This is a genomic window from Pseudoalteromonas sp. SW0106-04 (genome assembly GCF_001293805.1).
Classification (GTDB): domain Bacteria; phylum Pseudomonadota; class Gammaproteobacteria; order Enterobacterales; family Alteromonadaceae; genus Pseudoalteromonas; species Pseudoalteromonas ruthenica.
The window spans coordinates 1-57,671 of the sequence record NZ_BCAI01000016.1 but is presented as its reverse complement, the minus strand read 5'-3'; the positions used below and the strand labels follow the sequence as shown (position 1 = coordinate 57,671).

Below are 57,671 nucleotides of genomic sequence, written 5' to 3'. Positions count from 1 at the left end.
ATTAAAAAGGCCCGCGTGGTGGCATTTGAGGACTTAGGTATGGAAGCTATCTACGAATTTGAAGTGGAAGATATGCCGGTCACTGTGGCCGTGGACAGCGAAGGAGCAAATGCTCACACCCAAGGTCCAGCAATTTGGAAAGCAAAAATTGAAGAATTGGATGGTGCGTTGAAGTAATGCATCGGTTCGGTTAAGAAGGGCGCCCTGGCGCTCTTTTTTATGGAGTGAAACAATGACAACAATAAATTCTATCCTCAGTGTGATGTTGCTTGGCGGCTCAGCGCTGAGCGCCCAGGCTGAAGTACTCAGCGTTGAAAAACTAACTCAGCTCAATAAAGTGCACAGTGTAGCGGTATCCAGTGATGGAAGGCAGCTCGTTTACGGTGTAAAAACGCCCGAGGGCAGCGATTTATATCTGCAGCCCTTATCAGCAATGAGCAGCAGTTATACTGGCTCGGCCAATTTAGCGAAAGCGACACGGTTAACCTATGACAGCAGCAGTGAAACAGCGGTACGCTTTTCTAGCGATGGCCAAGCTATCTACTTTTTATCATCCCGATCGGGCTCCAATCAGCTGTGGCGACTACCCCTTAGCGGCGGAGAGGCGCGCCCCGTCACCGACTTACCTGTGGATATCGAGGGTTACACCTTAAGTTCTGACAACCAATCCGTGGTACTGAGCTTAGATGTGTATCCCGATTGTGATACCTTAGCGTGCACTATCGAGCGCGATGCCAATCCACCGGCCCATAACGGCCAAGTCTATGACAGTTTAATGGTGCGGCATTGGGATCACTGGAATGACGATAAAGTACGTCATCTATTTAGTGCTAAACTTGCTGACAAAGTGATCACCGACGCTAAAGACATCACCCCACAGTGGCAAACCGATGTTCCTGCTAAGCCTTTTTCCGGCATGGAAGAAGTGGCAATTAGCCCCGATGGCACCAAGGTGGTTTTCAGCGCTAAGGTTAAAGCCCCGGATAACGCTTGGAGCACAAACTTCGATTTATTTGAAGTGGCTATCGAAGGCGGCTCTATTCGCAACCTCACCGAAGCAAACAAAGCCTGGGATGCAGCGCCGCAGTTCTCCGCTGACGGCCGCTACCTTGCCTATAAAGCGACGATAAAACCTGGCTTTGAATCAGACAAGTTCACTTTGCAGTTGCTAGATTTGCGCACTGGTGAGAACAAAGCACTGGCACCGCAGTGGGATCGCAGTGTGAGCAGCTTCCAATTCGGTGCGAATGGCCGTGCTATTTATGCCACCGCCAAAGATTTAGGCCAGACCAGCTTATTTGAAATCAGCACCGGGTTTGGCGATATCCGTAGCGTGTTCAGCGATGGCTATGTCGGTGACGTGCAGGTCGTAGGCGAGCAAATCGTGTTTTCTCGCCATGCTCTGAATTCACCGAAAGAGCTCTATCGTATTAATCGCGATGGCAGCGGCTTAATGCAGTTAAGTGATGTCAATAAAGAAAAAATGGCTGATGTGACTTTAGGTGACGTAGAGCAATTTAGCTTCAGCGGTGCCAACGATGAACAAGTATACGGTTATCTTGTTAAGCCGGCCCAGTTCGATGCCAACAAGCGCTATCCACTGGCATTTTTAGTCCATGGGGGGCCGCAAGGGTCGTTCGGCAATATGTTCCACAGTCGTTGGAATGCTCAGCTTTGGGCGGCGCAAGGCTATGGCGTAGTGATGATAGATTTTCACGGCTCGGTGGGCTATGGCCAAGCGTTTACCAATTCTATTTCCCGCGATTGGGGAGGTAAACCGCTGCTAGACCTACAAAAAGGTCTCGATTACGTGGGCGATAATTATGTCTGGTTAGACATTAACAACGGCTGTGCCCTCGGTGCCTCCTACGGCGGTTACATGATGAACTGGATTGCCGGAAATTGGCCTAAAGGCTTTAACTGTCTGGTTAATCATGCGGGCTTGTTTGATATGCCAAGCTTCCATCAAAGCACCGAAGAATTGTGGTTCGCTGAGCATGAGATGGGCGGCCCGTTTTGGGCGAAAGACGGGGATTACAGTAAGTATAACCCGGCTAACTTCGTCGCCAATTGGCAAACACCGATGTTAGTGACTCAAGGCCTTAAAGACTACCGCGTACCATATGCGCAAAGTTTAGGGGCGTTTACCACCTTGCAACGCAAGGGCATCGACTCGCGGCTGGTGGTCTACCCTGAGGAAAATCATTGGATCCATAACCCTGATAATTTAATTCACTGGTATCAGCAAGTATTTGCGTGGATGGCAAAGTACACCCAGCCACAGAGCGAACAATAATAAGTTCTGCTCTGACCAGTTAAGGGCGTCGCCAGCGATTAGACTGGCAGCGCCCGTCCTCCTTGAAACTCGACATTCCCGCCCAGCGTATTAAAATATTTACATAGGTGTTGCCGTTAACGTAAACGTCAGATGGGCGTGGATAAAGGTGGTACATAGGGTGATTGGTTGTAGTTTAAAGTTCGTTAATTTAACCATATTTTGAATTAAATATTCACTTACTGTTCTATGTGTGAATAGAAATTCAACCACAAAGGAAATGCGTGGTTTTATCATCTTATATAGTGGTAAGGCACAGCACTTAGTGATAGAGTCTGCGGCAATTTCAGCGCACCCAAGTAGGGTAACAAGTTCGGAGAATAACAGTGGCTGTTTTTAATCAAGTTGATTTCGATAACCACGAGCAAGTGGTTTTTTGTAGTGATAAAGAATCAGGCCTAAAGGCAATTATTGCCGTACACAACACTAACCTAGGCCCGGCTGTGGGCGGTTGCCGGTTGTGGAACTATGCCAGTGATGAAGAAGCCGTTACCGACGTACTACGTCTTTCCAAAGGCATGACTTACAAGAACGCTGTGGCGCGTTTGCCTTTCGGTGGCGGTAAATCTGTGATCATCGGCGATGCAAAAAGCATTAAATCAGAAGCACTATTTCGTGCTTTTGGTAAGCAACTAGAGCGTTTAGGCGGAAGCTACTATTCTGCTGAAGATGTCAACATCACCACCGGTGATGTAATGATGATGCACCAAGAAACAAACTATGTAATGGGCTTGGAAGGTAAAAGTGGTAATCCATCGCCGTTTACTGCTTTAGGTACTTTCCTAGGTATTAAAGCGGCTTTTCAACACAAGCACGGTCATCAAAACCTTGAAGGTGTGAAAGTGGCGGTACAGGGCCTAGGCGCTGTGGCCTACGACCTATGTAAACATTTGCATAACGCTGGCGCAGAGCTATTTGTGACCGATATTAACGAGCAGTCGGTAGCGCGTGTAGTCAATGACTTCAATGCCACAGCTGTGGGCATTGACGACATTTATGACCTGGATGTGGATGTATACGCACCTTGTGCGCTAGGAGCGACTATTAATGACAACACCATTCCGCGTATTAAGGCTACGATCATTGCCGGTTGTGCTAACAACCAGTTAGCGGAGCCTCGTCATGGTGAGATCATTCGTGAAAAAGGCATGCTGTATGCGCCAGACTACGTTATTAACGCCGGCGGCATCATCAATGTCTATTACGAAACCAAGCCACAAGGCTATAATGCTGACGATGCGACTAAGCACGTTGAAGGCATCTTTGATACTTTGTTGGAGATTTTCCAACGCTCGGAAAAAGAGCAGGTATCAACGCATGTTATCGCTGATAAACTGGCAGAAGAGATCATCGCTCAGGGTCTTTAGTACTCAGCGTTTAGGCGCATTTTATTGCTCCTAATACCAGATTAAGGCATGCTCTTGGGCATGCCTTTTTTGTTGTCGAGTAGATAATGCCTTATCCCGCCACGCAAGTGGACCTCCAGCAATGGCCGCGTGCACAGCACTTTGCCTTTTTCAAAGATTTCCACCAACCTTACTTCAATGTGTGTGTGCGCCTAGACGCACGGCTGTTATTTGCATACTGCCAAGCGCAGGCTTTGTCTTTTTTTAGCGCTTACATTTATTTGGTGCACAAAAGCGCGCAGCAATATTGGCCAATGGGGCTACGTATTGTCGATGATCAGCCTGTGCATTATCAGCAAGTGACGATGAGTGTGGTGCAACTGGCCGAGGATGACAGCTTTCGCTTTAGTTATCTCGATGACACGCCATGTTATACAACTTATACCCAGCGTATGCGCGAAGAAAAAGCCCGTGCTGCGTGTGAGCCTTTGTTTAGTGAGGCTTTCGCGCACACCGAAGGGCGCGCCGATGTGCTGCATGTATCGGTATTGCCGTGGTTGCAATTTAGTAGTTTTTCTCACGCTACTTGTTTGGGTGCTACTCACGGTATTCCTAAAGTGGTGTTGGGGCAATATGATAAAGTTTCAGGTTGCATGCCTTTAGCCCTGGATGTGCATCATGCACTGATGGATGGTCTGCATAGTGCAAAATATATTCAAGTATTGCAGGAAATGATGCATAATCCTTCGGATTATTTGTGATTTAAATGTAAATATTTAAACATTAAATTTACATTTGTTCCCTTTATAGATCTATAGTGAGTATTCCCACATACGGGACATGATAACGGTAGAGGGAACAAAGATGAAATTGAACATCATACTCACCGGCATAGCCTGCGCCGGTGCAACAACACTATTGAGCTTTTCGGTGCAGGCAGAGCATGCCCAGTTACCCGAGCGCATTGTTGCTAAGCAAGATATGGCGCTGATTGATTTACACAGCGAAGCGCTTATTGCCGATGAACAGTTTGTTTTTAATAACGCTCTGGCAGCGCGGGATTGGACTAATTTCTTCGCTGGGCTCAATAGCGAATTACAAGCAAAGCAAGAAACGATACTGCATTTCGCTGGCTACGCCAGTATCAACCCAGAGCTGTTATTAGCATTAATGGAGCAGCAGAGCCAACTAGTCACGAACCCCACTGCCGAGGCAATGCAAAGGCCTTTCGCTGATTTGAGTGATGAAGTCGGATTTGAAGCGCAGCTTCGCGATGTCACTAACCGGCTCAGCCATACCTTTTATGCCTATAAACGCTTCGCACAAAGCAGCCAGCAATTTAATCAAGATGTCGCCAGTTTTGCGCTGGTCGATATGTTTATTATGCGGCAAAAGCCGGTGGGTCCGCGCCGCCCGCGTAAGGGTAAGAAGATCACCGCGTTGATGAGTGCCTATGAGGTTGTGACCGGGAAACCATCAATACAACTGACGCAAAAGCAGGTATCAGCCCCACAGCGCCAAGCGCTCAGTGCGCAGCCTCACGCTCAGGTAGCTTTTCGTATGAATCTTCCGTGGCCAAGGGGCTATGCATGGTTCAGTGGGGGGGCACACTCTAACACCGGCTCTGGATATCCGTACTCCTCGTTAGACTTTAATAATGGCTCTGGAGGATGGGGCAGCAATACACCTTGGGTGCAAGCGGCCCATGAGGGCACTGTTACACGTTATTCGCAATGTAATATTCGCATCACTCACCCAAGTGGCTACGCGACCAACTACTACCACATGGATGCGTTGCAATTTTACTCCGGTGATTATATATCCGCAGGGAGTTGGATAGGGCGCTATGCTAACAATCAAAGTACTGCGCTGTGTCAGGGTGGTCAGTCAACGGGACCACATGTGCATTTTTCACTGCTGTATAATGGCCAATATGTGAGCCTACAAAATCGCTATATTAGTGGTTATCGTATTGATGTGGGTAATTACAACTATGACTATAATTGCTACAACTTTTACTTTGAGCGTAACGGTTATAAAACCTGTGCGTGGCAGCGCCTGTATCGCTAGTGCGAACGGATAGCGCCGGTCTACGGCGCTATTTACATTATCTTCACTAAAGGTTTATATTTAAATTCAAAAGGTTAAGTTCTTATTGAAGGGCGTTATAGTGCCTATTGTTATTAGTTGTAAGCGATTTGGCTCAAGCTAATTGTTATTTTATGTGTTTGAAGTAGAATAAAATTTAATAATAAAAAAAAACGTAGGCGCGCTGCTGTGAAAATCATCCTTTATTTAGCTATTTCACTGTTAAGCCTAAGCAGTTTCGCCAATCAAGTCCCCAAAAACATTCCTAGTAATGTTCCCCTAAGTCACTACTTTGCCGAAACCTGGGATACCCGTGATGGTTTGCCTCACAACAGTGTTAATGCCCTAGCTCAAACTCCCGATGGTTATGTCTGGGTAGGTACATGGGAAGGTGTCGCCCGTTTTAATGGCCGTACTTTTAAGCTTTTTACTCGCGGCGTTCTCACCGGGTTGCCCGATTCAGGGATCCGCAGCCTCAATGTCGATAAAGCGACTCAGCAGCTCTATGTAGCTGGTTCTCGGGGTGGGATCAGCGTGGTCAAGCGCGAGCGTTGGCAAGCACTTAAACCGGCACAAACGATGGTGAATTTTGCCGTGCGCAGTGGTGATGGCGCCTTATGGCTGGCGCTAGAAGATGGCGGCTTGGTGCGCAGAACACAACAGAGCGACGAGCAAAATTTGCTGCCTAATGTCAGTGCCTATCAAGTCTTCGAGCAACAAGAAGGGCGAATTTGGGCAGCAACAAATAACGGCCTTTATTACTATGAAGATGGAGCCATGCATAGTGCTGACAGTGATAATAGCGCTATTACCGGCGCCATTTATTCGTTGGCTGAAGACCGAGATGGGGCGTTATTGGTTGGCACCGAGCAGGGTGTATGGCGTTATGTGAATAACGAATTTACGTTGCTACATAACGCTCTCGCAGACGATTCTGTGTCGAGTATTTTGGTTGATTTTCGTGGTGACATTTGGCTTGGCACCATCAATCAAGGGGTATTTCGCTTCAGCGAGTATGGTCTGGAAAAGTTGGATGCCAATGTTGGCCTACCAAGCAATCGCATTTTATCGCTGCTTGAAGATAATGAACACAGTATTTGGATTGGCACCAATGGGGGACTTTTTCGCTTGCGCCAAGCACCCTTTACCACCGTCAATACCGCACGTGGGCTCTCAGGAGATTATGTGCGTAGTGTGCTCTCGCACACTGATGGAGCGCTCTACATTGGTACCAGTAACGGTTTAAACCGCTACACCCAAGGACAGGTGGAGCAAATTTCATCTCCTCTGGATGCGCCCATTTCTGTACTTTCACTCACGAGTAGCCAACGTGGTGGTGTGTATGTCGGTACCTATACCAGCGGGTTGATGTATTTTGACGGCCAACGTCTGACAACAGTGATCAACCGGGATACGGGTCTGCCGAGCAACGAAGTAAGGGCCCTTCACGAGCAAGCTGACGGTACGTTATGGATTGGCACTGCGGGTGGCCTTGTGCGTATGAAAAACGCCGAAGAAGTAACAACCTTGACCGACAAACAAGGTTTGCCCGGTAACTTTATTATGGCGCTGGCGCAAGATAAACAACAGCGACTGTGGATAGGCACCGGGGTCGGTGTTGCTTTTTATCACCAAGGGCAGTTTACCACCTTGCCGTTGCGCGAGCATTTCGATGCCGACTACGCATTTGGGTTTTTAGTTCAGGATGATACGCTGTGGATGGCCACCGATCGCGGGCTGCTCCATTATGATTATCAAAGTCATCGTCTGCGCAAGCTCGGTCGAGAGCAAGGGTTACCGGTTGATAAGCTGTTTGCCGTTGTAAATGATAAGTATGATCACTTGTGGCTTTCCAGTAACCGAGGTGTGATCCGCATAAGTCAAGCTCATGTGATGGCTTCCCTTGATAGCGAAGATGCACAATTAGAATTCACCTTATTTGATGAAGGTGATGGCATGCTTAGCTCACAAGCCAACGGCGGCTCCCAATACCCAGCAGTGCGCCATCATGATGACAGCGTTTGGATTGCGACAGCGCGTGGTGCAGCGGTGGTCGACCCAGCGAAGTTGGTTCGTATGGCCAGTGTCTCACTGCCGGTGAGCATCGAGAGTATTGGTTTTGACGATGAGCAAGGCTTTCTACCTAACCTTGATAAAACGTCGTTAACGGTGCCTTCAGAAACAGACCGTTTATCTATTACCTATGCTGGTTTAGGCTTTATTATGCCGGAGCGCATTGAGTATCAAACTAAGCTCAAAGGCTTTGATAATAACTGGATAAATCGCGGTAACCTCACACTGACCGAATACACTAATTTACCGCCCGGTAATTACGAGTTTCACGTGCAGGCGCGTTATCCTTATAGCGAATGGCCCGCATCTGCGGCACGCTTTCATTTCACCATTACCCCTAAGTTTTGGCAAACACTCAGCTTTAAAGTCGTAATGATTGTGGTGTTAGCACTGGCATTATTTACCCTATATCGTTTGCGCTTTTTACACCTTAAGCGCAGCGAAGCTCAGTTAAAGTTAAGGGTGCAGGCGCAAACTCGCAGCCTAGCCGAGCAAGCTAAAGCCTTTGAACATCAAGCGACGCATGACCAACTCACCGGGGTGGCGAATCGTCGTGCCTTTGACAAATGGTTGATAGCGCATTTTGAGCAAGCTAAGCAGCAACAACAACCTCTAAGCTTAGCGATCATTGATATTGATCACTTCAAAAACATCAATGATAAATACTCGCACATGGTCGGGGATAAAGTGATCACCGAAGTGGCCAACCTCATTCATCATTGTGCGCCGCAAGAGGCGATGTTTGCTCGCTGGGGTGGGGAGGAGTTCACATTGCTACTGCCAGGGTTCAGTGTACATGAGGCGCAAGTCTGCGCCGAGCGTATTCGGGTATTGATATCCGGCCATGATTACTCGGCGCTTGCCGATGGTGTGCATATTACCGTGAGTATCGGCGTTGCCGACAGTCAAGGCGCACAGGACTATGACCGAATGCTCGCCCAAGCGGATAACGCCCTATATCAAGCGAAGCAGGGCGGCAGAAACCAAGTCGTGGTGTACCAAAAGCCAATGCTCTAGCGGATATCCACAAGCTTACTGGCTTTTTTATATTGAATTTTAAGGCCACTCCACGCCGGTAACTCCCAGCGCTTGGGTGGGTCTTTGCGCTCGCCGCTGTGGTAATGGGCGATTAACCGCTTAGCGCGAAAGTGATATTCGATGTTGAGTACCATACTCGGGAGCGTGACTTGCAAGGGAAAGCGCTCATTAAAGTCTTTCGCATGCCAAGGGTCAATGCCCTGATAGTGCAGATCATCGGTCTCGATTAACTGCAGATCTTCTTGGCTTTGCACACCCAGAGAATGTAAACGCTCAGCGATAAAGGTATCGGCATCCATATCAATGGCTGGTTGTTGATGGTAAGCCTGATACAAATTATGCTGAGCAATAGCCTGCGATATCCGCTCATAGCTGCCGGCGAATAACTGGTTGTCACGCATCAGGGCAACCACGCTGGCGCTTAGGTGTTGGCCATCGACGCGCTGATGCCTTGACCCTAACTCGACTCCCGCATAGCTGTGGATAATATCAGCACGAATTTCTCCCTCCGGGCACTGCTCGTCAACATACCAATAACACTGGCCTAAGGTGGTGTCGTAAGGAACAGCTTGGCGCACTTGGGATAATTGCATTGGCGCACACATAGTCGCTAAGGTGTCGGCGTGCTTTTTACCGCGCCCGGCTAAGGAAAATGTTGCCAGTACCAGCGCCGCATTGCTGTTGTGTTGAAGCAGGGAGCTTTTTGCAGGACGCACTTCATCTTCGCCATTGGCGAAGCTGCCACGGCGATTATCGCGTTTTACATGGACACAGTGTGGGTTTAGCTCGGCGATGGCCTCGACTAGGGTGGCATGTTGGTATCGCGCTGCTTTATCGAGCTCTGGTAATTGATAGGCATGGCGTAAATAGTTGGCATAGGTGCGCGCTTCGCTAAGCGCCTCGCTATTGATAGTGAGTATGTGCTGTGCAGCACCGCCACGGACCACGGCGATATGCAGCGCGAGGTCGCACAGGGCATACTGCTCACCGAGTTGCGCTTGCAGTTGTTCACGCTCACTGCTGCTTGGCGGCGAAAATAGCGCCGCTGGGGTGGCGATGGCGGCGGCCAAGTCAATCATTGCTTGGCGCAATACATTGCTGGGCATGTTGTGGATCAGCATACCTAAATCAGCATCCACAGGAAGTGGGTAAATGGTTTTACCCAACGCCGTGGCCAAGCCGTCTGCGGTTACGGCCCCTAAGCGTTGTAATTTTGTCATCGCTCGTTGCAAAGATGAGTCCGGCGGCGCGGTTAGCAGCGGTAAATCATCCACGGCAATACCGGCGCAAGCACTGGCTAGCACGAGTTCGTCTAATGCTTCACGTTCCACCTCTACCGGCGTGGTGCTGAGCAAGGGCGCATGCTCACCAAATAAGCGAATATACAGCCCAGGCGCGATGCGTCCACAGCGGCCCATACGTTGGCGCATGGAGTCTTGAGCTATGGCGTCAAGGCCGAGTACGGTTTTCCCCTTGCGAAGATGCGTGCGGCGCTCAAGCCCGGAATCGATAACGCATTCGACCCCAGGCACGGTGAGCGAGGTTTCGGCCACGTTAGTGGCAAAAATAATGCGTCGCAGCGGCCCTTGGCGCAGCGCGCGCTGTTGCTCATTGAGTGGGCTGGAGCCATGTAGAGAAATACATTCAGCGGGTAAGTCCTGACAGGCGCTGACGCACGCGGCTATCTCGGCGCGACCAGGTAAAAACACCAAAATATCAGCACCACTGTTATCCAGCGCATAGACACAGGCTTGGCGCACACGCGCCGCTAAATCTTGGGAGCTGGGCATCGCTCTGGCGTCGCTGGCGAAGGTGTAGCTGCTGATAGGGTAGGTACGGCCATGGCTTGTGAGCGCTTTGGTGGTGAGATAAGCGCTTAAAGCACGGTCATCTAAGGTCGCGGAGGTGAGTATCAGGCGGTGCTCGCCATGGTGTTTCAACAGCGCCAAGAGTAAATCGGTATCCCAGCGGCGCTCGTGAAACTCATCCAGCATGACCACGTCAAAATCAGCGAGCTGTTGCTCGAAAAACCACCTTAGTGCGACCCCAGGGGTGGCAAACACAACCTGGGTTTGGGCCGCCATTTTAGCCTCAAAGCGAATCGCGTAGCCGATGCTTTGTCCTGGTTTTTGCTGGCATTGCTCAGCCAAATAGTTCGCCAACGAGGTGGCCGCGATACGCCGTGGTTGCACAACCAAAACACGCCCTTGTGTGCTTGCCCATAGCGGTAAGTTGGTGGACTTACCGCTGCCGGTTGGCGCATGCACGATTACATTTTGCTGCCTAAGTGTTGATAAAAACTGATCTTTTATTGCCTCGATTGGTAATGTCATGGGATACAAATAATGTTGTTTAAGCTTGTAGAGGAATTGAAAATTAGCGCCAGCGGTCATATTAACATGTAATAGCGCCAAGGAATTACCCGATGTTAAACCTGATACTGTTGATTTTTTTAATTGTGTTTGTGGTAGCGTATTGGCAATGGGACCATGTCCGCCTCAAGCGCTGGCAGCGACAATACCATGATGCCGGGCTCAGCCAGGAGCAGCAGATTTTTTTGCAGCGGGCTATGCCCATTTATAACGCCATGACCGATGCCGATAGAGCCAAGCTTGAGCGTCATATCTGTTGGTTTTTGGGCGAAAAGCGGTTTCTCGGTCGCGATGGTTTAGAGGTTAATGAGGCGATGAAACTGGTGGTGGCCGCCGATGCCTGCCTGTTGGTGCTCAATAAACCTTGGCCTTTGTACCCTAATGTTAAAGAAATCTTGCTCTATCCCAGTGCTTATTACGCCAATGTCACCCAGCGTGATGTCGCCGGTTTGGTGAGCTATCATCAAGTGGTGCGTGAAGGCGAGTCATGGCCCGGTGGCACCTTGGTGCTGAGCTGGCACGATGTGCTCGAGGGTAATCGCCTCCCGGAAGATGGCCATAACTTGGTGTTTCACGAATTTGCACACCAGTTAGATCAGGTAACAGGCAGCACCAATGGTACGCCGCAGCTAGCAAATAAGGCTGCATATCAACGCTGGGGCGAGGTGTTCTCGCGTGCTTTTACCAAATTAAAAAGCCATGTTGCTTACAATATGCCCCATGTAATGCACAGCTACGGGGCCACCAATGAGGCTGAGTTTTTTGCTGTGGCCACCGAAACCTTTATCGAAAAACCCATGGCGATGCGGCAGTTTGATGCTGAGCTATTTCATATCCTCAAAGATTATTACCAATTCGACCCCAGTGACTGGCAAAGACACTAAAAGTGTAAGCGTTCCAAGGCAACTTATTACTTAAATGGTCAGGAAAAAAGATCAAGCTTAACTCTAGGTAGCTAATGTTGTTTTTTGTTAACATCCGCATCGAAGTGACAAAGGTGTTAGTTAACTAGCTATCACTACAGGGTTACTTCTAGGGATGGAATTTGTCGTTGGGATGCGATTAGCCTTTCTATGGCAGTGACTCTGCGCTCTCCCTACAGCTGTTATGCCAGCAGTCAAAAGATGCGGGTATACGCTGAAGATTTGTTCTCTCCTGGTAATGCTAATAATTAAATAAAGGGAAATAACATGATGAAAAAAACACTGCTAGCACTGGTTTTAGCCGGTACTTCATTCGCTTCTCAGGCTAATTGGCAAGCGGGTGTAGGCTATGTAAATCTTTCTGACAGTGAAGGTGGTGATAGCATCAGCCTTAACGCTTTGGTTGGTTCTTTAGGCTACAAATTTAAAACAGGTGACAACTTTTACCTTGTACCTGAGTTACGTTTGGGTACAGGTGTTGGTGATGACGAGTTATACGGAGCTAAAATTGAAGTAGAGAGCTTTACGGCTCTATCACTTCGTGGTCAATATGACCTTGAGAGCGGCCTGTATATCTACGGCGCTCCTTCATACGCTAACCTAGAGGTTAAAGCATCGGCTTACGGCGAATCTGCCTCTGAAGACGAATGGGAATTTGGCTTAGGTGGCGGAGTTGGTTATAACTTCAGCAACGCTATGCTAGCTGAGCTGTCATACGAACAGTTTGATGGTGTGGATGTGGTTAGCCTTGCTGTGAAGTTTGACTTCTAAGTCACGCTAATCATGCTAACAGCGACAGACCAGAGGGTCTGCGCTGTTGGCTTGCTACCTTTTACTTTAGCCTCAAGTTGGTCAACGACATTGCCATAGCTTGCAATCTTGCTCACTTAACAGCGATACTCGCAGACTTGCTATTCCATCCCCCATTTTTGCTTATTAAACCCATGTTACTTCCACTTTTATACGGTTTTTGTTTTAGTAGGTAATGATAATAAATAAATAGAATAAGAGACCCACAAATGAAGACTCCACTATACAGTGCTTTAGCACTGGCGGTTTCGCTGGCTTTACCGGTCAGCGCCGAGCAAGAAGAAAAACAACAATGGCAAGTAGATGAGCCTCAGGGTGAATTTGTTGATGCCAACATCAACGTCACTCAAGGTACCTGGATGAATGTCGATGTCAGCCCCGACGGCCAGACCTTAGTATTTGATTTGCTTGGTGATATTTACACCATGCCGATAAGCGGTGGAGAGGCGACACTGTTGACCTCAGATATTGGTTGGCAAATGCAGCCTCGCTTTAGCCCAGATGGCAAGCATATTGCGTTTACCTCAGATCAAGGCGGCGGTGACAATATCTGGATTATGAACATCGATGGCTCGGAGCAAACGCAGGTGACCAAGGAGTCATTTCGCTTGCTTAACAGCCCAGCATGGAGCCCCGATGGCGATTTTATAGTTGCCCGTAAGCACTTTACTGCAAGCCGCTCATTGGGTGCCGGGGAAGTATGGATGTATCACAAAGCCGGTGGCTCGGGCGTGCAGCTAACAGAGCGCCCCAATGATCAGAAAGATTTAGGCGAGCCGGCATTCTCACCGGATGGCCGCTATGTATATTTCTCACAGGATGCCACCCCAGGTAAAACCTTCCATTACTCCAAAGACTCGGTACAGGGCATCTACAAAATTAAGCGCTATGACCGCGAAACAGGTGACATAGAAACCATTTTAAGCGGCCCCGGTGGTGCAATCCGGCCCACGCCTTCTCCCGATGGCAAAACGTTGGCCTACATCAAGCGTGATGATTTTCAAAGCACCCTGTATTTATACGATTTAGAGTCGGGCAAAGAAACCAAGCTGTACGATAAGCTTGAGCGTGATATGCAAGAGACTTGGGCAATTCACGGGGTGTATCCTAGCATGGCTTGGACGCCTGACAACGAGTCATTGGTGTTTTGGGCCGGGGGTAAAATCCATAAGCTTGACGTGCAAAGCGGTGAGAGTTCAGAAATCGCTTTTGCAGTAAACACCAGTAAATCCATCCAAAAAGCGGTGCGTGTAACCCAGCAGTTAGACTCCTCAGAATTTGACGTAAAAATGCTGCGCAATGTGCAGGTATCACCCGACGGTGAAACCGCCATCTTTGAGGCCATGGGTCATATTTACAAGCGCGACCTTGAATCAGGTAAAGTGCAGCGCCTAACACGCCAAGACGATCATTTTGAATTCTTCCCGACCTTTTCTCGCGACGGCAAAAAGATTGCCTACGTCACCTGGGATGACGAAAAACAAGGCAGTGTTCGCGTGGTTTCGGCGCGCTCAGGTCGCGGTGATACGCTGACCTCTCAGCCGGGTAAATATGTCGAGCCAGCGTTCAGTCCCGACGGAGAAACCGTGGTATTTAGAAAGTCTTCGGGTAGCAGTTTACTTGCCCCGCAGTGGTCGTTGAAAGCAGGTATCTACGCGGTGGATAGTGATGGTGATGAGCAGCCAGAGCTTATTACTGAACATGGCTATCAGCCACAGTTTGGTAAAGCCAACGACCGTATCTATGTGATGAGCCCGTGGCCAAAGCCGACCTTGAGTGTGGTTGAGCTGGAAAGTAAAAAAATCCGCAAACTGTATGAATCTGAGCATGCCACTGAGTTTCGTATTTCACCAAACGGAGAGTACTTGGCGTTTGCTGAGCGTTTTAAAGTGTTCGTGACGCCTTTTGTTGAACGTGGCAAAACCATTAATATCGGCCCTAAAGACAGCCAGTTCCCAATAGAGCAGTTATCTGTGCGTGCTGGTGAAAATATCAGTTGGAGTGGTGCAAGTGATAGGCTTTACTGGAGTTTAGGGCCCGAGCTTTATCATGCCTCACTGGCGGGTATTTTTAATATTCAAAGCGATGAGAACGCCGACTTTAAAGTAGACAGTGGCGATAATGTTGGTTTTAAACAAACCATGGCAGAGCCACAGGGCATGATAGCGCTGGTGGGAGCAAAAGTGATCACCATGCAGGGCGATAAAGTCATTGATAATGGCGTGGTGCTGACCGATGGTAAGCACATCAAAGCGGTTGGCAGTCAAGACCAGGTAGAGATTCCACAAAATGCTGAAGTGATTGATGTCAGTGGTAAAACCATTATGCCGGGGATCATCGATGCGCACGCGCATGGCGCTCAAGGCAGTGACGAAATTATTCCAGAGCAAAACTGGAAAAACCTAGCCGGTTTATCCCTGGGAGTCACCACGATTCACGACCCCAGCAACGATACCACGGAAATTTTCGCTGCCAGTGAGATGCAAAAGGCCGGTAAAATCGTTGCACCACGTATTTTCTCCACAGGGACCATTCTATACGGAGCAAACATGCCGGGGTATACCTCCCATGTTGACTCCCTTGATGATGCGAAATTCCACCTTCAGCGCCTGCAGAAAGTCGGTGCGTTTAGTGTGAAGTCGTACAACCAACCGCGTCGCGATCAGCGCCAACAAGTGATTGCAGCCGGTCGAGAGCTTGGTATGATGGTTGTCCCTGAAGGGGGTTCTCTGTTGCAGCATAATCTGACCATGGTGGTTGATGGCCACACCACGATTGAGCACTCCATTCCGGTTGCTAATATTTATGATGATATTCGCCAGTTATGGTCGCAAAGTGATGTTGCCTACACCCCTACGTTGGGCGTGGCTTATGGCGGTATCTGGGGGGAGAACTACTGGTACGATAAAACCGATGTGTGGAATCATCCACGGTTAAGTAAATTTGTGCCCAAGAATCAGTTGCTCCCGAGAGCGATGCGCCGTACCAAGGCGCCCGATCATCACTACAACCACTTTAACAATGCGCGGGTTGCAGCACAGTTGCAAGACCAAGGGGTGCTGGTGAATGTTGGCGCGCATGGTCAACGTGAAGGCTTAGCGGCGCATTGGGAAATGTGGATGTTTGCACAAGGCGGCATGAGTCCGTTAGAGGTGATCCGCACAGCCACCATAGATCCGGCGAAAACCTTAGGTCTAGAAAATAACCTGGGCTCGCTAGAGGAAGGCAAGTTAGCGGATCTCATCGTCATTGATGGCGACATCTTAAGTGATATTCGTCAAAGCGATAAGGTACGTTACACCATGATCAATGGACGTTTGTTTGATGCTGCAACCATGAACGAAGTCGGCGAGCCGGCACGCGCTCCACTGCACTTCGAATAAGTCCTGTCGCAGCAATGCTACTTGAGCCCGTCATCGACGGGCTTTTTTGTGGGTATCGCTTCGCTGCAGATAAGCATTAAGTGCTGCAGGGTACAAAGTGACTGGAGAGTTGTCTCTGTATTAACTACACTGCTAACAGAACCCACAGGGAAGGACAAGCTAAGATGAAACGCTTCACTATCACAGCTATCTTGCTGCTCATTGGTGGCTGCGCGCAACAGCCCCGCTCAGATGATGTTAATGTACTCACCAAGGCGTGTGTTGGTAGCACTGCACTGCCAGCGCAGTGGCAAGGCCAGTTTCGCGCGGTCGACAACCCCGAACTACTGCAATCGGCGCTGGGTGAGCCACAACAAGGAAAGCTCTGTCAAGGTCAGGTGTATGAAAGCACACAGCCTACGGCAGTGATTTTGTACCGCGCTTATAACAGCACTAACCCAAATAGCCGCTTTGGGAGCTGGTGGGCATGGGCAAAACCCAGTGGCACGGTCAGCGAATATCGCGCCAACTATGAAATTTGCTACCAATGGTCGCCGCTAGATAAATTAGTACGCTGTGAGCTTAAACCCGGCGTACAAGTGGTGGTGGGCAATGGCCAAAGTGCACAATGCTCTGAGTATTTGCGCTATGACGTATCGGCGGTGCAGCAAGTTTTTATAGCCGATGCCGGTGACGCTGTGCACAATTGCAGTGATTTCAATGCCGTAATGCAGTGGCAGCCGATACAAAGGTAAGGGGTCATAGTAAAGAGAAAAGGATAACATCAGCCTAGAGTATAGGTCTTGGTTGTTATCCTTTTGCTTACAAAAGACATGTGTTATTTATTTAAAATGAGAGTTTATTTTTAAATTAACAACACTGAGGCCTTTAATTATTTAATCCACAATACAACCCAAGTAATAGCTATTATAAATGGGTCGAAGTTGAGATTTTTTGGTGCTGTTATGATGCAAAGCCTCTTTCAATATCACGGAACGTCCATTGTCCTTTAGCGTCGGCAATATCAATAAGCTCACAGGCTTTTTTGTTCCATGCGGCGAGACAAGCAATGTAGTTGGTTAGTTGATAGTAGGCGCGATCTGGGGCATCAGGGCGAATTCGTGATACCGAGTAAGCAGAGTAGGTCGCACCGCTGCCAAGCCAAGTGACGATGGATGAAGCAACGCCTCCACCTGGTACAACAAAGCCTGCGGTGGTGGTTACTAGACCCAAAATAGTCGCTGCTTTTTCAACACCGTGTCCCGCTTTGGTAATGTCGTCACTGAGAATAGGGTGTAATAACGCGAGCAGGTTAGTGGCTTGCGGTTGGTGGCTCGCTACGGCAACATCATCGGAGGTTTTTGGAGCGTTGCCAGGTGCAGAGCTGCCGCCGCGCATAGCAGGCAATAAGGTGTTAAAAGCTTTCTGACTGTTATTACTGGCGGAGAAGGTCACTGATTGCGTACTTAAGCCTCCGGCTTTTACGCGCTTTTGATCTTTAGGTGTAATAGTGGATTTGTAGGTGCGTTGCAAGCGACGATAAACAGCAGCGCTGCACTGAGTCATCTGTATCGCTAATGCGGCTTGGTCTTTAAATTCACGGCCTATGGCACGTTCAGCCAGCTTAGTTAACTGAGCTTTTTTCTTTTGCACCAGTTGTCCCACGATAATATCCATAAAATATATCCTTATAAAAATATAAAACGCGATGAATATTATCATGAGTTTATGGGGGTGGATATTTAAATTGTTAGCTATCTTATTCTCGTTTTATGAAGCCGGCCTTAGTACCTGAGGAGTATCACCAGTGCGCTCAGTTTGCTGGCGATACATGCTTAGTTCACGTTTTGACTATTACACTGAGCGTTTAGTAGCAAGGAGAGAGCAGTATGTTCAGAAGTGTCATTGCCGTGGTGTTATTAGTTGTTTTATCAGGCTGCGCCAATCACTTGCCTGCTGAAAAAGGAGCTGTGCAGCAGGGTCTCGCGTCTTATTATCATGATAAGTACCATGGGCGCACTACCGCTAGCGGCGAGCGTTTTGAGCAAACAGCTCTGAGTGCAGCCCACCGGAACCTTCCTTTCGGTAGCAAAGTAAAAGTCACCAATATCAATAATGGGCGCTCAGTTGTAGTACGGATAAATGACAGAGGCCCGTTTGTTTCAGGGCGCATCATAGACTTGAGCCGTCGCGCATTTAAGCACATCAGCAATTTGTCTGCCGGCGTGATTGCGGTAGAGGTAGAAGTGCTCAGTGAGCCCTAAGCGGTGGTAAACTCACTATAACCCTGTACATCAACCTCCTTGTGGTTGAGCTGCTCAACGTGAGCCGTTTGCGGGCCCTGCTCTAACCAAGTAAGTAAGGAAGTTAATGCTGCCTTATCCCCCTCTGCGTGGACTTCAACGCGACCATCATCAAGATTTTTGGCGTAACCAGCAATATTGAGAGCCTGTGCTTGGCGGGCAGTGTTAGCACGGAAATACACGCCCTGAACTTTGCCAACTACCCAAGCTCGAAATGCGTATGTCATCATCTCTCCTCAAAAAAGGCGGCTACGCCGCCTAACGAATCATTAATGAACTTTCTTAAGGTAGTCTAGAATTTGTCCCTCATTAGCGCCAATCACATCTTTAGCGAGGGTTTTATCTATCAGTTCGGTGGTGTGTTTATTGAGCTCACCGCGTAGCTTGCCTAAAAAGCCCGACTCAGCAATCAGTTCGATACGATATACTTTGTCGTTTTTACGTTTGTCGTCAAGCCACTTGGCAATATCTGCGGCAAAGCGTTGCGCTTCTATATCAACCGCATCTTTTCGACTCATGGCATCGACACCTTGCACTTGCTTTGCCGGGGCGCTTTGACGGCCCGCACGGTCAGTATAAATATCTTGCTCGCCTGAGCGTGCGAAGGGGTTTGACCAATGGGCTTGCAGCTCAAGCTCGGTGGAATGATTACGTAAGGCAAAAATTTGTGCTTCACTGTGGTTGGCAACCACCACATAAGAACGACCAATCATATCAATCTCCTTTTTTGCGAGCCAAAAACTTGGCCCTTACTATAGAGCTTGGAATGGATGAGGAGTTTTTCAACCCTAAGAAGTAAAGATTGTTGTTTTTCTCCGGCTGTGTTCAACTTAAACTGATTTATGAATAACTTAGCCCTTTAATGAGATGTGGGTGCCGATACATGGCATACACTTAGGAGAGACAATGACAGGGAAACGAGGTACAGGGAGTTGGCTTTTTGGGGCCGCGCTCATCATAGCCATGCCGGTTGCGGCAGAGCCAAGCTTCAGTGAGCAGTTAGTCAGTGCCGCTAACGAGCGGACTCAAGCGGACGTGACCTATGATGGTCGCTATATTGCTATTGATTACCCTGGGGGGGATGTTCCTGCTGGGATTGGTGTATGTACGGATGTAGTGATACGCAGTTATCGAGCCTTAGGCATCGATCTGCAGCAGTTGGTGCATGAGGATATGGAGCGCAACTTTGATGCCTATCCATCCCAGAGAATTTGGGGGTTAACTCGCCCGGACAGCAATATTGACCATCGTCGCGTGCCAAATTTACGTGCTTTTTTTACTCGTCACGGACAGAGTCTGAGAGTGAGTGATAACGGTAACAATTATAAACCCGGTGATATTGTTTCATGGATGCTACCAGGAAACTTGCCGCATATTGGTATTGTCAGCGAGCAACGCAATGAGCTGGGACAGCCTTTAATTATTCATAATATTGGCGCTGGCCCGCAAGTGACAGATATTCTTTTTCAGTACCCTATTACCGGTCATTATCGCTATGGCGGTGGCGGCCTTGCTGAATAACGAGCACAAAAAAAGCCGCTCTTGAGCGGCTTTTCTTTATTATTGAAAGCTTACACTACGCCGCGAGGTAGGCGACAGTCGTGATCTTTCTCTGCCAGTTGCTTAATCCAAAGCTCTTCTGCGGTGTAACCTTCTTCATTAGGTTTAGCCACAGTGAATGCTGCTTTCTTCTCAGCTGGTTTTGCCTTAGGAGCGGCTTTCTTAGTCGTTGTTTTCTTGCTCGCTTTGGCCGGTGCTTTGGTCTCTGCTTTGGCGACTTCTTCTGTTTTACCAGAAGTGAGTTCTTCAGTTAGCGCAGCTACATCGGCAAGGCGCATGTTCTTTCCGCCGTCAATGCTATACCAGCCAGGCTTAGTGGTGATTTCTGGCTTTTTGCCATGGGCTGCTTCATAGGCAGCTTCAAAAGCAGCTAACACTTCTGTTTTGTCTAGTTTACTCATCAAAAGGTCCTAGTCGTTAACGCAGGTTAATTTTATTACAAGTTTATAGTTATACCCATTTGCGCTGAGTTTTTCAATTTTTTGTGCCTAAACACCGAATTTTCTTTATTTTTACCGGTGTTCACGGGACAATTTGGGAATATTTGTGGTTAACAGGGGGTAATATGCACCGTAAAGAGCTCGCACAGATCCTTGAACAAACATTAATGGCACAGCCAATCAAAGATTTTTGCCCCAATGGGCTGCAGGTTGAAGGGCGTGCGCACATCAAGAAGGTGGTCACGGGTGTGACTGCGAGTCAGGCACTGGTTGATAAAGCCGTGGCTCTCGAAGCTGATGCATTAATTGTTCATCATGGCTATTTTTGGAAGGGTGAATCACAAGCCATTACCGGTATGAAAAAGCGCCGCATTGAGGCGCTGCTCAGCGCCGGTATCAATCTGTTTGCGTATCATTTGCCTTTGGATATCCACCCCCAGCTAGGCAACAATGCACAGCTAGCACAGTTGTTGGATATTGAAATTCAAGGGCCCATGGAAAGTGGCCCAAGTAGTGTGCCGGTATGGGGGCGTTTGCGCACGCCGCTGTCTGGGCAGGCTTTTGCTGATAAAATTGCCAAGGTCTTATCCCGTACGCCGCTGGCTTCTGTGGTACGCGATGAGGTAATTGAAACTGTTGGTTTGTGCACCGGCGGCGGGCAAGGCTATATAGATTTGGCGGCGAGTCTGGGGCTGGATGCGTATCTAACCGGAGAAGCTTCGGAGCAAACTATTCATAGCTCCCGAGAGCAAGGAGTGGATTTCTTCGCAGCCGGGCACCATGCCACTGAGCGCTATGGCGCCAAAGCCCTAGGTGAATTTTTAGCGCGTGAGCATCATCTGGATGTCACCTTTATCGATATTGATAATCCAGTATAGCCACGGTTATTGCTGCGCCAGCATGTTGTGCAACAATTGCTGCAAGAGATAGCGGCGGTCGGTGGCGCTGTAGCGTGCCTGCAGATATAAAAACATGGTTTGGGTGTCTGTGTGCTCTCCTAATGTTTGCCAGATACTATCAAGATAGTGAGTTGTTAAGGTCTCGGGAATGGGCAGCGGCTGCTTAGCAAACCCCAAGGCAAGCAGCTGCGCGAGTTTATCGTTGGCCTCACTAAAGTGTTGCTCAATGCGTTGCAGCTCCTCATTGAGTTGCTGCTCTGCTTTACTCAAGGTGGCGGCAACGAAAGCCCGTTTGCCTTTGCGTTTACTGCGACTATGGCTTTGTACGGATGGATCTTGATAGCCATCGTCGCAGGCTTCAATCAGCCCGCGTAATGAACTCAGTGTACTGACTAAAGGGCTGCGCAAAGGTGCTAGCTTGACTTCCGTGTTTTTCAACCATTGCGCAGCATCAACAACATAGCTGGACTCCTGCGCCAGGTATTTGTCACTGAGTGCGGGTAACAACATTAATTGTGTGATAATGGTTTCTTTGAGAACGGATTGCATGGCCGTTACTCCGGCATCAGTTTGTTCTTGGTCTGGCCGTTCTCAAGGCCTGTGGCCCATTCTAAGCCTTCTTCACGAATGGTAATGTTAAGACGAATGCTGTTCTGAGGTGTGGCGGTTTCTTTTACTTCGGAGCTGACCACGCTGGTTTTTATCGCAGGTGGAGTGGAGCGCGATTTTAAGGCGATAGCGGAAACATTGTGACGCACCTGCTTATTCACCGCACTGAGACGCTCAAATGGTACTTCTTTATCGGAGCCGCTTTTTTTCAGGGCTTTTTGAAAGGCTTCGTCAACGGCTCTTACCATACTCTCTTTGCTGATCCGCACATCTCCGTTACGTTGGCGCTCTGTTACTTTATCCAATGCGGCACGGGCTTCTCTGTCGAAATTGTGTTGAAAGCTTTTCGTACGACTGAGAATATCTTCGTCATCGAGTGCTTGGTTAAAGTGGCTCATCAAGGCTTTGTGAACATTGGCGGGGCTGTCTAATTCGGCATTTTTAGCCGGTATGTGCTGATTAATGGTCAGTGGCATATCTATGGTCAGCTCAGGGACGCGCACCCGAGGTAGACTCATGCCCTCAAGTAAGGGGTGGTCTTTGTAATATTCGGCTACGGCGGCTGTTTCTTCGTCGGCAAGGCGGCGTGCGTGCACTAAGCTTATCATCAGCGATCCTAGCACCTCACTTAATTCACTCATGGCATTTCCCTCTTAGTGAGTTAGATAAGGGGGCGCAGCCTAAGGCTTTGCCCCATAAGTTAGTTAATGTGGCGTTATGCCGCCGATTCCACTTCAGTGATGGAGTTTTCTAAAATGCCTAACAGTTTCTCCGTTCCCGCAGGAAGCTCGTCTTGAACAGCACGAACATTGACAGACAGGCTGTAGGTACGCTCAATTTTCGATGAGCTTGAGCTCGACTTCTTGTACGAGTAGCTGGCGCTGAGTTTAGCCGATACTGGACCCCAGCCTGCTTTCACCGAGAGCTTACTATTGAGCTCATGAGAGGAGGAAGTACTGGACTCCTGTACTGAGTTTATCTTTGCGTTAAAAGCAATAGTGGTCTCTTCAACGCGAATAAATGGAATGGGTAACATGGTTAAGATGGGTACGGTAAGGTCGAATTTCTTCGGCTCTGTGCCGGTCACATTACCATCTCCATCTCGGGTTTCTACGGCCTTCATATAACTGAAGGTGATCATGGTGGGTTCATTGCTGTCAGCGTCAAAGCCGACAGATTTTATAAAATCTACCGAGGTCTGAGCCGATTGCGCTTGAGCGCGCACCACAGCATCAAGGGGGCCGCCAATCATAGATTTAAAATCAATACTCGATAGTTCGTCGCCAATAGCCATACAAATTCTCCTTTTTTTACGGCGCGGTTGAGGCTCGAGTTACACTGCCTACTCGAGATAGATGTGTATAAAAAACACACAAGGTTTATAGTGTATAAAAGGCAAGAGTGATAGTTGTTTTGTTAACTTTATTTTTACCTTTGTCCCTGTTAATTTCTAAGTTGTTCTTTTTAAGGGACTAAAGTGAAGGGGCAGTTGAAATGGTCAGAGCAGTGCGTTTGTGTGCAATGGGGCCAAATTGATCAATCAGCCCCAGCTTTTGCTATTTACGCGTGTTATTTTGTTTACAGGTATTCAAGAAGTGGCGATAGACAGGGTTATCTTTCATTTCTTTTTTCATGGCCAAGTACATGGGGCGATTAAGACCCAATGCACCAAGGGGAATCGATTTTATTAACCCTTGCGCTTCATAGGGGGTAACAAGCCAATCAGGTAGCGCAGCAACCCCCATGCCGGCGCTCACTAATTGGAAAATAAGCAAGCCTTGATCCACGCTTTTCAAGGTGCCATCAAAACGCGCATTTTGGATAAAGTGTTTGAAAATATCTTGGCGCTCGCGAGGAATAGGGTAGGAGATAATGGTTTCGTCTTTTAAATCCAGCGCCGTGACATAGGCTTTATTAGCAAGCTCATGGTCGGGGGCAACGATCAGCTTGAGCTTAAAATCGAATAAATGCACGTACTCTAGGCGCTCTGGGTCACGTATATCCGAGGTTAATACCAGATCTAAATCGCCCTCAAGCAGCTCAGGGATAGCGTCGTAACTAAAACCACGTTCGTAGTCCACGTGAATGTCGGGCCAAAAGTTATTAAATTCTTTAATTGTCGGTAATAACCAGTGAAAACAGGCGTGGCACTCGACGCTCAAGCGTAATTGCGAGATTGGCTGATTTAAGCTCTCTTTCAAACGGCATTTCGCCGCTTCAACTTTTGGTAGTACATCATGCGCAAGCTCTAATAGCAGCATGCCTTGTGGAGTAAATCGCACCGGATGGGTTTTACGCTCAAACAATTGGCAATCGAGTTTGTTTTCTAAGTCTTTGATTTGATGAGAAAGTGCAGATTGAGTTAAAAACAGCTCACGTGCGGTATTCACTAAAGAGCCGGTCTCTTTCAAGGTGGAAATAGTCTTGAGGTGTTTTATATCTATCATCTTTAGTAAATCTCATAAAAATTGTGAGCGGTGCTCAACGTGAATACAGTTTACTGCATCATAATAGACATTTCAAAGTCTAGACGTCCATAATTGATGTATAAAATGTAAACGTAAAGCTAACCATAGATAAATTCCACTATAGCAATAAAAATGACAGCGATGTCATTTAATTTGGCATTTACTTATAATTTTTAGCTATGAATAAAATTCACATTAATGCTGAGAAAGCTGCGTTTGCACAGTGGGGGAGAGGAATCTAATGTTTAGCCATCTATATAGCTAAACGGAGTTTTTGTTATGGCATTAATACATAATCTTGGTTTCCCTCGAATCGGCAAGCAGCGGGCGCTTAAATTTGCCCTTGAGGCATACTGGGCGGGCACCATCGATCAGTCCACATTGCGAGCAAAAGGGGCTGAGATACGCAAGCAAAATTGGGCTTTGCAAGCACAGGCCGGCGTCGAGTTGCTCCCCGTTGGTGATTTTGCATGGTATGACCATGTGCTCGCTACCACGGTGATGGTCGGAGCCGTGCCAGCGCGACATCACAGCTCAGATAGTACCCCCCTCGATACCTTATTTCGTATTGCTCGTGGGCGAGCGCCCTCGGGATGTGCCTGTGCCGCCAGTGAAATGACCAAATGGTTCGATACCAACTATCATTATATTGTGCCCGAGCTCAGCGCCGAGCAGCGCTTTTCGCTGACTGATTCAGAGTTATTTACCCATGTCAGTGAAGCACAGCAACTAGGCCATACACCAAAGCCCGTGCTTATCGGCCCGGTGACCTATTTATATTTAGCCAAATGCGCCGATGAACCTTTTGACAAACTTGCGCTATTACCTCAGTTACTTGAGGTGTATCAGCAGATATTGGACAAACTTGCGGCGCAACAGGTTCAGTGGGTGCAAATTGATGAGCCTATTCTCGCCCTAGAATTGGATGATGCTTATCGCCAAGCCTTGAAAGACAGTTTTACGAGTTTATCTGGACACGGGGTGAAGCTGCTATTGGCCACTTACTTTGATGATGTCAGCCATCATCTTGATGATATTCAAGATTACGCCATCGACGGAGTACATTTTGATTGGCTGGCGAGCACGGTGGATATACAGGCTTTAGATAAGGCCGTAGGCAATGAGCGAGTGTTGTCCTTAGGGGTTGTTAATGGACGTAACGTTTGGCGTGCGGATTTATCCTCGTTGCATGCACAATTACATCCTATTGCTGAGCAGCGGGACGAGATGTTGTGGATAGCCCCTTCATGTTCATTGCTTCACACTCCGGTAGATTTACAGCAGGAGCAGCAGCTCGACAGTGAATTAAAAAGCTGGTTGGCTTTTGCAACACAAAAGTGTCAAGAGCTGCAGCTGTTACGTCATGCACTGCATAGCAGCGACACCACTGCCATTGATCGCTACAGTGCTGCGGTTAAGGCTCGGCAGAGCTCAACGCGAGTGAATAACAAGAGGGTACAACAAAGCGTTGCGGCGCTCAGTGCGCAAGACGCACAGCGACAAAGTGCGTTTTCTAAGCGGGTGAAAACCCAGCGCCAAGCCTTGCAACTGCCACTATTACCGACCACCACTATCGGCTCTTTCCCGCAGACCCAAGCGATTCGCCAAGCGCGGCGGGATTTTAAAAATGGTACTTTAGACTCCCAGGCGTATCACACGCAAATGGAAGCTGAAATTCGCTACGTCATTGAAGAGCAACAAGCGCTTGGGTTGGACGTGCTGGTGCATGGCGAAGCTGAGCGTAACGATATGGTCGAGTATTTTGGTGAACTGCTCGAGGGTGTATCCTTTACTCAGTTTGGCTGGGTGCAAAGCTACGGCTCGCGCTGTGTGAAGCCACCGATCATTTGGGGTGATGTGGCCCGTTCGCAACCAATGACTGTGCATTGGAGCCGCTATGCGCAGTCACTTACAAAAAAACCGGTGAAGGGCATGTTAACTGGGCCGGTGACGATTCTATCTTGGTCTTTTGTGCGTGATGACTTAGACAACCCCACTATCGCCAAACAAATCGCGGTAGCGCTGCGTGACGAGGTTGTGGATTTGCAAAATGCGGGCATTGGCATTATTCAAATTGATGAGCCTGCTTTTCGTGAGCGCATGCCGTTAAAAACAAGTCATTGGCAAGATTACTTGGATTGGGCGACTTATGCATTTCGCGTCGCTGCCAGCGGCGCCGAGGATAAAACTCAGATTCATACCCATATGTGTTACAGTGAATTCAATGACATTATTGGCGCAATTGCTGATATGGATGCCGATGTCATCACCATTGAAACGTCCCGTTCTCATATGGAGTTACTGAACGCCTTTGAACACTTTGATTACCCCAATGAAATAGGGCCGGGTGTGTATGATATTCACACTCCTAATGTGCCCGATGTTGCGTCGATAAAGACCTTAATTCACAAAGCTGCACAGAAAATACCTGTTGAGCGATTATGGGTTAACCCTGACTGCGGTTTGAAAACGCGACAATGGCAAGAAACCCGAGCCGCGCTTTATCACATGGTCGAGGCCGCAAAGGAGTTACGACAAGAGCTGAACTAAATTAAGCTCACTGTAGCGGGGTGGGCCCAGGCACCCCCCGCTCAGCCTAGGTATTACCCCGCAGACTGCTTTACTTTCCCTTGTATCCCCCCTAAGATCAGACAAATTTTTCAGTGGATAAGAGCAATGACAAGTACCCCGCAACGTATTACCCTCACTCGTCCTGACGATTGGCACATTCACCTACGCGATGGTGAACAGCTAAAAGATACCGTGCGTGATGCGAGCCGCTATATTGGCCGCGCGATTATTATGCCTAACCTAGTGCCACCTGCGACCTGTACCGAGACGGCATTAGCCTATCGTGAACGGATCATGGCGGCAGGTCCTAGCGCGCAATTTGAACCATTAATGGTACTTTATCTCACTGATAACACCACGCCTGAAGAAATTCGCAAAGCGAAAGCCAGCGGTAAAATTGTCGCGGCTAAATTGTATCCTGCTGGCGCGACCACCAACTCGGCTTCAGGAGTGACGGATGTTGAAAACATCTATCCTGTGCTTGAGGCAATGCAAGAAGTCGGCATGCTGCTTTTGGTGCATGGTGAGGTGACCGACTCCAGCATCGATATTTTTGACCGTGAAAAAGTGTTTATCGAAACCAAACTGAAAAAAGTGGTCTCTGATTTCCCTGAATTGAAAGTGGTGCTCGAGCACATTACCACCCGCGATGCCGTGGAGTTTGTACGCTCAGCATCAACCAATGTGGCAGCAACGATTACGGCTCACCATCTACTATATAACCGCAATCATATGTTGGCTGGTGGAATTCGCCCGCATTACTATTGTTTACCGATTCTTAAGCGTAATACCCATCAACAAGCCTTGATTGAAGCGGCTACCAGTGGCAGCGCGAAATTTTTTATGGGCACCGATTCGGCCCCGCATTTAAAAGATAAAAAAGAAGCATCCTGTGGCTGTGCCGGCGCCTATACCGCCCATGCTTCATTGGAGCTATATGCAGAAGCGTTTGAGCAAGCCGATGCGATGGATAAACTAGAAGGCTTTGCCAGTCATTTTGGTCCTGACTTTTACGGCCTTGCGCGCAACAGCGATACTATTACGTTGGTGCGTGAACCCTGGCAAGTGCCTGAAAGTTATCCACTTGCCGATGACAAAGTGATCCCTATCTGCGCCGGTGAAACACTTAACTGGCAGGTTAAGGACTAAGAGTTTAAAGCCCGGTTTGATACCGGGCTTTTTATTGGCTACCCGGGCAAGCAATGTCAGCTGCGCTGTTACTTTGATCTGCGTCAATAGCCGCTTCGCTGAGACGGTTCTGCGGACAATTGTCCTTATGAATTATGGTGGCTTTGACTAAGCTCTGGCGCTAAAATTAAGCATGTTTTTCGTGCTTAGCGCTACAACGAACAGGTGAAATTTACCATGCACTTACCTACAGTGGACTATCAGTCGCCCAACGCTCCAGCTGAATTTGTCGAGTCTCTTCGCAATACCGGCTTTGGGGTATTGACGAACCATCCGATCCCGCAGTCTTTAGTGGAATCAATTTATGAAAATTGGCAGGCTTTTTTCAACTCTGAGCAAAAGCACGAGTTTTTATATGATAAGACTACACAAGACGGATACTTTCCACCGGAAGTAAGTGAAGTAGCCAAAGGCTTCAATGTTAAAGACATTAAAGAGTATTACCACGTTTACCCTAAAGGTCGCGTCCCGGCACAACTAGAAGAGCAAATTCGTGAGTATTACCGACTTGCTAATGAGTTTGCTAGCGAGCTATTGAGCTGGGTGCAGGCGCACGCACCAGAAGAAGTACAAAAACGTTTCTCCATTGATCTTAAAGACATGATCAAGGACTCTGAGCAAACTTTACTGCGTATACTTCATTATCCGCCAATGACCGGTGACGAAGAGCCGGGTGCTATTCGCGCGGCGGCGCATGGCGATATTAACCTATTAACGGTTTTACCTGCAGCGAACGAGCCTGGCTTACAGGTGCAAACTAAAGAGGGTGGTTGGTTAGATGTGCCAAGTGACTTCGGTAATCTGATCATCAACATTGGTGATATGCTGCAAGAAGCATCAGGTGATTACTTCCCTTCGACCATTCACCGCGTTATTAACCCGACGGGGAAAGCATCAACGAAATCACGTATTTCACTGCCACTGTTTTTGCATCCGCGCCCGGATGTGGTGCTCTCCGAGCGCTATACAGCAGATAGCTACTTACAAGAGCGCTTACGAGAGCTTGGTGTAAAGTAACTAGAAAAAGCCCGCATTTGCGGGCTTTTTTCATTTTCAGCCCCTAAACCACCTACTTCAGTAGGTGGTTATCATCAATTTAGGCTTGGCCTGAAAAAGCTACCCATGTTAATTGCTCTTTTGATTTTTAGCGAAGTCAAAGGACAAGAAACATGAGTAGATACGAGAAAGCATCGCATGTGTATTGGCGATGTCAATATCATATAGTTTGGACCCCAAAATACCGTTTCAGAATACTGAAGAACAAGGTAGGTAAAGATGTCTATCGCTGTATTCACGTATACAGTGAGCAACTTGGTTGTAAAGTGGTAGAGCTCAATGTGCAGTTAGACCATGTTCATTTGGTTATCAAGGTCCCACCGAAGTTATCGATATCGAGCCTGATGGGAGCACTCAAAGGTAAAATAGCACTAAAGCTATTTAGTAAATATCCTTACTTGAGAAAAAATAAGATGTGGGGAACCATTTTTGGCAACGAGGATACTTTGTCGATACGGTTGGAATAAATGAAGAGGTAATAAGGCGTTACGTCAGGCATCAAGAGAAAGAAGAGAAGCAAGAGCAAGCCCAATTAACGCTGGAGTAAACAACGCCCCCTTTGAGGGGGCATTCACAAAGCCACCTTCTTCAGAAGGTGGATTCTTTACTATAGGGTGTTTAACAAAGCGCGGGTAGCGAGGCCGATGGCCAATGTTAAGGTGACACTTAATAAGGTGCCCAGCATCACGTATTCGGTCAGGTGCTTTTCTTTGCTATTGGTCAAATCGCCAAAGCGAAACACCGATTTAGCCGCTAACACAAAACCGACACCAGCGAGTTCATCAATCAGTACAAAGGTGAGCATCAGCACGCGCTCAAGTACGCCAATACTATGACCCGCCTGTGGCAGCTGTTGCTCATTATGGCTACAAGGTAGCTGCCAGCGTTCCAATAACATGCGAATAGCCACAGAGCAGGGGTTTAAAACCAAGGCATAGGCAAGCAGCGTTACCCATAATGATTGTCTACTCAGCCCCTGACTCGCCCATTGTGTGAGGGTATCTGCATCACTGAGCCACAGGCACAGCGAAATGATCACGATTATGTGTGCGAACTGATCAACCACAAAGGGTATAATACCGCCTCGAGTATAGGACTTTCCTACATCAATGAGCCAATGGCTGAGCATAATACTCAACGTAGCCAGCAACACGCCCGGCCACTCACCCAAGCCGTAAATGTGCTCCCACGCAATAAGCACGGTGGCCGATAGCACGCCGTGAACTAACACATGCAGTGCTAATTTGGTTGATTTATAGTGGTAAGTGTTGCGATTGTGCACCCAGTGCATTGGTTGCAAATAAAAATCGGCAATAAAGTGCGCTAATAATAGCGCCAATAGAAGTGCTATTTGCTCATCCATAAGCATGTTCCTTTGCGGCTACGGCTATAAATTCATCAACGAGGTGGTAGTTGCCAGCGTTAAGTAGCTTGGTGGCGTTTTCTCTTGAAGTTTCAAGCTCTTTGGCTATGGTTGCATGGTCATTATTACGTAACCAATGGTACAAATACAAGGCTTGTGCTTGTTTGGCACTGGTGTGACTGATCAGGTTATCTATAAAGCGAATATTCAATACAAAACTTGGGCTCATGTCTATTTGGTGTAGACTAAGACGTAGACGCATATTTTTTATATTATCTAAGCCCGTCCCCGAGAGGAGTAGCGCTGGACCGGTGGCGGTTTTTATGTCTTTGCGGTAGTTATCTATCGGGCCCCATGCCTCACTAATGCGTGCGTCCAGAGCTCGGGCACGTAAAAACAACCGCAGCATAATGCTGGCTAGCAAAGGGGTGGGGCTTTGGCTAAGAATACATTGGAAGGCATCACCGCGATAAATGCTAAAGTCGCCATCGAAGCGTTCACAGATAGCGCGTAGCCCTTGCTCTAGGCTATATAATGCATTGTCATAGTCGTCACTGCTTAGCTTACGAGAGTCGACGAGATCACCGCTTAACACAGTGTAATAAGAAGGTGTTTGGGGCATAAAGGAACTCTCAGTGGTTACATTTGGTTAAGTAACTAATTAAAGTTACATGTACTTAGGTAACTCAATATAGTTACATAAACCCGTTGATGCAAGGAAACACACGCAAGTTGAGCGGTAAGTCATATGGCAGGAATTATTTATTCTATTATTCTCGATTGATGGAACTAATGAATTCATATATGCTGATGTCTTAGCTATCCTGCTAGAATTAAGAAAAGACCAATAAAAACAAAGTAGTAACCTAGTGAACAGAATTAATTAGGGAAAATTTAAAAAAATTAATGACAACGCTGTCATTAATTGTGTAACATAATTTCAACATGGGTTGAGGAAGAGCATACGCGCTACAAAAACGATAAAGCGTATTTGCGAATACATTAACAAGGTTAGAGGTCGTACAATGATGGCGAAGAGTGCGAGTCAAGAGCAATTATTTATAGGCATAGATGGTGGGGGAACCAAATGCCGGGCGACCATTTACTCCGCCCAACGGGGAGTACTGGGTACCGGCTTGGGCGGCCCTGCAAATCCATTACATGGTCTTGAACGCACTTTAGAGTCGATTATGGTATCTACTCAGCAAGCGATGCGTGATGCAGGCCTACGCCTAGAAAGCGTGCATCAATTAGTGGCTGGTTTAGGCTTGGCAGGGGTTAACCTACCCAGTCTATTTGAGAAAATCAGTGAGTGGGAACACCCATTTCAAAAAATGTATTTGACCACCGACCTGCATACTGCCTGTATCGGCGCACATGAGGGCGGTGACGGGGCAGTGATTATTACCGGTACTGGCTCTTGTGGCTTTGCCTGTGTTAAAGGTCATAGTGTGAATTATGGCGGCCATGGATTTGCTCAAGGCGATAAAGGCAGCGGTGCATGGCTGGGTCTTGAAGCACTCAAGGCGGTGTTATTAGATTTGGACGGATTAGGTCCGCAAACTCGCCTGAGTGAGATGTTTAAATTACATTTTAATGCCAGCTCAGCAATGGGAGTTGCAGAGCAAATGGCGGGTCAACCCTCAAGCAGCTACGCCAAACTCGCGCGTATGGTCATAGAGGCGGCTCATGATGGTGATATAGTCGCGCTCACCATAGTCAAAGACGGTGCGCGCTACATCAGTAATTTGGCTAAACGATTATTAGAAATTAACCCTCCACGTTTATCTATGATTGGCGGCTTGTCTGAACCCATGCAAAAATGGTTAGATCCTGATATAGCTAAACGTGTTGAAGTGCCTCGTCAGCCACCCGAGATGGGCGCTGTTTATTTTGCCCAAAATGCGCTGTTAGAAGAAGAACAAAAGGTCGCAATTAAATGAGTCAAAGTTTCCATGCTGAACGCCTATTTGACGGGCAGCGTTTTCATAACGATGTTTATTTTCAAAGTGTTAACGGTAAAGTGCAATTTATTGATGCACCCACCAGCGACCCTGTCACCGAACTTTCTGGGCTCGTAGTCCCCGGCTTTATTGATGTACAAGTAAACGGTGGTGGCGGTGCATTTTTTAATGCTGAACAAAGTGTTGACTGCTTAGCGCAAATAGCGAGAGCACATGGTCAATTTGGCTCAACGGCCAATATGCCGACCTTAATCACAGACGACATCGCGATTATGCGTCGTGCCGCTGACGCAGTGGCTGAAGCGGTGGCAAAAAATACACCAGGTATTTTAGGTGTTCATTTTGAAGGTCCACATCTCAGTTTGCCAAAAAAAGGCACGCACAGCGAGCAGTTTATTCGCCCCATTAGCGATGAAGAGTTTGCGATTTACGAGCGCGATGATCTTGGTATTAAAATGGTTACCTTGGCGCCAGAAAATGTTAGCGCAGCGGATATTAAGCGTTTAGTTGCCATGGGTGTAAAGGTCTCTTTGGGCCACACCAATGCCGACTATGAAACCACGATGTCAGCGCTAGACGCTGGCGCTGATGGCTTCACCCACCTATTTAATGCTATGTCTGCCTTTACCTCACGTGAACCCGGGGTTGTCGGTGCGGCGTTATGGCATGACAGTAGTTGGTGCGGGTTAATTGTCGACGGTCATCACTTGCACCCGGATTCGGCGAAGTTGGCAATTCGTACCAAGCAGCGCGGCAAGATAATGCTTGTTACCGATGCAATGCCTCCAGTGGGCACTGATGCCGAAGAGTTTGATTTTTTCGATGGCCGTAAAGTCTATCGCACCGGCGACCGGTTGAATTCCAGTACGGGCGAATTAGCTGGCAGTGTGTTGGATATGGCCAGAGCTGTGCGCAACACCGTAAATACATTGGATATCAGCTTAGCCGAGAGCCTGCGTATGGCATCGCTCTATCCGGCGCAATACTTGGGCTTAGCACAGTGCAAAGGTCGCCTCCTAAATGGTTTCGATGCTGATTTTGTGGCGCTGGATGAGCACCAACATGTGCAGGCCACCTACATAGGCGGCGTACGCCTTAGCCGCTAAGCACAGTGAACCCCTTATAAAACAGGCCGTCATGGAAGAGGTACGCATGGATACAGTGATGTAACAGTGCGCAGAAACTAACAGCGAGAAACTATGACAACACCTGATACCGGCAAAAAAAAACAACGCTTAGCCTCGTTAGATGCGCTGCGCGGTATGGACATGTTTTGGATTTTAGGCGGGCAATCTATTTTTGCCGCATTGTTCGTATTAACAGGTTGGCAAGGGTGGAAGGCGTTTGAAGCGCATACAGTGCATTCGCAATGGCACGGTTTCACCTTTTACGACCTTATTTTCCCGCTATTTATCTTTCTCTCTGGTGTGGCCATGGGGCTTTCCCCGAAGCGGATTGATCACCTGCCGCTGGCCGAACGCAAGCCTTTTTATCACAAAGCAGTAAAACGCCTGTTACTACTTAGTGCCTTAGGAGTTCTCTATAATCACGGCTGGGGCACAGGAATGCCAATGGCATTTGACGAAATTCGCTATGCCAGTGTGCTTGGGCGTATTGCTATTGCCTGGTTTATCGCGGCGATGCTGGTATGGCATACCTCGTTGCGCACTCAAGCAATTGTCGCTGTGGCAATTTTGTTAGGCTACTGGCTTTGGTTGACGGTGTTGCCGGTACCCGGCGGCCACGGCTCGCCGCTGAGTCCTGAGGGCAGTTGGAATGCCTGGGTTGATCAACACTTATTACCTGGTATTACCTATCAAAACCGGCCTCTTGACCCAGAAGGTTTACTGTCAAATATTCCTGCAGCCGCCAACGCTATTTTAGGTGTCTTTGCCGGGCAATTAATTGCTCGCGGTGCCACTCAAGGCCAATGGCGAGTAGCGGCGCAGCTGTTTGCTGCGGGGTTAGTCAGCTTAGCGCTAGGTTGGGGATGGGACAGTGTCTTTCCAGTGAATAAAGAATTGTGGACCAGCTCGTTTGTACTCGTTACTGTCGGCTGGAGTGCAATTTTATTGGCGGTGTTCTATAGCGTGGTTGACATTCTTGGCCAACGTAAAGCCGCTTATCCGTTTGTAATTATCGGCGCTAATTCAATTATTATTTACCTTGCTTCAAGCTTAGTGAACTGGGGCTACATCGCCAATAGTGTGTTTGGTGGGGTCGTGCGCTCTGTCAGTGAGCCATGGCAACCTCTATTTGCTGTCGTCGCCTTGTTAACAGTACAGCTGCTTGTCTTACACTGGATGTATAAACGTAAAATCTTTGTCAGTGTTTAACCCTGTTGATGTTTAATAAATAACTAAAAAAGTGACATTTTTTGCTCAGTTTTACTTTACAAATTAGGTTTTATAACCAATAATGACAGCGTTGTCATAATGGTGTAAACCTAATTACAGTATCCCGATTAGGTTCTGATCTATGACCAAGTTCAGATTGCACGGAACGCTTAGTCATAGGTCCCATTTTTATCAACTATAACAACGAGCTAAACATGCAAATCGTGATTCTTAAAGATGCTACAGAGGTAGCCCGTTACGGCGCTGACCTATTTGTAGCCCAGCTAAAAAAGCAACCCGCTTCCACGCTCGGCCTGGCGACAGGCTCAACGCCAGTGGCGCTGTATCAAAATTTGATCAAAAAAAATCAACAGGGTGATATCAGCTTTTCACAAGTTACTAGCTTTAATCTAGATGAATACTTAGGCTTAGACGGCTCTCATCCGCAGAGCTACCGCTTCTTTATGAATGAGCAGTTGTTCGACCACATTGATATTGCCAAAGAGCATACCCATGTACCGCCGGGCGATGCCCAAGACCCTATTGCTGCATGTCAGGAATATGAAGCGCGCATTCTCGCAGCCGGTGGCATCGATATTCAGTTACTTGGAATAGGGCGCAATGGCCATATAGGCTTTAATGAACCCTCGTCAGGGTTAACATCGCGAACCCGTGTTAAGACCCTAACGAAGGCAACGATCGATGATAATGCTCGCTTTTTCAGCGAGGATGAATATCAGCCGCACTTATCCATTACCATGGGCATTGGTACCATACTTGATGCCAAAAAAGTGGTGTTATTGGCAATTGGTGAAAATAAAGCGGCAGCCATCAAAGCCACGGTAGAAGGGCCGCTAACTGCCTCTTGCCCAGCTTCGGCACTGCAGATGCATCGCGATGCCGTTATCGTTATTGACGAAGCCGCAGCCAGTGAGCTTGCTGATGTTGATTTCTACAAGCATATAGAGGCCGAAAATCAGAAGTTATTGGCGCGCCTAGCGGCTAAGTAACATCACGTTAAATACCATTAAAGCCCAGCTCGGGCTTTTTTTGTATCTGTGTTAGCGGCGTTTATTAATGAGAACAGGCACAACCCCTTGATGGTCAATGTAACGATAAAAGAAGCGATGTCACTATCACCCACATTACTGTGATTTTACTGAACTGTGATAATGTAGAACCATGTTGTCCTGAATTACCGCAAAACCATGCTGCAATACACCCAGTTGCCATTGGATAGGCACTCAAGCGAGCGTAAAGACCCTAACTGGCTGTTAAATAAACGCCCGCTGGGGCGTTATGTATTAATAAATGCAGATCGAAACTTGTTCAGTTTTGATAATCAAACCCCACTGTTTTTGAGCTATGAGCAAGTAAAAGACTTCGCCCCCGATAACGCGATTTATTTAGGTGAGCATCAATGCCAGCATTACTTTGCTCTTGATGTGAGTGAAACATTGCCTAACGACTGTGCTTACGCCGAAGGTGAATTTGTCGATATCCGCCGTTATGGCTCGATAGTTGAGCCTGGCGCTGCTGCAATACTGGTACTTGCGCGAGGGCTGTGCCATTGGCATAAGACCCACCGCTTTTGTGGCCGTTGCGGCAATGAAAATATTCAAGCGGAGGCCGGTCATGCCCGAAAATGCATCAACCGCGACTGTCGTCACCTTACTTTTCCACGTACCGATCCGGCCGTTATTATGTTGGTGCATCATATGTTCAATGATGGTATCGAACGCTGTTTATTAGGTCGTCAAGCAAGCTGGCCTGAGGGCGTCTATTCCACCTTAGCTGGATTTGTCGACCCAGGGGAAACACTCGAAGCTGCTGTTGCCAGAGAAGTGATGGAAGAGGCGGGAATAGCCGTGCAATCGCCACGCTATATTGCCTCACAGCCATGGCCTTTTCCAAGCTCGCTGATGTTAGGCTATATGGCACAGGCAAGCTCAACAGATATCTTTATTGACCAAGACGAGCTCAGCGACGCACGTTGGTTCTCTAGAGACGAGCTAAAGCATTTTGGCACTTGGGGAGATGCGGGCACTGACTACAAACTTCCCCGCTGCGATTCTATTTCACGGTATCTTATTGATACTTGGGTTGCACAGAATGAGGAAAACAAATGAAAAAACAAACACAGTTGATAAGCTCTGGGCGAGATAAAAAGTTCACTCAAGGGGTTGTCAACCCTGTGGTACAGCGCGCCTCTACCGTGGTTTTTGATTCCGTTGCTGAGTTTAAAGACGCAGCTAAAAATCGCGGAAACCATGCATTATTTTACGGCCGTCGCGGCACCACAACACACTTTGCGCTACAACAAGCAATTGCTCAGCTAGAAGGCGGAGCCGGCTGTGCCCTTTATCCGTCGGGCGCCGCTGCCATCAGTAATAGCCTGCTATCTTTTGTCAAAGCCGGCGATCACATTCTGATGATGGATAATGCCTATGAACCTACCCGGGATTTTTGCGACAAAGTGCTGGCAGGGTTAGGGGTGACAACCACCTATTATGACCCGCAAATTGGCGCCGATATTAGTACGCTTTTCCAAGAAAATACCAAGGTGCTATTTATGGAATCCCCCGGCTCAATCACCATGGAGGTCCAAGATGTGCCCGCCATGGTGGCCGAGGCTAAGGCTCACAATATTATGACCATGCTGGATAACACTTACGGCAATGGTATGCATTTTCGACCCTTAGAGCATGGTGTTGATATTAGTATTCAGGCGGCCACCAAATACATAGTAGGTCACAGTGATGTGATGATGGGAGTCAGTGTTGCCAATGAGCAGCATTGGCCGGTGCTGCGCGAGCAGTCATACCTTTTGGGGCAATGTTGCAGTGCCGACGATGCATATTTGGCTTTGCGAGGGCTACGCACCATGGCTGTGAGGTTACAGCAACATGAGCGTAGCGCATTGCAAGTAGCAAAGTGGCTACAGTCGCACCCGTTAGTGGATCATGTTCGTCACCCTGCGCTGGAAAGTTGTCCGGGCCATGCGTTTTTCAAACGCGATTTTGACGGCAGTAATGGGTTATTCTCCGTTGTAATGAAAGAGGGCACACAACAAGCCCTTGATGCCTTAGTTGAATCATTACACCATTTTAAAATGGGCTTCTCTTGGGGTGGCTTTGAGAGTCTAATTACCACCAACCTGAGCATGAAGGCTTTGCGTAGTGAAACGTCATGGCAGTATGGCCCGGTGGTGCGTTTGCATATCGGTTTAGAGGACGTCGATGACTTAATTGCCGACCTCAGCCAAGGGCTTGATGTGTACGCCAATGCTTTAGCCAATAAATAGCGTCAGACACATCTTTTTACAAGCGCTCATACTTTTGAGCGCTTTTTTCATTTATAGTAGCTACAAATAACTACAAATCAGGATATCAGGATGGATCCAAGGCGTATCTTCGAGCTGGTTAAATTTGAACTGGCGCGACACTTTCTTACCAAAAAGGCGTGGTTGGCGTTGCTTGCTTTTGCCTTAGTGTGGTTGATGATTTATCGCTACGGTATTTCTCAAGCTGTATCGGTGCTTTCAGACCCTAACTTTGAACAATTTATGCTTGCCGCTTTTGGCAACCTCGGGTTACAGAGTTTATTGCACTGGCCTGATGCGGAAATGGCCGTATATTGGCTGATTGCCTTAGTCACCTTTCCTCTTTTCATTATTTACTTAACCAGTGACCAATTTGTTAGCGACAAAGAACGCGGCACGCTGCGGTTCATCGCTTTACGCGCCACTCGCGCTGAAATTCTATTAGGGCGCTATTTCGGTCACTGCTTAAGCGCCGCTGCGTTGCTGGCGATTAGCATTATCGGCACGCTAATCCTCATCGCCTTTCGCGATACCAGTGCACTGGTCCCTGCTTTGGCACGCGCGCTGCAGTTTGAACTCCTCCTGTTGGTTAACCTAATGCCATTTATTGCCTTGATGACGTTATTGAATACCATAGCGCGCTCATCACGTATGGCGCTTATTTACGTTATTTTATTGTACACCATAGGGTTAATGGTACTGGCTATTCTACAAGGCCAGTTAGGACTGCCGATGTGGTTGGATTACCTTATTCCCGGTGAGCCGCTAGATAATATCGCCACCGTTCGGCCCAGCCCTGTCACCGACATAGCTTGGCCATTGTTGCAAAGTGGCCTGTTGTTAGCGCTAAGTTTTTATAAGTTGCAGCGGAGTAGTCTATGAGCCAGTTAATTTTAGCACGCGGCGTTAGCCACTATTTCGGCAGCAAAAAAGCGCTCGATAATGTTGATATTGAATTACAAACCGGAAAGCCCATTGCGTTAGTCGGCCCCAATGGCGCAGGTAAAACCACGCTGTTTAGCCTTATCTGCGGCTATTTGCAACCCAGTGAAGGCGAGATTAAGGTATTGGGACATCGTCCCGGCAGCGCCGCGTTGTTCGGTCAGTTAAGTGCCTTACCACAAGACGCGCTACTGGACCCCAACTTTAGTGTTGCCCAGCAATTGGCTTTATATGCACGCCTGCAAGGTTTTAGCCAGCGCCAAGCAAAAATAGAAACACAGCGGGTGTTGGAACTGGTCAATCTCAAAGACACCGCAGACAGTCGCGCTAAAGAGCTTTCTCATGGCATGAAAAAGCGCATTTGTATCGCCCAAGCGCTACTTGGTTCGCCGAAGTTGGTGATGCTTGATGAAGCAACGGCTGGTTTAGACCCCGCCAATGCCAGGGCTATTCGAGAGTTGGTCAGTGCGCTCAGTACCGAGACGACCTTTGTATTGAGCTCGCACGACTTATCGGAGCTGGAGCGGCTCTGCGACCGCGTTTTATACTTGCAGCAAGGGCGCTTGGCGACCCATCAATTGGACTCGCAAACCGAGCAGCTGGCGTATCTAACTCTGCAACTACGTGAGCAAAACGATCATGTTGCAGCGGCGTTAAAGGCGCTTCCTCACGTAGTGAGCGTTGATAATAGTCAGCGTAATGAATTTGTTATTGGTTACAGCAGCGAGGGCCTCAGTGAGGCAATGGATATCGCCTTGCTAACGCTGTGCCATAAACAACAGTGGCGTTATCGCGCCCTGATAAACGGTCACACCCTAGAAAATCAATTATTCGCAACAGGAGCGTAGCAATGGGATTACTTAGTGGATTAATTGGCAATGCCAGTGAAGTAGATGAAGGGGAGTTAGACTCTTTACTTGAAGAGATACTTGCTCCAGGTGAGAACCTAGAAAAAGCGTATAAAGTGATCCGCGACTTATTCTTGTTCACTAACAAACGTCTGATCTTAGTAGACAAACAAGGTGTAACAGGGTCGAAGATGGAGGTGCTCAGTATTCCATTTAGTAAAATCACTAAGTTCAGTAAGGAAAGTGCTGGCCACTTTGATATGGATGCTGAACTAAAAATTTGGATAGGCTCTGATCCGAGTCCGTTGTGTAAGAACTTTAAAGCGGGTGACAACATTAACGAAGTGTATCGGATCCTATCTCGCTACGTTTTGTAAAAAACTGTACCTATATCTAACAAAAACTAACATTTATTTAAAACAATCAAGTGCTTAGTTAAGTTATAATTCATTTCAACAGCGCTAGAGTGGCGCTGTTTTAAAAAACTAGATATAGGGAAATCTATTTATGAAAAAACTATCCGTCGCCATCGCGTCTGTACTTTTCTCCGGTGCTGCCTTCGCACAGTCTTATCAATCAATCAGCAACCTTGAATACCTCAATGTAGAAAGTGAGGACAATGTTGCCGTAGATTCGATTTACTACTTCGCACCAAAGCAGGTGTTGGGCCCGCTTGATCAGTTTGAGTATATTAACAAAGAGTCAAACATCTTTGGTCGTATCTCAGACAATGATTATGCGACTGGCTACAACGTAGGCGGTGAATACTTCGCGGATCAATTCCTAGTAGGCGCGTCTTACAGCGTTGTTGACCCAGATGACTTCGACAGTGCTGATCAATACACACTAAGCCTTGGTTACCTAGTTAGCGACAACTTCTTGTTGAAAGCTGAGCGCGTAGACCCAGAGCACGGTGATGAAACTTACTTCTTCTCTGGCCGTTACGATCACGCTTTAAACAGCACTGATTACATCGGTTTTGAAGTGCGTATTGATGACGAGTTCGACCACCGTGAGCTTAACGGTAAGTACTTCAAAGACCTTAAGCAAGGTAACTACTTAACTGTTGAAGCACAGTACATTAACCGTGACGATGCGGACAACTACTGGCAGCTAGGTTCTAACTACTACTTCAATAAAATGACGTCAGTATTCGTTAACTTCGACGATGAAGACTTCTATAACTTTGGTGCGAAATACTTCATCGACACCAACTTCGCAGTATCTGCTGGTTACGGCAGCAACTGGGATGAGTCAAGCTATGATCAGTGGTTCCTAAAAGCAACTGCACAGTTCTAAGCGTTGAACTAATTAATAAAAAAGCCCAGCATATGCTGGGCTTTTTTGTCGCTAAGGGTTAATAACCCTTACCAACCACATTGACGACCCTTGTTTTGCTCATCTAGGTAAGCTTGTAATGGTGCAAAATAATCAAGAATAGCGGTTGCATCCATTTGCTCTTTACCTGTTACTTTTGCGAGCGCTTGTTGCCATGGCTGCGAAGAGCCCATTTCTAACATCTCGTTGAGTCGCTGCCCAGCTTCTTTTGAGTTATAGATGGAGCAACGGTGAATGGCGGCGTCATTGCCGGCAATCTCACATAGGCTACGATGGAAGTCGAACTGTAAAATATGGGCTAGGAAATAGCGAGTATAAGGCGTGTTTCCAGGCACGTGGTACTTGGCTCCCGGATCAAAGTCTGACTCAGAACGAGCGATGGGAGCGCTGATCCCTTGATACTTCTTGCGCAATTGCCACCAAGCTTGGTTGTACTGCTCAGGGGTAATCTCTCCAGAAAACACCTGCCAACGCCACTGATCAACTAACAAACCAAATGGGATAAAGGCCACTTTATCTAGTGCCATGCGCATGAGTAAGCCAATGTCTTTAGATTCATCAGGGACTTCATCTAATAGGCCAATCTCTTTTAAATACTCAGGAGTGACCGACAGCGCAATCGTATCGCCAATGGCTTCATGGAACCCATCGTTGGCACTTTCTTGATAGTACAGAGGTTGCTGGTTGTAAGCGCGTTGGTAGAAGTTGTGTCCTAATTCATGGTGAATGGTGGCAAACTCTTCGCCGGTGCGCTGAATACACATCTTAATGCGTAAATCATCTTTACTATCGAGGTTCCACGCTGATGCATGACATTGCACATCGCGATCCTGAGGTTTGGTAAATAAAGAGCGCTCATAGAAAGTATCAGGTAGCGGTGCAAAGCCCATGGAGGTGAAAAACTTTTCCGCACCGCGCACCATTTCTAGTTCATCATAGTCATGCTGCGCTAGTAGCTCGGTCACATCATAGCCAGGATCGGCATTTTCAGGCGCAACCAAGTCGTAGATATTACCCCATTGTTGTGCCCACATATTACCGAGTAAGTGCGCAGGAATGGTGCCATCTTCAGGTAATTTATCTTCGCCATACTGCTCACCCAGTTTGGCGCGCACATGACAGTGCAGGGAGTCATATAAAGGCTTAACTTGGCCCCATAGGCGGTCAAGTTCAGTGGCAAATTCATCGGCGGGCATGTCGTACTTACTGCGCCACATTGCGCCTGTGTCGGCATAGCCAAGCTCTTGCGCGCCTTCATTCGTTAACGTGACTTGCTGTTCGTATAAAGGGCGCATAGGCTTAGAAATTTGTCGCCACCCTTGCCATAGATCTAACAACTCATTGTAGTCGCGACTCGATGCCATGGTTGCGGTCATCTCACCGAGACTTAAACATTGGCCATCATCTTTACAATACTCGCCTTTGCCATACAGACCATCAAGCTCAGCGACAATATTGGCCAGCTTTTCGGTTTTTGCTGCATCTTGTGGGGCCGGTAGCGTCAGTGCCAGTTTCAGTTTATCGAGCTTGCGACGGCTATCAGCGTCTAACTCCAGATCATCAAAACGGGCAGCCTCATTGGCTAAACGTACGATGGTTTCGGTTACTTCTTGGTTCGCGGCCGCTGCGAGCTGTGCCGTATCATGAGTAATAAAATTGGCGTAAATCCACGCGGCACGGCTACTTTTCTCATACAGCTTGGCCAACTGCTGTTCAGTGTTTGCTAAAAACGCTTTGGCATCAGTTGCTGTGAGTTTGTTGCTGCTCATTTTTGTTTCTGCAGCGCTCTCAGTGGGCTGAGTTGTGGTTGTGTCATTGCAGCCACTTAACCCTAAGGTTACCGAGACCAAAACCGCACTCAGGCTCAGTTTAAATGGAAGACGTGTCATTATTTTTCCTCTAATTGTTATCGGCGATGGTGGGCATCGCTAACGCCGGCTAAATATAGCAGCGTACGCAGAGGGGGTAAATTATTATAGATAGTCAGAGCACTCGGCTAGTACATTGAAGGGATTGTAAATATTTGCCGTTCGTCCATACTGAAAAGCACCCTTTACGGTATCAAGGAACACAAGATGATGTGGTTAGTTTTATTAATCATCGTAGCTGTGATCGTTATTTTCGCAGTACGAGATATTCGCATGAGCATTGTTACTCGACCAGTTTTCAAGTGGTTTAAACAAGCATTACCGCCGCTGTCTGCGACAGAGCGAGATGCCATGGAAGCGGGCGATATCTGGTGGGATGGGGAGCTCTTTCGCGGCAACCCCGATTGGCACCAATTGCACCAGTATGCAACCTCACAGTTAAGTGCTGAAGAACGTGAGTTTATTGATAATCAAGTCGTTGAGCTGTGCGCCATGCTTGATGATGAAACCATTACCGCACAACAGGACATGCCAGAGTCCGTGTGGCAGTACCTAAAGGATGAGGGGTTTTTCGCCCTAATTATTCCCAAAGAGCACGGTGGTCATGACTTCTCGGCATTGGCCAACTCAACCATTGTTGCCAAAATTGCCAGTAAAAGCCTAAGTGCTGCGGTGACTGTCATGGTGCCCAATAGCTTAGGGCCCGCTGAGCTTCTGCTTCATTATGGCACCTTGTCCCAACAACAACAGTGGTTACCAAAGCTTGCCAAAGGCGAAGCGCTGCCATGTTTTGCCTTGACCGGTCCAGAAGCAGGTTCGGATGCCGGTGCTATTCCAGATACCGGGGTTGTATGCAAAGGCGAATTTGCCGGTAAGGAAGTGCTGGGTTTACGTCTAAACTGGTCAAAACGCTATATCACCTTGGCACCGCGCGCGACAGTATTGGGCTTGGCCTTTAAAATGTTCGACCCCGACGGATTATTAGGAACAACAAAAAATATCGGTATTACCTGTGCGTTGATCCCCACCGACCACCCTGGAGTACGCACTGGCGACAGGCATAAACCCATGAATATGGGCTTTTTAAATGGCACCACAGAAGGGAAAGATGTCTTCATTCCACTTGAGTGGATTATCGGTGGTGAAGTGCAAGCAGGCAACGGTTGGCGCATGCTAGTGGAATGTTTAAGTGCAGGGCGTGGTATTTCATTGCCAGCGCTGAGCACGGCAACCGGGCACTTGAGTGCGCGCACCAGTGGCGCTTACGCGGCGCTAAGGCAACAATTTGGTGTCGCAATTGGCGAGTTTGAGGGAATACAAGAAGCCCTCGCTCGCATCGGCGGATTAACCTATCAATTAGAAGCTACGCGGGTCTTGACCGCAACGGCGATAGACCAAAAATTAAGTCCGTCGGTGATCACCGCCATCGCTAAGTATCATATGACCGAGATGGGCCGCCAAGTGATCAACGATGCCTTGGATATACACGCCGGCAAGGGCATTCAAATGGGCCCGAGTAATTATCTCGCTCATTGCTATATGGGCACACCGGTATCGATCACCGTAGAGGGAGCCAATATTCTTACCCGGAATCTGATGATCTTCGGGCAAGGCGCGATCCGCTGTCATCCCTATGTGATTGATGAAATGGTCGCCGCAGGGCTGGATGATGAAGAAAAAGGGGTGCGCGAATTTGACCCGCTGCTTTGCCAGCATATGTTATACAGTGCTGGCAATGGCGTTATGTCGTTCGTGCATGCGCTCAGTGGTAGCTATTTTGCCAAGGCGCCCGTCGGTGGAGCGACAGCCAAATACTACCGCTATCTAGGGCGCTTCTCTAGAGCGCTGGCATTTTGTGCCGATATTGCCATGCTCCGCTTCGGGGGCGACTTAAAGCGCCGAGAAATGCTGTCGGCACGTTTGGGTGATGTACTCAGCCACTTGTACCTCGCCTCTGCGGTACTTAAGCGTTACCAAGATGAGGGCCATCAACACGCCGATCTGCCATTTGTACAATACAGTGTTGAGCGTAGCCTCTATCTGTGCGCTAAAGCCTTTGATGAATTTATCTACAATCTAGGAAGCTGGCCGCTGTCGTTGGCCGTTCGTGCCGTGGTATTACCATTGGGCAATCATTTTAAAATGCCTAAGGATGAGGTCGCCAAGCAAGTTGCTCAGCATATGACCCGCAGTGGCGTCGTACGTGAACGCCTCACGCATTTATGTGTGGTTGATGACAGCAATGGTACAGCGGTGCTTGATAAGGCTTTAGCAGCGCAACAACATGCAGCTCAAGGATATCGTGAGGTTCATAAGTTGCGTAAAAAAGGAGAGATTCAAGGGCTGACGATGATGCAGCTGATTGAAGATGCACGGGCTAAGAATAAGCTCAGCGCTGAGCAAAGCGAGCAACTGATTGCGGCTGAGTCACTAAGGCAAGAGGTCATCGCTGTGGATGTTTTTGCCGCACAAGAGTTTGAGTGATTAGAGACAATAAAAGGCCGCAAAAGCGGCCTTTTTTACTAGCGACCGTAAGGGTCGGGGACAATCTCACTCACCAGCCAATCACCGCGTTCGCGGATCATCTTCACACTGCGCATATCATCGACTTGGTTGCCATGAAAGTGCCCGGTGAATACTAAATTGATGGTAGCGCGGTCACCATATTGCTGGCGAACACTCATCTCGGTACGGTCTAACTCAATGGTGACCTGATCATATTGTAAATTAACTAGGTTACGGGTGAATTGTGATGCCGTACCGTAGGAGCGCATAATACGCGCTAATTTTGGGGTCGCATATTGTGTGGCGCGCTCAAGGTTATCGTGGTTGTACAAGGCATAGAAGTATTGAGTTGCCACGTAACCCGGAGAGTTAGGATCGCCTGTAATATCATCATCGTTTTGGCCGCAGGCAGTCAATAAAAGTATCAGAGCAAGAAGTAAAGTACGTTTCATTCCACTGTATTTAATAAAGGCTATACACTGGAATAAAGTGTGAGGGGCAATTGAAAATATGTAAAGAAAAAGGCGCTAAAGCGCCTTTTTTTCAGAATAAAGAATGGCTCTTGGCTTTACTGCTCAAGTTCCTGATCACTGAATTCACCAGCAAATAACGGACTTGAAAGATAGCGCTCGGCAGAGCTTGGCAGAATAACCACGAAGTTTTTATCAGCATTCTCTGGCTTTTCAGCAAGACGCTTAGCAGCGACCACAGCAGCACCTGATGAGATACCGGCTAAAATCCCTTCGTTTTTCATTAGTTCATGTGCCATAGCGATGGCGTCATCATTACTGACTTGTTCAACCCCATCTAACAACTCTAAATCTAGGTTACCAGGAATAAAACCAGCACCAATACCTTGGATCTTATGGGGGCCCGGCTTGACCTCTTGACCTGCCATTGTTTGGCTGATCACTGGAGAATCCGTTGGTTCAACAGCAATAGATTGCACATTTAAGCCTTTCTCTTGCTTAAGATAGCGGCTTACGCCGGTGATAGTACCGCCGGTGCCGACACCAGCAATGAAGAAGTCGACTTTACCATCGAGTGCATCAAAGATCTCTGGACCCGTTGTCTCGAAGTGAATTTTCGGGTTAGCTGGGTTTTCAAACTGCTGCAACAGAATGTATTTATCAGGATCGCTGTCATGAATTTCTTTGGCTTTCTCAATCGCACCTTTCATGCCTTTAGGGCCTTCGGTGAGCACTAAATTAGCACCCAACGCCTTGAGTAGCTTACGACGCTCTAAACTCATGCTGTTGGGCATGGTCAAAGTCAACTTATAACCTCGAGAGGCCGCAACGAAAGCGAGGGCAATTCCGGTATTGCCTGATGTTGGCTCGATAAGCTCTTTATCTTTGGTCAGTTGTCCTGATTTTTCCGCTTCCCAAATCATTGAAGCACCAATGCGGCACTTGACGCTGAAGCTCGGGTTGCGAGCTTCTACTTTGGCATAAACATTACCACCGGTGACACGGTTAAGTTTTACTAACGGGGTGTTACCAATGGATAGGGAGTTATCTTCGTAAATCTTTGACATATTCAATACCTAACGGGTTTGTCGCTGTATACCCTCACTTTACTCACTGTTTATGAAAACTAAAGGAAAGATTGGCTATATGATATAGCCAATCAGTTATAACGAAGAGGTATATAAATGCAGTTTCTTATATCACAAAATCCAAGCGTAACTGAATTTTGCAAACAGTGTACGATTATCTTTTTCCAGCCGTGATAGCTCATCGTCCTGATAGCCACTGTCGGAGTAACCTACAAACACCACGGACTGTGGATTGAGTTTATAAGAGTAGAGTAGCTGGGTACTCAATGCTCGATAGCGCGCATCCACTTCTTTAACGTAGCTACTGGGCTCGCGCTCGATGTCGGTATAAATCATGGTTAAACGCAAAAAGCTACGTAAATTAAATTGATAGGTTAAGCGCAAGTCACTTAAATTAGCGCTGAAGATGTCCTCACCTGAGCGACGTTGCAAATCTTCGTAGGTGTGGCGCAAGCGCAGCGCTAGATGTGAATTGATATTGTAATTCACAGTGGGGCGAATACGCACAAACTCACCCAAACGGTTATTGGCCAAATCAACCTTATTACCTTGCGTCACATCGATATCAGCAACAACACCGGCGCTGGGTTTGATGGACGCAAATAGATTTATTTCGTTTTCGTTGAAGCGCGCACTATTACCGTCGATTGCTAAGGATGATGGATCGGCTCGTAACCCACGCCGCTCTCGACTAATGGTGCCAAGCTCTAAATAACTTTGCCAGGGGCCGTCAAGTGAAACAAAGCTTTGCGCCTCTTTTTCTATTAACTCGCCTGCTTGGTTGTGGGTGATATCCCAATCTGCATACCATCGGGCACGATTCCACCATGCGTCTTGCTCGGCGTACCAACGGTATTCACCACCGGTGGTAAACTTGTTGAAGTCAGTTTCACTAAGAAAGCCTAAATCCGCACGCAGTCCACGGCTGCGCATATGATAATTACCAAACAGGCTGTAGTATTTGGTGTCTCTATCCAAGCTTAAATAATACCCATAGCCATCATAGCGCTGCTCGTTCACACGTAACAAAGCTTCCGAATAACTGCAGTCATAGCGGCTTTCACAAGGTTGTGCGGGTGGTGTTTGGCAAGGTTCATCGGCATCACATAATTGCTCAATGAAGTCCTCACTATAGTCACTTTGTGATGCCAGAGCTTGCACCACCAAGGTGGTGAAGTCGTCAAACCGATATTTACTGTCGATGCTCAGCACTTCGTTGTGGTAATCGTCACTGCGCCTGAAAGTCGAGGTGGCACCCAGGGAAAACGCACTGCTGATATCGTAACGATAGCGCAGCGCGCCGGCTTGTGAGTGTTGCTCTAAACTCACAACACGAGAACCTAAATTACCCGGTATAAGCACATTGGTTTGCTCATCGTTACTGATAAATGCGGCCACGGTATGGCCATTCTTGCTTCCTGTTAGTTTCGCTCCTGCGCCAGGCGCGGCGATATTTCGGGTATAAATTAAGTTTAAATTCGAAGCAAAATAGTCGGCATTGTCTAAAAAGAAGCTGCGCTTTTCTGGGAAGAATAAGCTAAAGCTTTCATTGACGTTGAGTTGTGCAACATCGGCCTCTACTTGTGAGAAGTCCGGGTTAACAGTGGCATTGAGCGTTAAATCTGGGGTGATCCCCCATTTCAGGTCTAAGCTTGGTTCAATGTTATTGTCTTTTTGCCAAGGCTTTAAGGCCGCGCCATTGATGTCGCGTTGTTGCTGTTGGTTAAGCACCAAGGAGGGAACAACGGTGAGATTACTGCTTTGTTCGGCATTAGCAAAACCGTTCACTTGCGGCATTTGGCATATCCAGCAGTGATTACCATGGTCCAATTGCATACTTGAGAGGCGAAGGCGCTCATTTCGTGGATAAAAGCGCACTAACTCCATGGTCATGGCTTGGCTTCGTGGTGCGTCATCGAAGTTGAACATACGCATAGGTAAGGCTATTTCCACCTGGTATCCTTGAGCGGTGATATGGCCTGCGCTATCCCAAATGCCATCCCAGGCACTGTTTTCAGTTTTACTCAACTCATTTTCGATAGAGTCTTGTTGAACTCCAAGCGGATTGACAAAAAACTGATAGGCCAGCTTGGCACTGCCATAGGTGTCCAGTTTTATCCCTACTAAATCATCATCCCAAGCGCTATCACGATCGCGATAAAAGGCACGAATTTCCTCGGGGTGAGGGTCCTCGGCAATAAACCCTAAATAGAGGGTATCGTCATTTTCATAAATCAGTGCGGTGGTACTCACCGGTGATGGTTTATTTTCATAGGGCCAAGTGATGTTATTTACACTGATGCGCTTAGCCTGTTGCCATTGCGGCTCATCCAAGCGACCATCAATAGTCGCTGCATCAGCGAGGTAGGGAATATTGAGTGCCGGCTGTGCCGTTTCAGCCAATACAATAAAGGGATTAACGGCAATGGCTAAAACAGCAAGGCGACCTGCGAGAAAACGAGACAAAAGCACAACATGTCCAAGTGATTATTATTGATGGCGCTGTTGTAACAAGTTAGCAGGGTGTAAACAAAATATATTCGTTCAGTCGCGATTCAGCGCGACAAACCGCACAGGTGCTCAATGATTAGACACTTAGCTTTGTGCTCAGCGGTTTTTCCATACATTGATGACAAAAAATGTTAAAACAGGTGGCATTATTCATTACTGCTAAACCATCATGAAATTAATACTTAAATTGGTTGCTGGCATTGTCCTTGGAATGCTAATCGGCGCCTTTGCACCGGAGGCCGTAGCACGCGCTTTGTATACTGCCAAAGTGCTCATCGGCGAGCTGATAGGCTTTACCATTCCACTTATTATTTTATTTTTTATTTGTTCAGGCATCGCTGGGCTGCCCAAAGGGGCGAATCATTTACTTGGCCGCACAGTGGGGTTTGCTTATGGTTCGACGGTGGTAGCAGGGACCTTGGCAATCATTGTTATGACTTGGGCCGCCCCTTTTATAAGTGGCTCAATCAATTTTCATGGCGGTGACGAATCGGCTCTGAGCAGCTTTATCGATATAGAGATACCGCCGTTGATGGGGGTGATGAGTGCCTTAGTAGCGGCATTCGCCTTCGGCATAGGTATCAGTCAGCGCCAGCTGACACAACTACAACAAGTGGTTGATCAAGGGAAAGAAGTGATTGACGGGTTACTCTCGAAAGTCATCATCCCAGCGTTACCATTTTATATTGCCGGGGTGTTCGCTGACATGACCGTTGCCGGCACCGTTGCCTCAACATTGCAAACGTTTGCCGTTGTACTTGCCATCGCTCTGGTTATGCACTGGGTATGGCTAAGTGTGCTGTATATTGGCACCGGATTATTGTTAGGGCGCTCACCTTGGATGTTATTAAAGAATATGTTACCTGCTTATTTAACCGCGCTTGGTACAATGTCCAGTGCCGCGACCATCCCGGTATCGCTTAAAGCCAGCAAAGATAATGGCGTGAAAGAACACATTGCTAATTTCAGTGTACCGCTGTGTGCGACCATCCACCTCTCTGGCTCGACCATTACCATTGTCACCTGTGCCATGGCGGTGATGGCATTGTCACCGACAATGGCGATAGGAAGCTTGACGGAAATGCTGCCATTTGTACTAATGTTAGGTATAGTGATGATCGCAGCCCCTGGGGCACCAGGCGGTGCGGTTATGTCGGCACTGGGGCTATTAACCAGTATGCTTGGGTTCACTGATGCAGCAATTGCATTAATGATCGCATTATATTTGGCTCAAGACAGCTTTGGCACGGCCTGTAATGTGACCGGTGATGGTATCATAGCATTGTGGGTTGACCGTTTTTCTGATAAAACAAGTGCTTGATTTAGGGTGTAAGAATAATACGTGTAGTTATTGTACAAAACAGCTGTTACTACACGTGTATAAAGAGGGTTTTCCTGTTGATTAATGTACTGCTAGTAGATGACCATGAACTGGTGCGTACCGGGATAAAGCGCATCCTTGATGATGTTCGCGGTTTTAAGGTTATCGGTGAAGCAAAAACTGGTGAAGAGGCGGTGCAGTTCTGCCGTCAAAATGAGCCAGACATCGTACTAATGGACATGAACATGCCGGGCATTGGCGGTCTCGAGGCCACGAAGAAGATCTGCCGTTACTGTCCTGATGTTAAAGTGATTGTGCTCACTGTTCATTGCGAAGACCCTTTCCCTAGTAAAGTCATGCAAATTGGTGCTCACGGTTACCTCACCAAAGGGGCAGGCCCTGAAGAGGTGGTCAATGCGATTCGCGCAGTGAACTCTGGTCAACGCTACATTGCGCCACAAATTGCTCAGCAAATTGCGTTGGCGCAGTTCAGTGGCCGCACCGACGAAAACCCATTTCAAACTCTCTCAGATCGCGAACTGCAAATTATGCTGATGATTACGCGAGGCGAAAAGGTGCAAAGCATCGCCGACCGATTAAATCTGAGCTCAAAAACGGTCAACAGCTATCGCTATCGTATATTCGAAAAACTGGCTGTGAACGGCGACGTGGAACTCACGCACTTAGCCATTCGCCATAAAATGATAGATATTGATAGCGACCACTGATCCTGGCTATGAGTTTTGCTGCCGACCAGTTTTTAAAAACGGTCTCTGAAGAACCCGGCGTATATCGCATGCTAGATAGTGAGCAGCAAGTGATATACGTAGGTAAAGCGAAAAATCTTAAAAAGCGCCTTTCAAGCTATTTTCGTAAAACAGGCCTCGATGCTAAAACGCAAGTATTGGTGCGTAATATTGATGATATCAATGTAACGCTGACCAATACTGAAACCGAGGCCTTGCTACTAGAAAATAACCTGATCAAGAAGTATCAGCCGCGCTACAATATTTTACTTCGCGATGATAAGTCCTATCCGTACATTTTATTGACTAAGCATCAACACCCTAGATTAGCTTTTCATCGCGGTGCGCGCAAAATCAAGGGTGAATACTTTGGGCCCTTTCCAAGTGCTGGCGCGGTTTCTGAAAGTTTGCGTTTGATGCAAAAGTTGTTTCCCGTACGTCAATGTGAAGACAGCTACTACAAAGCACGCAGCCGTCCCTGTTTGCAGTACCAGCTTAAACGCTGCAGTGCGCCCTGTGTTGGCAAAGTCAGTGATGAAGAATACAGCGCCCAAGTAGACTACGTACGTAAGTTTCTCGGTGGCAAATCCCATGAGGTAATAAGCTCATTGGTGGCTAAAATGGAACACGCCAGTGAGCAACTCGCCTTTGAAAAAGCTGCTAAGTACCGTGATCAAATCCAGCTGTTACGTAAAGTACAAGAGCAGCAGTCAGTGTCCGGAAAGCACGCCGAGCTAGATGCCCTTGGCTATTGTCGCCGAAATGGCATGGTTGCGGTACACATTCTCATGGTGCGCGATCACAAAGTGATGGGCAGCAAAACGTTGTACCCCAAAGTGCCAAAAGACTCTAGCGATGACGAAATTTTAACGTCTTTTATTGCCCAGTATTATTGTGCACCAGGGGCGACTGGGCGTATCGCGAAAGAGTTGGTGCTGCCTTTTGCAATTGATGAGCAGCAACCGTTGAGCAATGCTATGAGTGAGCTTAAAAGCACACAAGTAAAGCTCAATACAGTGCATCGTGGCGAACGCGCTCAGTATCTACAGTTAGCGAACAAAAATGCCGACTCTAGCTTAGAAGTGCAGCAAAGTACGCAAGATGCTATCAATAAACGCTACGCACTACTTAAAGAGGCGCTACACCTTGATGATATCGCTCGTATGGAGTGTTTTGATATCAGCCACACTATGGGTGAAAACACGGTGGCATCATGCGTGGTGTTTGACCGTCAAGGGCCCAATAAGAGTGAATATAGACGCTTTAATGTCACCGGCATTACCCCAGGTGATGATTATGCCGCGATGGCCTTTGCGCTCAATAAACGGTATGGCAAGCTGACTGACGAGAGCAAGATCCCGGATGTCATTTTTATTGACGGTGGTAAGGGACAATTGAACCAAGCCGTGGCGTTTTTTAGCGATTGGTCGTTTGCAAAAATGCCCTTGCTTGTCGGCGTTGCTAAAGGCACTAGCCGAAAGCCAGGTTTAGAAACATTATTGATTGATGCCGGGCGCAAAACCGTATCTCTTGGCAGTGATTCACCGGCGTTGCATCTTATTCAACATATTCGTGATGAATCACACCGTTTTGCCATTGCTGGACACCGTAACAAGCGCCAGAAGCAGCGTAATCAATCAGTGCTTGAGGAAATCGGTGGCGTAGGGCAAAAGCGTCGCCAAGCGCTGCTAAAATACCTCGGTGGTATGCAAGGCGTGAAAAGCGCGACAATTGAGCAGCTCAGCCAAGCGCCGGGGATCAGTCCCGCGATGGCGGAAAAGATATTTAACCATTTGCATGACAAGGCATAGCCCTTCGTGCGAATATTACTGAAAAGAAAACGCTAAGAACGCCTAGTAGTTATGTGGAACATTCCCAATACCCTAACAGCCTTTAGGTTGTGTTTAATCCCAATTTTTTTATTTATCTTCTATCTACCAAGTCAATGGGCGTTTTTCGCAGCAGCATTTGTATTTTGGCTAGCGTCGATCACCGATATCCTTGATGGCTATCTAGCTCGGCGTTTAAATCAGTCGACGCCGTTCGGTGCCTTTTTAGACCCTGTTGCCGATAAAGTAATGGTCAGTGCAGCCCTGGTGGTGTTAGTTGGCCACTATCAAAGTGCGTGGATGACCGTGCCGGCGTTGATTATTATCGGCCGCGAAATAGTGATCTCGGCTTTAAGAGAGTGGATGGCGGAGCAGGGTAAGCGTGGTGAGGTAGCGGTATCCCAACTTGGTAAGGTGAAAACAGCAGCGCAAATGCTCGCCATTATTGGCCTGATTTGGCAATTTCAGCCTTGGATGGTGACTTTGAGTTATATTCTATTATACATAGCGACTATTCTGACCTTTGGCTCTATGGTGCAGTATCTCATGGCTGCGCGCCATAGCTTCTTCGCTAAAGAAGGCTAAATGTATAATAACACGCCGTTTTAGATAAAAATTAAGCAAACGATTCAAAACCCATATTTTTTGTATTGACGCGTATAATAATCTCTGTAGAATGCGTCGGTGTTGAGAGGGCGCTAGCCCAGCACTGCTTTAACTAAGCGTTATAAACAGTGTTCAATGATGCGAGTATAGCTCAGCTGGTAGAGCGCAACCTTGCCAAGGTTGAGGTCACGAGTTCGAACCTCGTTACTCGCTCCAATCATTGATGGCGGAATGGCAGAGTGGCCATGCAGCGGATTGCAAATCCGTCTACCTCGGTTCGACTCCGGGTTCCGCCTCCATATCTCAACGTTTCCACACGCGTATAGCAACCCGAGCCCGGGTGGTGGAATTGGTAGACACAAGGGATTTAAAATCCCTCGCTGGTAACAGCGTGCCGGTTCAAGTCCGGCCCCGGGCACCATTTGCTAATAATGCTTCGGCAATGAGTATAAGTTAGCTCTTATACAGTTAGGATTGCGAGTATAGCTCAGCTGGTAGAGCGCAACCTTGCCAAGGTTGAGGTCACGAGTTCGAACCTCGTTACTCGCTCCAATCTACTTAACGTGTGTATGACAGCATGTCAGCCATCCGCCCGGGTGGTGGAATTGGTAGACACAAGGGATTTAAAATCCCTCGCTGGTAACAGCGTGCCGGTTCAAGTCCGGCCCCGGGCACCATTTTCTAACATTGCTTCGGCAATGAGTATAAGGTGGCACTTATATATTAGGATTGCGAGTATAGCTCAGCTGGTAGAGCGCAACCTTGCCAAGGTTGAGGTCACGAGTTCGAACCTCGTTACTCGCTCCAATTCTTAATAACATGCTAAAATCATATCTCTACGGCGGAATGGCAGAGTGGCTATGCAGCGGATTGCAAATCCGTCTACCTCGGTTCGACTCCGGGTTCCGCCTCCATAATAAATTCTTTTTTTTCTTACAGTTATTTTGTATATTGGCAGTCAGTTTAATGTCATGGTCGTTATACAAATGAAACGGATATCCCTACTTTTCCCTATTATTGTCTTGTTGTGCTCGTGCACCTCAGTGAAATTTAACCCACGTTATGAGCAGCAGCAGTGGCATACTGTGATTGTTGCGCCATTTAGCGGAGACAGTAGCGAGCGCACAGTAAGCAAGCGTATAGATTACCAATTGAGCACGCTCGCTGGGATCACTGTTATCCCTAGTTACAATGTCGATATGCTGCTTAAACAGCATGATTTGCAAGAGCAATATGAGCAACACCCGCGAGAAGCGCTTTTTGAACTGGCTAAAAAGGTGAAAGCGGACGGTGTGATAGAGGGGGAGGTGATTAGTAATCATTCCAATCGCTCTCAAGCTTTCCATCAAGTTGAGATCACTTCGCGCATCGTTGATATCAATAACTTAGCAATAGTATCAACCAGCTATGAGCAAAACAGTTCATTGATTGGCTCGCTGAATGACCTTTCTAAGCAAAGCACTGACGAAATAATTGCTGAGCTTCAAATAGCACTAGCAAAACTAGGGGCACAGCTGCCTTAAATACAAAAAAAGGAGCGTGAAGCTCCTTTTTTTACCAAGAGTCGGGGTCGACTTCTTTTGCTAACTTGGGGTGTTTGTTTTTATTAAAGGTGGGTACGACACCTTGTTTTCGTTGTTGTTGGTAATCCTTACTCAGCCAAATCACGACGCCCGAAAGCATAAACAATGCAATGACATTAATAATCGCCATCATCCCCATTGAGATATCGGCGAGGGTCCACACGAGCTTTATCTCACCTAAAGAACCAAACATCACCATAGCCAATACCAAGGCGCGGAAAATCAGCATACCTTTCTCGTGATTATGTTCCAAAAATAACAGGTTAGTTTCTGCGTAAGAGTAATTTGCAACAATGGAAGTGAAAGCAAAAAATAGGATGGCAACGGCTACAAAAATAGCGCCCCATTCACCAACGTGTGTAACTAAGGCATTTTGTGTTAGAGCGATACCAGTCAAACCAGAGCCAGGTGCCAGCTGCCCTGAGAGCAATATAAGCGCGGCGGTGGCGGAGCAGATCACTATAGTATCGATAAACACTCCTAACATTTGTACGTAACCTTGGGATGCAGGGTGCGGTGGATTGGGGGTAGCTGTTGCCGCAGCATTAGCCGCACTACCCATACCGGCTTCGTTAGAGAATAAGCCGCGTTTTATGCCTTGGATCATCGCCTGCATAACTCCATAGCCAATGGCACCCGCTCCGGCTTGCTCAATACCAAACGCATGGTTGATAACGACCATAAAGACCTGAGGAAGCTGCTCAAGATTAACCGCGCACACATATAGTGCTAGCACTAAGTAAGCCAGTGCCATAAAGGGCACAACCAATTCTGCAAAGCGAGCAATGGTTTTTAAGCCACCGAATATGACAAAGCCAGAGCCTATAACTAAGGCGATGCCGACAACGTAGTTAGGGATAGCAAAGGCCTCATTAAAAGCCGCCGCAATAGAGTTTGCTTGTACGGCATTGAACACCAGACCAAATGCAAGAATTAAGCATAATGAAAAAGCAACGCCCATCCAGCGTTTACCCAAGCCTTTTTCCATGTAGTAGGCCGGACCACCACGAAAATTGCCGTGTTCATCCTTCACTTTATACGCTTGAGCTAATGTGCTTTCGGCAAAACTTGTGGCCATACCAATTAAAGCAATAAGCCACATCCAAAATATCGCACCAGCACCACCTAAATACAGAGCTACACCCACCCCGGCCATATTGCCGGTGCCAACGCGTGCAGCGAGTGACGTACAAAATGCTTGAAATGAGGATATCCCACCTTGCGCACCTTGACGGCTGTTAAACATAACCTTAAAAGTATGGCCAAAGTCTCTAAATTGAATAAAGCCCAATCGAACAGTAAAGAATAGGCCAGCAGCGATTAGCAAATATACCAGCACATGCCCCCAAATAAGGCCGCTAATAGCATTAGCGATTTCGGTCATAACACGTGTACCTTTAGTTAGTATGAGAATAGCGCGGCAATCTAGCACATAGGTCGCGAGATTTTTAGTGAATTGGGGTATATAGATAAAAGAGCCACATAATCGGTTAGTTTATGTTCGAAAAGCAGTGTTATCCACACAGTTTTGTGGGTAAGTGGTGGTTAAGTTGTGGGGAGTATCTTGAGGTGATGTTTTTTGCAATTTTC

The 57,671-nt window shown here is 47.7% G+C and carries 48 protein-coding genes, 7 tRNA genes and 1 pseudogene (1 of these 56 running past the window's edge); 40 read left to right on the top strand and 16 right to left on the bottom strand.

Going from position 1 to position 57,671, the window contains the following annotated elements; all coding sequences use genetic code 11:
- The 6 genes from W04_RS16065 to W04_RS16040 all read left to right on the top strand — a co-directional run.
- Nucleotides 1-177: the final stretch of a fumarate hydratase gene (locus W04_RS16065; RefSeq protein WP_053911581.1), read on the top strand. 1,350 nt of this gene lie to the left of the window's left edge; only the last 177 of its 1,527 coding nucleotides appear in the window; the start codon falls outside the window, past its left edge; it ends in the stop codon at nucleotides 175-177.
- Between the two features lie 55 nt (nucleotides 178-232).
- Entirely contained in the window at nucleotides 233-2,296 is a 2,064-nt protein-coding gene (locus W04_RS16060; RefSeq protein WP_053911580.1) for a S9 family peptidase, read from the top strand.
- Nucleotides 2,297-2,661: 365 nt separating this feature from the next.
- Entirely contained in the window at nucleotides 2,662-3,702 is a 1,041-nt protein-coding gene (locus W04_RS16055; RefSeq protein ID WP_045978088.1) for a Glu/Leu/Phe/Val dehydrogenase, read from the top strand.
- Nucleotides 3,703-3,788: 86 nt separating this feature from the next.
- The gene (locus tag W04_RS16050) at nucleotides 3,789-4,442 is read left to right on the top strand and encodes a CatA-like O-acetyltransferase (RefSeq protein ID WP_053911579.1); all 654 of its coding nucleotides are present in this window, start codon (nucleotides 3,789-3,791) and stop codon (nucleotides 4,440-4,442) included.
- Between the two features lie 103 nt (nucleotides 4,443-4,545).
- Entirely contained in the window at nucleotides 4,546-5,751 is a 1,206-nt protein-coding gene (locus W04_RS16045) for a M23 family metallopeptidase (protein ID WP_053911578.1), read from the top strand.
- Nucleotides 5,752-5,958: 207 nt separating this feature from the next.
- Nucleotides 5,959-8,859 (top strand): ligand-binding sensor domain-containing diguanylate cyclase, encoded by a 2,901-nt coding sequence (locus tag W04_RS16040; protein WP_053911577.1) that lies wholly within the window; start codon nucleotides 5,959-5,961, stop codon nucleotides 8,857-8,859.
- Here the strand turns inward: W04_RS16040 and W04_RS16035 are convergent.
- A complete protein-coding gene (locus W04_RS16035; protein ID WP_053911601.1) occupies nucleotides 8,856-11,213 on the bottom strand; it encodes a DEAD/DEAH box helicase in 2,358 nt (785 codons plus the stop codon). The two genes, W04_RS16040 and W04_RS16035, sit on opposite strands and share 4 nt — an antisense overlap.
- Before the next feature lie 92 nt (nucleotides 11,214-11,305).
- On the opposite strand from W04_RS16035, the gene W04_RS16030 reads away from it, so the two are divergent.
- From W04_RS16030 to W04_RS16015, 4 genes are all read left to right on the top strand, one after another.
- Entirely contained in the window at nucleotides 11,306-12,136 is an 831-nt protein-coding gene (locus W04_RS16030; protein WP_053911576.1) for a M90 family metallopeptidase, read from the top strand.
- 306 nt (nucleotides 12,137-12,442) lie between these two features.
- Nucleotides 12,443-12,946, top strand: coding sequence for an outer membrane protein (locus W04_RS16025; protein ID WP_045978085.1), 504 nt, complete (start codon nucleotides 12,443-12,445; stop codon nucleotides 12,944-12,946).
- 248 nt (nucleotides 12,947-13,194) lie between these two features.
- Nucleotides 13,195-16,368: an amidohydrolase family protein gene (locus W04_RS16020; RefSeq protein WP_053911575.1), complete on the top strand. Its 3,174-nt coding sequence runs from the start codon at nucleotides 13,195-13,197 to the stop codon at nucleotides 16,366-16,368.
- A gap of 164 nt (nucleotides 16,369-16,532) precedes the next feature.
- Nucleotides 16,533-17,102 carry a hypothetical protein gene (locus W04_RS16015; protein WP_053911574.1) on the top strand — a complete coding sequence of 190 codons (570 nt, stop codon included), beginning with the start codon at nucleotides 16,533-16,535 and terminating at the stop codon, nucleotides 17,100-17,102.
- A 208-nt stretch (nucleotides 17,103-17,310) separates the two neighbouring features.
- Here the strand turns inward: W04_RS16015 and W04_RS16010 are convergent, their stop codons facing one another.
- Nucleotides 17,311-18,024, bottom strand: coding sequence for a hypothetical protein (locus tag W04_RS16010; RefSeq protein WP_022945871.1), 714 nt, complete (start codon nucleotides 18,022-18,024; stop codon nucleotides 17,311-17,313).
- Nucleotides 18,025-18,236: 212 nt separating this feature from the next.
- Here W04_RS16010 and W04_RS16005 point away from each other — a divergent pair, with 212 nt between their 5' ends.
- On the top strand, nucleotides 18,237-18,611 hold the full coding sequence (locus W04_RS16005) for a septal ring lytic transglycosylase RlpA family protein (RefSeq protein ID WP_053911573.1): 375 nt from the start codon (nucleotides 18,237-18,239) through the stop codon (nucleotides 18,609-18,611).
- Here W04_RS16005 and W04_RS16000 read toward each other — a convergent pair.
- Both W04_RS16000 and W04_RS15995 read right to left on the bottom strand, forming a co-directional pair.
- Nucleotides 18,608-18,877, bottom strand: a complete 270-nt coding sequence (locus W04_RS16000) for an acylphosphatase (protein ID WP_157576498.1) — start codon at nucleotides 18,875-18,877, stop codon at nucleotides 18,608-18,610. The genes W04_RS16005 and W04_RS16000 overlap by 4 nt on opposite strands.
- Nucleotides 18,878-18,919: 42 nt before the next feature.
- On the bottom strand, nucleotides 18,920-19,363 hold the full coding sequence (locus tag W04_RS15995) for a host attachment family protein (protein WP_053911571.1): 444 nt from the start codon (nucleotides 19,361-19,363) through the stop codon (nucleotides 18,920-18,922).
- Between the two features lie 250 nt (nucleotides 19,364-19,613).
- Here W04_RS15995 and W04_RS15990 point away from each other — a divergent pair, with 250 nt between their 5' ends.
- Entirely contained in the window at nucleotides 19,614-20,171 is a 558-nt protein-coding gene (locus W04_RS15990) for a DUF1287 domain-containing protein (RefSeq protein WP_053911600.1), read from the top strand.
- 50 nt (nucleotides 20,172-20,221) lie between these two features.
- Here W04_RS15990 and W04_RS15985 read toward each other — a convergent pair whose 3' ends face one another.
- Nucleotides 20,222-20,611 carry a hypothetical protein gene (locus tag W04_RS15985; RefSeq protein WP_022945876.1) on the bottom strand — a complete coding sequence of 130 codons (390 nt, stop codon included), beginning with the start codon at nucleotides 20,609-20,611 and terminating at the stop codon, nucleotides 20,222-20,224.
- 164 nt (nucleotides 20,612-20,775) lie between these two features.
- Here W04_RS15985 and W04_RS15980 point away from each other — a divergent pair, with 164 nt between their 5' ends.
- Nucleotides 20,776-21,528: a Nif3-like dinuclear metal center hexameric protein gene (locus tag W04_RS15980; RefSeq protein WP_053911570.1), complete on the top strand. Its 753-nt coding sequence runs from the start codon at nucleotides 20,776-20,778 to the stop codon at nucleotides 21,526-21,528.
- A 6-nt stretch (nucleotides 21,529-21,534) separates the two neighbouring features.
- Here the strand turns inward: W04_RS15980 and W04_RS15975 are convergent, their stop codons facing one another.
- The 4 genes from W04_RS15975 to W04_RS15960 all read right to left on the bottom strand — a co-directional run bounded on the left by W04_RS15975 (nucleotide 21,535) and on the right by W04_RS15960 (nucleotide 24,605).
- Entirely contained in the window at nucleotides 21,535-22,098 is a 564-nt protein-coding gene (locus W04_RS15975; protein ID WP_053911569.1) for a hypothetical protein, read from the bottom strand.
- 5 nt (nucleotides 22,099-22,103) lie between these two features.
- Entirely contained in the window at nucleotides 22,104-22,799 is a 696-nt protein-coding gene (locus W04_RS15970; RefSeq protein ID WP_022945879.1) for a hypothetical protein, read from the bottom strand.
- Nucleotides 22,800-22,873: 74 nt separating this feature from the next.
- On the bottom strand, nucleotides 22,874-23,452 hold the full coding sequence (locus W04_RS15965) for a DUF2589 domain-containing protein (RefSeq protein ID WP_022945880.1): 579 nt from the start codon (nucleotides 23,450-23,452) through the stop codon (nucleotides 22,874-22,876).
- A 262-nt stretch (nucleotides 23,453-23,714) separates the two neighbouring features.
- On the bottom strand, nucleotides 23,715-24,605 hold the full coding sequence (locus W04_RS15960) for a LysR family transcriptional regulator (RefSeq protein WP_045978077.1): 891 nt from the start codon (nucleotides 24,603-24,605) through the stop codon (nucleotides 23,715-23,717).
- Nucleotides 24,606-24,905: 300 nt separating this feature from the next.
- Here W04_RS15960 and metE point away from each other — a divergent pair, with 300 nt between their 5' ends.
- From metE to tnpA, 4 genes and pseudogenes are all read left to right on the top strand, one after another.
- Nucleotides 24,906-27,176, top strand: coding sequence for a 5-methyltetrahydropteroyltriglutamate--homocysteine S-methyltransferase (metE, locus tag W04_RS15955; RefSeq protein WP_053911568.1), 2,271 nt, complete (start codon nucleotides 24,906-24,908; stop codon nucleotides 27,174-27,176).
- Nucleotides 27,177-27,302: 126 nt separating this feature from the next.
- Entirely contained in the window at nucleotides 27,303-28,346 is a 1,044-nt protein-coding gene (pyrC, locus tag W04_RS15950; RefSeq protein ID WP_022945883.1) for a dihydroorotase, read from the top strand.
- Between the two features lie 216 nt (nucleotides 28,347-28,562).
- Nucleotides 28,563-29,402, top strand: coding sequence for an isopenicillin N synthase family oxygenase (locus tag W04_RS15945; RefSeq protein ID WP_045978074.1), 840 nt, complete (start codon nucleotides 28,563-28,565; stop codon nucleotides 29,400-29,402).
- Between the two features lie 152 nt (nucleotides 29,403-29,554).
- Nucleotides 29,555-29,988: pseudogene (tnpA, locus tag W04_RS15940) on the top strand (IS200/IS605 family transposase).
- Nucleotides 29,989-30,048: 60 nt separating this feature from the next.
- On the opposite strand, the gene W04_RS15935 reads toward tnpA, so the two are convergent.
- Together W04_RS15935 and W04_RS15930 are read right to left on the bottom strand one after the other, a co-directional pair.
- Nucleotides 30,049-30,804, bottom strand: coding sequence for a DUF3307 domain-containing protein (locus W04_RS15935; RefSeq protein ID WP_157576495.1), 756 nt, complete (start codon nucleotides 30,802-30,804; stop codon nucleotides 30,049-30,051).
- The gene (locus W04_RS15930; RefSeq protein ID WP_022945886.1) at nucleotides 30,797-31,426 is read right to left on the bottom strand and encodes a hypothetical protein; all 630 of its coding nucleotides are present in this window, start codon (nucleotides 31,424-31,426) and stop codon (nucleotides 30,797-30,799) included. The genes W04_RS15935 and W04_RS15930 overlap by 8 nt, the downstream gene beginning before the upstream one ends.
- A 403-nt stretch (nucleotides 31,427-31,829) precedes the next feature.
- On the opposite strand from W04_RS15930, the gene nagK reads away from it, so the two are divergent.
- The 10 genes from nagK to W04_RS15880 all read left to right on the top strand — a co-directional run bounded on the left by nagK (nucleotide 31,830) and on the right by W04_RS15880 (nucleotide 41,515).
- Nucleotides 31,830-32,747, top strand: a complete 918-nt coding sequence (gene nagK / locus W04_RS15925; protein WP_053911567.1) for an N-acetylglucosamine kinase — start codon at nucleotides 31,830-31,832, stop codon at nucleotides 32,745-32,747.
- Nucleotides 32,744-33,874, top strand: coding sequence for an N-acetylglucosamine-6-phosphate deacetylase (gene nagA / locus W04_RS15920; protein ID WP_053911566.1), 1,131 nt, complete (start codon nucleotides 32,744-32,746; stop codon nucleotides 33,872-33,874). The genes nagK and nagA overlap by 4 nt, the downstream gene beginning before the upstream one ends.
- Nucleotides 33,875-33,967: 93 nt before the next feature.
- The gene (gene nagX, locus W04_RS15915) at nucleotides 33,968-35,104 is read left to right on the top strand and encodes a transmembrane glucosamine N-acetyltransferase NagX (RefSeq protein ID WP_053911565.1); all 1,137 of its coding nucleotides are present in this window, start codon (nucleotides 33,968-33,970) and stop codon (nucleotides 35,102-35,104) included.
- Between the two features lie 215 nt (nucleotides 35,105-35,319).
- Nucleotides 35,320-36,114, top strand: coding sequence for a glucosamine-6-phosphate deaminase (gene nagB / locus W04_RS15910; protein ID WP_053911564.1), 795 nt, complete (start codon nucleotides 35,320-35,322; stop codon nucleotides 36,112-36,114).
- A 198-nt stretch (nucleotides 36,115-36,312) separates the two neighbouring features.
- Nucleotides 36,313-37,233, top strand: coding sequence for an NAD(+) diphosphatase (gene nudC / locus W04_RS15905; protein ID WP_053911563.1), 921 nt, complete (start codon nucleotides 36,313-36,315; stop codon nucleotides 37,231-37,233).
- Nucleotides 37,230-38,408, top strand: a complete 1,179-nt coding sequence (locus W04_RS15900; RefSeq protein ID WP_053911562.1) for a cystathionine beta-lyase — start codon at nucleotides 37,230-37,232, stop codon at nucleotides 38,406-38,408. The genes nudC and W04_RS15900 overlap by 4 nt, the downstream gene beginning before the upstream one ends.
- Nucleotides 38,409-38,498: 90 nt before the next feature.
- A complete protein-coding gene (locus tag W04_RS15895; RefSeq protein ID WP_022945087.1) occupies nucleotides 38,499-39,308 on the top strand; it encodes an ABC transporter permease in 810 nt (269 codons plus the stop codon).
- The gene (locus W04_RS15890; RefSeq protein WP_053911561.1) at nucleotides 39,305-40,216 is read left to right on the top strand and encodes an ABC transporter ATP-binding protein; all 912 of its coding nucleotides are present in this window, start codon (nucleotides 39,305-39,307) and stop codon (nucleotides 40,214-40,216) included. Before W04_RS15895 ends, W04_RS15890 begins: the two co-directional genes overlap by 4 nt.
- A gap of 2 nt (nucleotides 40,217-40,218) precedes the next feature.
- Nucleotides 40,219-40,593, top strand: coding sequence for a PH domain-containing protein (locus tag W04_RS15885; protein WP_022945089.1), 375 nt, complete (start codon nucleotides 40,219-40,221; stop codon nucleotides 40,591-40,593).
- 130 nt (nucleotides 40,594-40,723) lie between these two features.
- Nucleotides 40,724-41,515: a putative porin gene (locus W04_RS15880; RefSeq protein WP_022945090.1), complete on the top strand. Its 792-nt coding sequence runs from the start codon at nucleotides 40,724-40,726 to the stop codon at nucleotides 41,513-41,515.
- Nucleotides 41,516-41,583: 68 nt separating this feature from the next.
- On the opposite strand, the gene W04_RS15875 is transcribed toward W04_RS15880, so the two are convergent.
- Nucleotides 41,584-43,443 carry a M2 family metallopeptidase gene (locus W04_RS15875; RefSeq protein WP_053911560.1) on the bottom strand — a complete coding sequence of 620 codons (1,860 nt, stop codon included), beginning with the start codon at nucleotides 43,441-43,443 and terminating at the stop codon, nucleotides 41,584-41,586.
- Between the two features lie 189 nt (nucleotides 43,444-43,632).
- Here W04_RS15875 and W04_RS15870 point away from each other — a divergent pair, with 189 nt between their 5' ends.
- Nucleotides 43,633-45,906 (top strand): acyl-CoA dehydrogenase, encoded by a 2,274-nt coding sequence (locus tag W04_RS15870; RefSeq protein WP_053911598.1) that lies wholly within the window; start codon nucleotides 43,633-43,635, stop codon nucleotides 45,904-45,906.
- A gap of 38 nt (nucleotides 45,907-45,944) precedes the next feature.
- Here W04_RS15870 and W04_RS15865 read toward each other — a convergent pair whose 3' ends face one another.
- From W04_RS15865 to W04_RS15855, 3 genes are all read right to left on the bottom strand, one after another.
- Nucleotides 45,945-46,379: a hypothetical protein gene (locus tag W04_RS15865; protein WP_022944544.1), complete on the bottom strand. Its 435-nt coding sequence runs from the start codon at nucleotides 46,377-46,379 to the stop codon at nucleotides 45,945-45,947.
- A 116-nt stretch (nucleotides 46,380-46,495) separates the two neighbouring features.
- Nucleotides 46,496-47,464, bottom strand: a complete 969-nt coding sequence (gene cysK, locus W04_RS15860) for a cysteine synthase A (RefSeq protein WP_022944543.1) — start codon at nucleotides 47,462-47,464, stop codon at nucleotides 46,496-46,498.
- A 132-nt stretch (nucleotides 47,465-47,596) separates the two neighbouring features.
- Nucleotides 47,597-49,957, bottom strand: a complete 2,361-nt coding sequence (locus W04_RS15855; protein WP_231658179.1) for a carbohydrate binding family 9 domain-containing protein — start codon at nucleotides 49,955-49,957, stop codon at nucleotides 47,597-47,599.
- Nucleotides 49,958-50,165: 208 nt separating this feature from the next.
- On the opposite strand from W04_RS15855, the gene W04_RS15850 reads away from it, so the two are divergent.
- From W04_RS15850 to W04_RS15795, 12 genes are all read left to right on the top strand, one after another.
- Nucleotides 50,166-51,317, top strand: coding sequence for a dicarboxylate/amino acid:cation symporter (locus W04_RS15850; RefSeq protein WP_053911559.1), 1,152 nt, complete (start codon nucleotides 50,166-50,168; stop codon nucleotides 51,315-51,317).
- Between the two features lie 77 nt (nucleotides 51,318-51,394).
- Entirely contained in the window at nucleotides 51,395-52,045 is a 651-nt protein-coding gene (gene uvrY, locus W04_RS15845) for a UvrY/SirA/GacA family response regulator transcription factor (RefSeq protein WP_022944540.1), read from the top strand.
- A gap of 8 nt (nucleotides 52,046-52,053) precedes the next feature.
- The gene (gene uvrC, locus W04_RS15840; RefSeq protein ID WP_053911558.1) at nucleotides 52,054-53,874 is read left to right on the top strand and encodes an excinuclease ABC subunit UvrC; all 1,821 of its coding nucleotides are present in this window, start codon (nucleotides 52,054-52,056) and stop codon (nucleotides 53,872-53,874) included.
- Nucleotides 53,875-53,925: 51 nt separating this feature from the next.
- On the top strand, nucleotides 53,926-54,477 hold the full coding sequence (pgsA, locus tag W04_RS15835; RefSeq protein ID WP_022944538.1) for a CDP-diacylglycerol--glycerol-3-phosphate 3-phosphatidyltransferase: 552 nt from the start codon (nucleotides 53,926-53,928) through the stop codon (nucleotides 54,475-54,477).
- A gap of 161 nt (nucleotides 54,478-54,638) precedes the next feature.
- Nucleotides 54,639-54,714: transfer RNA gene (locus W04_RS15830), tRNA-Gly, on the top strand.
- 9 nt (nucleotides 54,715-54,723) lie between these two features.
- Nucleotides 54,724-54,797, top strand: a tRNA-Cys gene (locus tag W04_RS15825).
- A gap of 35 nt (nucleotides 54,798-54,832) precedes the next feature.
- Nucleotides 54,833-54,919 (top strand) — tRNA-Leu (locus tag W04_RS15820).
- Nucleotides 54,920-54,974: 55 nt separating this feature from the next.
- Nucleotides 54,975-55,050: transfer RNA gene (locus tag W04_RS15815), tRNA-Gly, on the top strand.
- 38 nt (nucleotides 55,051-55,088) lie between these two features.
- Nucleotides 55,089-55,175 (top strand) — tRNA-Leu (locus W04_RS15810).
- 54 nt (nucleotides 55,176-55,229) lie between these two features.
- Nucleotides 55,230-55,305: transfer RNA gene (locus W04_RS15805), tRNA-Gly, on the top strand.
- A gap of 33 nt (nucleotides 55,306-55,338) precedes the next feature.
- Nucleotides 55,339-55,412 (top strand) — tRNA-Cys (locus W04_RS15800).
- 72 nt (nucleotides 55,413-55,484) lie between these two features.
- Nucleotides 55,485-56,021 (top strand): hypothetical protein, encoded by a 537-nt coding sequence (locus tag W04_RS15795; protein ID WP_157576492.1) that lies wholly within the window; start codon nucleotides 55,485-55,487, stop codon nucleotides 56,019-56,021.
- Between the two features lie 31 nt (nucleotides 56,022-56,052).
- On the opposite strand, the gene W04_RS15790 is transcribed toward W04_RS15795, so the two are convergent.
- Nucleotides 56,053-57,465, bottom strand: a complete 1,413-nt coding sequence (locus W04_RS15790) for a sodium:alanine symporter family protein (protein WP_053911556.1) — start codon at nucleotides 57,463-57,465, stop codon at nucleotides 56,053-56,055.
- Between the last annotated feature and the right edge of the window lie 206 nt (nucleotides 57,466-57,671).

Excerpts from the sequence above, each read along its gene's own strand:
- W04_RS15985 (WP_022945876.1), bottom strand. The coding sequence starts at position 20,611 with ATGAGTAAACTAGACAAAACAGAAGTGTTAGCTGCTTTTGAAGCTGCC.
- W04_RS15870 (WP_053911598.1), top strand. The coding sequence starts at position 43,633 with ATGTGGTTAGTTTTATTAATCATCGTAGCTGTGATCGTTATTTTCGCA.
- W04_RS15935 (WP_157576495.1), bottom strand. The coding sequence starts at position 30,804 with ATGGATGAGCAAATAGCACTTCTATTGGCGCTATTATTAGCGCACTTT.
- W04_RS15875 (WP_053911560.1), bottom strand. The coding sequence starts at position 43,443 with ATGACACGTCTTCCATTTAAACTGAGCCTGAGTGCGGTTTTGGTCTCG.
- W04_RS16000 (WP_157576498.1), bottom strand. The coding sequence starts at position 18,877 with ATGACATACGCATTTCGAGCTTGGGTAGTTGGCAAAGTTCAGGGCGTG.
- W04_RS15900 (WP_053911562.1), top strand. The coding sequence starts at position 37,230 with ATGAAAAAACAAACACAGTTGATAAGCTCTGGGCGAGATAAAAAGTTC.
- W04_RS15980 (WP_053911570.1), top strand. The coding sequence starts at position 20,776 with ATGCACCGTAAAGAGCTCGCACAGATCCTTGAACAAACATTAATGGCA.
- W04_RS16010 (WP_022945871.1), bottom strand. The coding sequence starts at position 18,024 with ATGGATATTATCGTGGGACAACTGGTGCAAAAGAAAAAAGCTCAGTTA.
- W04_RS15885 (WP_022945089.1), top strand. The coding sequence starts at position 40,219 with ATGGGATTACTTAGTGGATTAATTGGCAATGCCAGTGAAGTAGATGAA.
- nudC (WP_053911563.1), top strand. The coding sequence starts at position 36,313 with ATGCTGCAATACACCCAGTTGCCATTGGATAGGCACTCAAGCGAGCGT.
- W04_RS16005 (WP_053911573.1), top strand. The coding sequence starts at position 18,237 with ATGTTCAGAAGTGTCATTGCCGTGGTGTTATTAGTTGTTTTATCAGGC.
- nagB (WP_053911564.1), top strand. The coding sequence starts at position 35,320 with ATGCAAATCGTGATTCTTAAAGATGCTACAGAGGTAGCCCGTTACGGC.
- W04_RS15995 (WP_053911571.1), bottom strand. The coding sequence starts at position 19,363 with ATGATTGGTCGTTCTTATGTGGTGGTTGCCAACCACAGTGAAGCACAA.
- W04_RS15850 (WP_053911559.1), top strand. The coding sequence starts at position 50,166 with ATGAAATTAATACTTAAATTGGTTGCTGGCATTGTCCTTGGAATGCTA.
- W04_RS15790 (WP_053911556.1), bottom strand. The coding sequence starts at position 57,465 with ATGACCGAAATCGCTAATGCTATTAGCGGCCTTATTTGGGGGCATGTG.
- W04_RS15890 (WP_053911561.1), top strand. The coding sequence starts at position 39,305 with ATGAGCCAGTTAATTTTAGCACGCGGCGTTAGCCACTATTTCGGCAGC.
- W04_RS15960 (WP_045978077.1), bottom strand. The coding sequence starts at position 24,605 with ATGATAGATATAAAACACCTCAAGACTATTTCCACCTTGAAAGAGACC.
- W04_RS15965 (WP_022945880.1), bottom strand. The coding sequence starts at position 23,452 with ATGGCTATTGGCGACGAACTATCGAGTATTGATTTTAAATCTATGATT.
- W04_RS16060 (WP_053911580.1), top strand. The coding sequence starts at position 233 with ATGACAACAATAAATTCTATCCTCAGTGTGATGTTGCTTGGCGGCTCA.
- pgsA (WP_022944538.1), top strand. The coding sequence starts at position 53,926 with ATGTGGAACATTCCCAATACCCTAACAGCCTTTAGGTTGTGTTTAATC.
- W04_RS16050 (WP_053911579.1), top strand. The coding sequence starts at position 3,789 with ATGCCTTATCCCGCCACGCAAGTGGACCTCCAGCAATGGCCGCGTGCA.
- W04_RS16030 (WP_053911576.1), top strand. The coding sequence starts at position 11,306 with ATGTTAAACCTGATACTGTTGATTTTTTTAATTGTGTTTGTGGTAGCG.
- pyrC (WP_022945883.1), top strand. The coding sequence starts at position 27,303 with ATGACAAGTACCCCGCAACGTATTACCCTCACTCGTCCTGACGATTGG.
- W04_RS15970 (WP_022945879.1), bottom strand. The coding sequence starts at position 22,799 with ATGAGTGAATTAAGTGAGGTGCTAGGATCGCTGATGATAAGCTTAGTG.
- W04_RS15990 (WP_053911600.1), top strand. The coding sequence starts at position 19,614 with ATGCCGGTTGCGGCAGAGCCAAGCTTCAGTGAGCAGTTAGTCAGTGCC.
- W04_RS16035 (WP_053911601.1), bottom strand. The coding sequence starts at position 11,213 with ATGACATTACCAATCGAGGCAATAAAAGATCAGTTTTTATCAACACTT.
- W04_RS15865 (WP_022944544.1), bottom strand. The coding sequence starts at position 46,379 with ATGAAACGTACTTTACTTCTTGCTCTGATACTTTTATTGACTGCCTGC.
- W04_RS16015 (WP_053911574.1), top strand. The coding sequence starts at position 16,533 with ATGAAACGCTTCACTATCACAGCTATCTTGCTGCTCATTGGTGGCTGC.
- nagA (WP_053911566.1), top strand. The coding sequence starts at position 32,744 with ATGAGTCAAAGTTTCCATGCTGAACGCCTATTTGACGGGCAGCGTTTT.
- uvrC (WP_053911558.1), top strand. The coding sequence starts at position 52,054 with ATGAGTTTTGCTGCCGACCAGTTTTTAAAAACGGTCTCTGAAGAACCC.
- W04_RS15895 (WP_022945087.1), top strand. The coding sequence starts at position 38,499 with ATGGATCCAAGGCGTATCTTCGAGCTGGTTAAATTTGAACTGGCGCGA.
- W04_RS15795 (WP_157576492.1), top strand. The coding sequence starts at position 55,485 with ATGAAACGGATATCCCTACTTTTCCCTATTATTGTCTTGTTGTGCTCG.
- W04_RS15930 (WP_022945886.1), bottom strand. The coding sequence starts at position 31,426 with ATGCCCCAAACACCTTCTTATTACACTGTGTTAAGCGGTGATCTCGTC.
- W04_RS15945 (WP_045978074.1), top strand. The coding sequence starts at position 28,563 with ATGCACTTACCTACAGTGGACTATCAGTCGCCCAACGCTCCAGCTGAA.
- W04_RS15975 (WP_053911569.1), bottom strand. The coding sequence starts at position 22,098 with ATGCAATCCGTTCTCAAAGAAACCATTATCACACAATTAATGTTGTTA.
- W04_RS16045 (WP_053911578.1), top strand. The coding sequence starts at position 4,546 with ATGAAATTGAACATCATACTCACCGGCATAGCCTGCGCCGGTGCAACA.
- W04_RS15880 (WP_022945090.1), top strand. The coding sequence starts at position 40,724 with ATGAAAAAACTATCCGTCGCCATCGCGTCTGTACTTTTCTCCGGTGCT.
- metE (WP_053911568.1), top strand. The coding sequence starts at position 24,906 with ATGGCATTAATACATAATCTTGGTTTCCCTCGAATCGGCAAGCAGCGG.
- nagX (WP_053911565.1), top strand. The coding sequence starts at position 33,968 with ATGACAACACCTGATACCGGCAAAAAAAAACAACGCTTAGCCTCGTTA.
- cysK (WP_022944543.1), bottom strand. The coding sequence starts at position 47,464 with ATGTCAAAGATTTACGAAGATAACTCCCTATCCATTGGTAACACCCCG.
- W04_RS16025 (WP_045978085.1), top strand. The coding sequence starts at position 12,443 with ATGATGAAAAAAACACTGCTAGCACTGGTTTTAGCCGGTACTTCATTC.
- W04_RS16020 (WP_053911575.1), top strand. The coding sequence starts at position 13,195 with ATGAAGACTCCACTATACAGTGCTTTAGCACTGGCGGTTTCGCTGGCT.
- nagK (WP_053911567.1), top strand. The coding sequence starts at position 31,830 with ATGATGGCGAAGAGTGCGAGTCAAGAGCAATTATTTATAGGCATAGAT.